The sequence below is a fragment of the Sphingobium psychrophilum genome, from assembly GCF_012927105.1.
Lineage (GTDB): Bacteria > Pseudomonadota > Alphaproteobacteria > Sphingomonadales > Sphingomonadaceae > Sphingobium > Sphingobium psychrophilum.
Map to the genome: position 1 here is coordinate 1 of NZ_JABBFV010000021.1, position 56163 is coordinate 56163.

A 56163-nucleotide genomic window follows, 5' to 3' on the forward strand; every position below is an offset into this window, starting at 1 on the left:
AGCCGCGTCACCACGTCGATGGCGCCGGTCTGGCGATCGACGCGGATCACATAGGGTTCCACCGATCGCAGCGGTGCCGTAACGTGCCATGCCAACATGGAGAGGCCGAAGATGACCCCGCCAGCGCCCACCATATAAGCAATGCGCTTTTGCTTGTTCGCCTCGCGAACGCGATCAAAATCCCAATCCTTCGCATCCGCGAAATACTGGTCCAGATCGCTCTTTTTCTTGACGCCCAGGGCCATTGTCAGCAGCTCCTATATGCGAGTTGAGGGGTTGCCGGCGCTTGCATCATGGAGAGCGGTTGGCCCGGCGCGGGCTGGTCAGGTGCGGGCGGTGGCGCGGGCACCACTGCGCCGTCAGGGCCATCGGCTTTCCCAGCATCGCCCTCTTTGGGGAACACCATCACATCGCCTTGAGGCGCTGTGCTGACCACCGGGGCGGAGAGGACCGATCCATAGGGATTTGCGGGGCGCGCGTCCGACCGACTGCACGTTGAAGGGGGATTGCGACTCTCCGAAGTCGTCGCACAGGCCACAACACCGCAGCTTGCGACCCCGACACAGAGAATCCTTCCCCAGCGGCGCGCAACCAGCGCACCGTGATTATTCAACCACATTGCCATTACTCCTACCTGTTGCCGGGGCGGGACGATGCACCGGGCATCGAAGTGCGACCCGAAGATGCTTGAGCCTGTTGAACGAATGCGGCCCGGTTGGCGGTCTGCCTGTTGAGCGACCAGCGGGCCGTGTTGCCGACCGCGTTCGCTGCGCCCTTCGGCGCGCGAAGGGTCGAGTTCATGATTTTGCGTTGGAGCATTGACGGGTAGATCGCGGACAGGAAGCCCGCGCCAGATGATCCGCCGCCGCCCGCAAATGAACCGATCGACTGCGCCTGCATGATGATGAAGCCGCCGACCAATACCGCGACAAGTTGCAGCATCATCGCCGCCAGCGCCGTCCACGTATCGCCACCAGCGCCAGCACCGACAGAACCGGGGATCGCGTTCACCAGCGCCACCACGAAAAGCAGCGCGATCGAGACTGCCGCCGTTTGAATGGCGTAGTTCAGCACCGCACCGAGCCAGCTAAAGAACAGGCCCGAGGATGACGGGAAAATCAGAGCGCCGACAAAGATCGGCATCGTGGCGATCGTCACGAACAGGCCGAACTTTATGAACAGGACGATTGTCATGGCTATAGCCGCGATGATGTAGGCCATCACCATAATGAGAATGACCATCAAGCCGGTCGCAAGGTTCGGGATCGTGTACGGGAAGAATGTGCTTGGCTCGATCCAAGGCTCCATCTGGTTATGGATCGAAAGCGCAGGCTCGACGGCGTTTTTAACGAACGCATCGAACGTCGCATTGAGCGCACCACCGCCCAATGCGTTCGCGAGCTGGTCCGGAGCTTGTTGGGCTGCTGCTGCAATTTGCGGCGCGATCGTGGACGTCGCCGCCAAGATCACGAGGTAGCATTTGAGCCAGGTCCCGAGATAATTGCCGAATGGCTCATTGGACACCCCGCGCATGACGGCGAAGCCGACGATCACCAGATTGATTGCCATAGCGGTTTGCAGTGGCGCCGACACCAACCCCATCACGGCAGCGTACTTGCCGGAAAGAGTGCCGGTAATCTGGCCTTCAAGCATGTTATAGATCGCGTCGAGCATGACCTATTTCCCGTTCCAGGTCGGCCAGATCGAACCATTCTTGAGGTTCTTTTCCGTCCGCGCGCGCTCACGCTTGAATTGCTCTTCGGCATTGCGCTTGATGGCTACAGCGGCGTTCCCGCAGTTTACTCCCGCGTCACCATTGCTTTGGCAACGCGCGGTCTTTTCCCGCGCCTCGTCCAGATGCTTCAAATAGTAATCGACGGACTTTTCCGCCTCACCGCAGGCGGCCAGCGGAAGCGCCGCAGCCGCAAGTATTGCAAAGCACTTCCGCATGGCCCGATCCTCCATTTTACTTAGTTGCCGTTCCAAGTCGGCCACAGCGCGCCGCTGTCGATGTTTTCCTGCGTCTTGCGCTGTTGATTAGCGAAGTCCGCAGAGGACTTCACCGCCAGCGCACCGCGCGCAGCCTGTTCCGCCGCTTGCATCTGCAAGAGCCGGTTATTGATAGCCGCGTTTTCGATGTTCGCTCGCGCTGCAATGTCCTGAGATTGACGCGCCGTTGTTGCGGACGCGAGGCCGGTGCTCAGCTCCTTAAGGCCGTCACCGCTCGCCGTGGTGGCTTCCAGCATATATTCGCCATAGGCTTGATCGCGCGCCCCTCGCGTGGCTGCGCCGTTCAAGATGCCCTCGGCATCGCCAAAGTCGCCACTCAGTCCGGAAAGCGAAAAATCGCTGGTGTCCATGATCCCCTTGGCGCGGTTGCCGAGCGCGCCCAGGTCAGCCAGATCGCCGGAAATCAGATTGATTGAATCCTGCATTCCGTCCGGCAAGGCCGTCTGCAAAATCTCCGCTTTAAGCGATTGAGCGACATTCGAGATTTGCGAAAGGCTGTTCATCGTGTTGTAGAGTTTCTTTGCCTCTTCCAACTGATTGAGCGTGTTTTTGGCCGTTTGCAGGGCTTGCGCGATCGACTTAACATCAACGACCGCCAATTGGGCATGGGCCGATCCGGACATGCCGCCGAGCGACAAAGCCAGTGCTGCGAAGGTGAGAATTTTCTTCATATCAGGCACTCCATTCCTTCTTGCCAACTGAACGCCAGCGGCGCTTGAACTCGGGCAACCAAACATCGGGATTATCCCCGAACTCGGCCCGCAGCTCGTCAAGCAACTGGACCGTTCCTTGGCGGCCCGAGAGCACCGCCAATTCGTCAGCCATGCCGTTGAGGTCCAATTCGACCACAACGGAATCATGACCCTGTTTGATGAGGAAGCGCCGACTTTCCGGCGATAGATCGACCTTGATAAGCCGGAACTCGGCTTCGGTCAGATTGAGGCCGTCGATGTAGTCGCGGGCCTGTGCATTCGGGTTCGGCAGAAGGATTTTCGTCGGGCATTGCTCGATGATGGTTTCGGCAATGTCCGAGCGCAGAGCGTCAGCCGGTGACTGCGTTCCGAACATCATCATGGCGTTGCGCTTACGATAGGTTTTCAGACCATCACGCGCGAAATGCCGAAATGCTGGATCGCCCAAGGCTTTCCAGAATTCGTCAATGTCGATGATGACCGGGTTCCCGTCCACGATGTCATCAAGCCTGTGGAACAGGTAGCTCATGAGCGGCGGACGGATCGCGTTGTTTTCGAGAAAGTCCGTCATGTCGAAGCCCATAAGGCGGGCATCGAGCCGCAACGTGTCCTCGTCATTATCGAAAACCCAGCCAAATTCGCCAGATTTGGTCCACCGCTCCAAACGTGCGCCAATGCCTTCCACGCTGGTTTGGTCGAGCTGCGACCGTATCGCCGCGAGGGACCGAAGTTCTTGCGGCAGTCGGGCCACGGCATCCAGCGCCTGATTGATCTGGTAAAGCTCCGGGGGCGTCAGTTCGCCATTGTCAGGGGTGACGAGCTGACGCAGCCACGATGCAAGGAACTCACGGTTGCGGGGGCTGTGATCCAGCGCCTTGAGCGGCGCGAAGCCCGATGGCTGGCCGTTCTTGAGAGCAAGGTAGGTGCCGCCCGAAGCGCGGACGAAAATCTCCGCGCCGCGATCCTTGTCGATGAAGGCCATGCGCGCGCCGGTTTTTTCAGCCTGCGACAGAAAGAAATTCTGGATGACGGTTTTACCGCCGCCAGATGGTCCGAGAATGAGGGTGTGACCTACATCGCCAAAATGGAAGTTGAAGAAATAGGGCGAATTGGCCGTTGTCTTGAGCAGGGCAATTGCATTGCCCCAATGGTTTCCTGTCGGCTGACCGAGCGGATAGGTATGGATCGGCGCCAGTGCCCCAAAGTTGCGCGATGTGAGGGCCGCAGGCCGCGTCCTCCATGCGAAGTTGCCCGGCAGCATCGACCAGTAGGCCGCTTCCAGAGCCAAATCCTCGCGCGCCGCGACAATGCCGCTTTCGGAGAGCGCCGCACGGGCAACGCTCATGTTTTCCGCGAGCTTTTTCGGCGTCTCGCCAAAGACCGACAGTGCCAGATGATGCTCGCCAAGGACGAAGCGATTGGACTGCAAATCGTCCATCGCTTCATCCAGTTGGGATTGCTGGCTGAACGCTACGTCATCGGTGGCACTCAGTTGCGCGCGCTTCCGCCGCGCCGTCTCCATACCCATTTGCTTGCCGAGGAAGGCGAAGCCCTGGCCCAGCACAAACTCAAATTTCGATTCCAACAGCGCGTTGAGCTGGCCGGGGAACGTGCGTGCAGCATGTTCGCGCACCGCCAAAATGCCGCCGTACCGCGAACCTCCCGGCTCCCGAACCTCGAACAGTTCCTGTCCGAAGATGACCCGATCCGAGTAGACAGCACGGCCCAAATGGCCGCGCACCAACGGCACCCGCCGCTTGTCGGCGGTCATAATCCGCTGCATCAATTCCATAGGCTCGCTGAATTGCAGGCCATTGAACTCGTACACGCCCAAGATGCGCGGATTGACGCGACCGAGCAGCTTATCCACGTCACGCAGAATGTCGGTGAACGTCTCGATAATATCCTCTTCGGCTTCCGCAGCGCTGGCCTTGGAGAACATCGAGAATACCGATGACGCGGCCTTGTCGGCTGCGCCCACCGCTGGCCGGTAGAGGACGGTCAGATAATGCTCGTTGACGAACATACGCTTGGCGAGGACGCGATTGCGATAAGCGGCGTCGAGATCGCGCGCGAAGGCAGACCGGAACTCCCCTTCGGGATAGCCGCTGTCGATACGCCGGATCGTGTTGACCATGACCGCGACCCGTTCGTGCGCGATAGTGCGCCAAGCGGTATTCAGCTTCTCGTGCCAATCGTTGATGGTGGACACATCAGCCGTCTCGAACGCGATCCCGTCGAGCGCGAAAACGGCCATATATTCGCCGTTGTCCAGCGCGACGATGTTGTCATTCACATGGCGCGCGTAGGGCAGATACAGCGACGGGTCGCGCTCCAGCTTGATAGGGGGCTTGCGCTTAAACACGATCAAATCCTTTCCGCTTCACGCCCTTGACCGGCAGCGGCGAATAGCTGGACCCGCCCCAAACCGACTTGTTCGGCGCGGGCGCTTTCGTGCGGCCGAAAAGGAAGATGATCTTGAACATATTGTAGTCGGCACGGACGATGAGCCGGGCTGCGCCCAGGAGCGCGCCACCAATTGCCAGCGCCCAAATCGGGTTGCCCACGACCATGAGCGTGAACACCGATGCCATTCCGATCGCCAGCGTTGCCTCAACAGGGACGCCGAACCACAGCGTCGGACGTGTCAGGGCCAGGAACAGCGGATCTTCGGTTAGATATTCTGGCTCAGACACCCGGAACCTCTCTTTTGCCGCCGTGCGGCTTCATGTCAGCAAAGCAACGATGGCCGGGGCACACAGCAGCACGATCAGGCCAGCAGCCCACAACGCGAGCGACTGGCGATCACCGTGACCGGCCATGAAGAAATACCCGGCGATGACGAGCGCGAGCGTCCCGATGGCAGCGCCAGCGGCCATCATCTTGGTTGCCATGGAAGAGGCTTGGGCGGAGGCGGAGGCGACTTGCGCCGCCCCCGGAACCGACCAAGCCACCCCAGCAAGGGTCGCCGCAGAGAGACGAACCCTGCGCATCACGTTCCCGAAATGGTATCGACGAGCCAACCGGCGCCGAAAACGATGAAGCAGCCGACGATGATCGAGCCGAGCAGCCCCTTATTGCCAGCGCCGAAGAAGAACATGATGCCGGCGATGACCAGCGCGATTGCGGCCAGACCCTTTGCGATAGGCCCGGTCAGCAAATTGAGGATGGAGTCGACCATGGACGCCACCTCTGTCTGGTTTGCGGCCTGCGCCCATGCGGGAACAGGCAGCATCGAGAGGACGGCACCGGCGAGCGCATAGTTGGTCGACCACCGCCCCTTGATGTTGGAAACGAGCTTTTTCATCAGAAGAAACCTCCACTTGCTACCATTGCGATGCCCACGCAGAAAGTAATAAACACGATAAGTGTCCCTCTTCCTGTCATGATGAGAATGCCCAGCCAAATTACGCCAAGCATTATTGCCGGTCCTACGAGAGCTTTTAATTCGTTGAGGACCGTTGTTGCTATCCCGTTCACATCAGCATGAGCGGGAGTTGCAACGAGGCCGAGCACAAGCACGACCGACAATCTCTTGATGATCTTCTGCAAGATGCTCACAGGCCCCCCTCCACCGAACCGGAGGACTGGCGTTGCCGCCAACTGGCCTGTGCGAAAACGTCCCACGCCGGGGGCGGGCTTGCGCCCTCCGCACCGTCCCGCGTCTCGGAGTTGAGTGAAGCGGACACCTGATAAGCGCCTGCCACCGCCTGTTGCGGCTGATATGTCGCCACTGCCCAAGGCGCTTGAGCATCGCTAGGTCGTTCGAGGGGAGAGCCTGTGTACGTCCCCCAAGCGACGTGCCAATGATCCGAATGCTTCGGATCACCTGGCCCAAGCAATTCTACGATCCGAACACCATTGGCCGCCATCACGGCGCGAATTTGATCGCGGGTAATCGCGCCAACGCCGCCACGCGGAACGAAATCGACCGCACGACCGACCTTGTGATAGCTATGGACGACTCCATAGGTCGCGTTGATCGGGCGCAGCGTATCGGTGATTCTGCCGCCGAACGCCGAAAGCAACAGGTTCCCAACCGTGTCCGGCAACACCGAGCCATAGGAGAGCTGCACCACCGCAGGCCGCAGCGCAGACGTGCGACCAGTCGCCGCCGCATAGACCTTCCGGACATATCCGTTGAATAAGCCCTTGGCCCGCGAGCCGGTATTATACTCGCTCAGCGCCGCGCGGAGGGGGTCAGCGTGCCCCGCCACACGAGCGCGGCTGTAATTGCCAGCAAGAAGCGCCGCGCCTGCCCGCAGGTTTGTGCAGGGGTCGAAAACCGTCTCGGCTGTCACACCGAGGCGCGCAAAATTCGCGCTGTTGATTTGCATGAGGCCAGCGTCAAAGTTGGCCCCTTTGCGAAGTAGGCCCCGCGCTGTGGCGCTTGCATCGGCTCCGTTGGCCGGTTGGCGTTGGAGCGAACCGCCCGAATTGACGCCGATCCGATAGGGATCGCCCTCAGATTCCACCTGTATGATTGCCGTCATCGTTGCAGGCGCGACATTCGCCGCGCATGATTGCAGTAACGCCGCCAAAACCGTTGCATCTAAAGGCATTCAGCGCACCTTTTCGGAGAGTCCGGTTTCTCTGGTACACATATCCGACATTACCGACAACACGCTTTCGGCTTGTGGGATTCCGCGATGCGATGAACGGTTGATCGTCTTTTTGGCCGGAGCTGAACCCGAACGCGCTTGATGGAGACGGCACCTATGGCTTAGCTCTTGCCCCATATTTCGGCTGAATGCTGTTCAGCTTCACCTACGAGCCAAAGCGGAACCGCATTGCCAAAGACGATCCTATTTCTGTCGGAAACGGCTCATTCTCTATCCATTTCGGAGCAGAAGGCTCTCTGCATGGAGGACAGTGATCTAGTCGCGAACGAAGCGCGGATGGATCTCAATGATTTGCCTAACAAGCTCGCGCAGGGCGGTATGCCGCTGGAAAGCGGCGACAGGATCAAAATCTACGATTTCACCTGTCTGCCCATGCACCCGCAGAACCTTCTTCGTTTCATGCGGCAAATGCTGAAAAAGGGGGTCAGCATCCAGTTCGCCGCCCCTGGGATCGTTATCAAGCCCGAGGAAGGCAACGACCTATTCAAGCTGGTCACAGGTCTCGACAACCATTGGCGCCTAACCCACGGCGTCAGAACGCGCCCGACCGATTCAAAGCCAGGACGCAAGCCCAAGCTGACCGAAGATCAGCTTCCTGCCATAAGGCGCATGCTTGACGATAGCGGCGCAACGGTGAGCAGCGTTGCGAAGGATTTAGGCGTCGGCCGCACCACATTATTTGATTTTTTGCAGCGGCATCGGGATTCCGAGGCAGTGCCTTCATGAATCTCCGAGCAATACAGATGGCGAAATTCCGAGGCCGAGGGCTAATCCTGCGATTTCACGGAGCGTAATCTCCTTCGCCTTGCCATCCATTATGGAATGAAGCCGCTCAACTTCAATTGCACTGGCTAGTGCGAGTTGGGTGACTGACATCCCCATTTTCTTGCATTGGCTTGCAGTTTGATTGGCGAGGGTCTGGTTGAGACTTGAACCCTCGCCCCTTTCGTTAAGCATGGTCATTGTCTCTGCTGCCGTTGAGAGGCCTATCACCCTAACCCTGCCTCTCCCGCCATGTCCAGCTAACAATAATCATTAGCAGGATTACTTCTTCTTTATCGGATCGCTCAGAAGCTCAATCACGCTGCACTCCAACCCCTTTGCCAGATGTTCGATGACCTCCAGCGTGGGATTCGCCTTGCCGTGCTCGATATACGATAAATGGGATGCGGCGATGCCGCTTCGTTCAGACAATTCGGCCTGCGAAATCTTGAGTTTCGCTCGGCGCGAGCGGCAGTTTTCCCCTAGCCGTGTGGCTAGTTCAGACGCCGCTTGGTCTAGTTTTAGGTATTGCGGCATTGCGACCCCGTTATCCTTTGCTGGTAGTTAATCATCCGTTTTGGACACATATAACGCCGAGACGGGGAACGATACACTATCTCTGATTAACTACCCGAGGGGCGGTCAAATTTGACAACCGCCCGCATTCGCAATAGCCATGCACCATGGGCCAACCCGCCGCACAGAATCGCGTCTTAACACCCGCCGCTTGTATGAGACGCAAGCGGCAGGCGCTCTATGATGCTGACTTTGTTCAGTGCAAGTTGCAAATCCCAAATAGCTTTGCCGAGCACTTAAAGGGGCTGAAAGCCCGCCATAAGATGCGCGGCTTGGACCATGTGGTTTCTGCGATGATTAGAAAAGCTATTATTGCTTACTCTGCGGCTGAGCTGGTTCCACCACCGCCGCCAGAGGATCACATGAACATGAAGCAGATCGCCGTGCATATTCCGCGCGAGCATCATGCCTTTCTTGAAGCCATCGCACATCGAAATCGTGGCATCCCGCTTGGAGCCGCGCTTGAAACTGTTGGTGCCTACGTCAAGGATTTGACGCCGGCACCCGTGCAATTGCCACTGATTGAATAAGGGTATGCGGTTAGCGGATAAACCAAGTCCGGCACGAGGCCCGGCATTGAGGTGGCAATCAGGTGTATGGGGCGAAGCGAATGAGTTTATCCGCGAAAGCACGAATCCACGCTCATCGGACGGCCCTAACGATGGCCCCTCCACTAGTTCGCCATGAATCCTCGTGCTTTCCCGGATCAATCCGCGACGCTGGATTCGTGCTTTTGCGGATCAATGCAAGGTGGGCAATGATGGAAATGCGTCATGGGCGCCATGATGGGGACAAGGCCGATGCCACAAAACCAAGCTGACCTTTTCTCGCTCGATAGCCCTCTCATGAGTGAGGTGCGTGGCGAGCGATCCTTGATGGCGTTCCCGTTCTTCGCGCTCAGCAAAGGCAAGTGGACAAAAACGCTCTCCTACAAAACCGATACAGTCTCCATCGAGATCGTGCCGACTGCAAAGGGCGTTGCAACGATCTATGACAAGGAGATCGTACTTTATATCGCAAGTCTCATGGTCGCAAAGCTTGAGTCTGGAGAAGAAGTCTCTCAAGACTTCTATTTCACGGCCCATGATTTGTTTTGTGTCACAGGCAATAATCCATCAGCGCGGTCCTATACTCGCCTCTCACAGGCGCTGGAACGGCTACAGGGTACGCAGATAAAGACCGACATCGAAGCTGGCGGCGAAGGCGAAGAGGGCTATTTCTCGTGGTTGTCCGAGGCAAAGCTTTATTACACCAAGAATGGCGAACGCCCTGGGGTAAAGCGGCTCAAGGCGGTCAGGGTCCGGTTATGCGATTGGCTCTTCCGAGCTATTCTGCGCGATAGGCAGGTGCTGGACTATGCGCCCGCTTATTTCAGGCTTGGGCCAGTCGAGCGCCGTCTATATGAAATAGCTCGATCTGCATGCGTCGATGGACCATATGAATTGAGCTTGGACGATTTGCGTCTCCAACTTGGCTATCAAAACTCCCTTGCCCATTTTCGCCATGCTTTGAAGGCGATATTGGAAGCCGATGCTATTCCAGACTACCGGGTAATACTGTTTGATGCTCCGCCTAGCGGCGCAAAATTACCGCCTCGACCCGGCAGAAAGACCGGATACTGTCAGGTCTTGATCGAACCGAAAGTAATGAAGCTCGTCGGCTCATCTGCGCTTGCTTGATTCGGTTAGGGCGTGGGGTAATGGAGCCATTGATCCGCGAAAGCACGAAGCCGATCCGCCCATTGATCCGCGAAAGCACGAATCCTGAGGCATTTAATCCGGGATAGCACGAACGAATTTTGGCTTTGATCCGAGATAGCACGAACCGCTAGCGCTTCCGCCACGGACTTAAATTCTGCAAATTCGCATGGTCGGCAATTCGCCGATGATGACCGAGCAGGAAGCCGCTGTGACCACATAAACGAATGCCCGGCACGAAGGCCGGGCACCCTGGAACATTATGAGCGATGCTTGGCGGCATCGACCGGGTCCATACATACCCTTCTTATACCTGTTCCTGAGCTTCGGTTCAAGGGAGCGCGCTTCGCGCCACGCTCTAGTTTTGCCTGCGAACGGTCTTCCACCTGGGAGGACGAATGATGTTTCTTGCCTTGGAAACAAGCCTTGCTGACGTGCCGACAGGCGCAGTCGCGGAGCTGCGCGCTTTCGGCATTGTTGAAGCGGACATTGCCGCAGCGTTCGAGCTTCAACAGAAGCAACGATCATGCGGCGTGCCCGTTCTACCCCTGGCCGTCATCTGCGGCGTGCGTCCGCTCGAACGCGGCACAAAGACAGGGCTTAGTCACACCGCCTCGCGCCTCATCGGCACAAAACCCCGCGTCCGTATAAGTCGAGGCGGTACACACGTCACAGGGCGGCCCGTATGGGCAAACAGCGTCAGGACCGGGGATGCGGCCGAGGCCGAATTTGTCCGGCCCGTCTCATTCGATCAACTCAAAGAGCTTCGCCGCGCCATCCATCTGATGTTCGAGCGCGCGCGAGATCTAGCCGCCGAGGCAAGGCAGGGCGGCGCGCTGACGCCCGAGCAGCATAAGCTGACACTCTTCACCCGGTCTTGCCGAGATATGCTCCTCAAGATCGTGGACGAGCTGCGCTATCGTAAAGGCTGGTGCGTGCCCTCTTATGAGACGCTCATGCGCTGGACGCGGCTTGGCCGACGCACCGTGAAATACTCGCTCGACCGGCTGCGCGAGTTGGGCTTACTCGAATGGATCAGACGGTACGACTACACCCGCGACAGCCAGCACGGGGCGCGATCCGAACAGACCTCCAATCTCTACCGCTGCCATGTCCCTCAGTGGATCGGTAAGATGATCGGGCTTTTCTCCCCCGTCCCCGAGGATGAGACGCAGCGCCGGGCTGACAGCTTGGAGCAACACGCGGACATGCTCGCATCGGTCGGAGCGATCGAGCGCCGCCGCCTTATGCCCGACGACCCAGCCCAGCGGGCGGCACTGATCCTGGCCGCCGAACGCTCCGCTGCCCGGCAAGCCTCAGATGCGTATCCCCGTGGGTGCAATAACGGCACTGCTCCTCATACAGTTTTATATTCTATCTCTACGGAGAAGCGGAGTTGCCCTAGTCGGGCAACGATTCAGCCCTGACGGGCATCGAGGCGGCACGGTAACGACTTCGATTTCACCCTCAACGCCAAATCAAAGGGCAGGACCGTCGGCTACGCCGCCGGAATGCTCCCCAGGTGGAGCAAGCGGCTATGACAGCTTCATATTACTCCCCGTCGCGTTTGCTGCCCGCTTTGAACGGCCTCAGCGTCAATATACGGCTCGGTTTGCAGGGAATGCGATCCGACTTTTCAAAGTCTAAAGCGATAAGTCGGCGGGTTAGCGATTGTCCGCTTTTGTTCAATACGCTATTGCCGGACTATGAAACTGACGCCGACCGCCGCTGCTAAAGAAGCTGTGAAACGCCTCAACGGAACGTGGCACGGGTCTTACGGCAAGGCGCGTTGCCCGGCCCATGAGGATCGCAGCCCGTCGCTTTCCGTCACACCTGGGAAAGACGTGGTGTTGTTCCACTGTTTCGCCGGTTGCAACCAGGCCGAGATAATGGCTGCGCTATCCCGGCATGGCGGATATGTCCGCCCTACAGAACGCGACACTACGCCGCCTGTTGCCCGCGACCTCGCACCGTTGGCGCGCGAGTTATGGAGCAAGGCGTTGCCGATCGCCGGCACCCCTGCCCAACTCTATCTTGAAATGCGCAAAATCGGCCATTCGACAATTGGCCGATATGACCCTGCATCGCTTGTCTACGAAGAAGGCAAAAAGCTGCGCCTGCCGGCGCTGCTCTTGCCAATCACGGAGCGCCGCCAAGTCATCGCTCTCAAGCGCATCTTCGTGGACCGGGAAGGGAATAAGAACGGCAGTTTGGTCGAACCCAAACGCACCCTCGCTCTACCGCGCGGCGGCTCAATTCAGATCGGCCGCATCGAGGCCGACCATCTGAATCTGGCCGAGGGCTTTGAAGATGCCGAGTCCGTCATACGCATGTTCGGTTTGACGGGATGCTGGTCTGCGAACGGCATCGAGCAATATGCCCACCTCGTAATCCCCGATCATGTCCGCACGATCACAGTCTATTCCCAGCACGGATCAGCCGCGACCCGTGGCCTCGCCAAAGGCGAGGCAAACCTGACCGCAAACGGGCGCCGTCTATCCGTCGAATTGCCGCCTATCGGCGGCGATTGGAATGACGCATGGCGAGCCGCCGCGTGAAAACTCAGATAGGTATTTTGCTCGCAGGAGCCGTCATTCTTGGCGCGGTTTTCGTGCAATCTCACCCTGATTTTGTCGCGCATCCTCCCCGTAGCTCGCGCGAGGCCTGCGGCCAGTTCTTCGATCCGGCGAATTGTCAGGCAGCGGCGACCTTCGCCGCAATCAATGCAAAACAGCCGATCCGCCAGATCGTCTTGCCCTCGATCCCCGACCCAGCTCGCACACCTGGCGCGATCAATCCCGCGATCACCCAAGACAATATCGCCGCTACCATCTGCAAAGGCGAGTACCAGGCCGAAAAGTCGCTGCCGCCTTCGTGGAAGGCCGCGGTGACCCGCCGCCTTGTTGAAAGTCTCTATCCCGGCGAAAATCCCGACGATTTTTCACTCGACTATCTGGTGCCAATCTCTCTCGGCGGGGCGGTGGCCGATCCGCGAAATCTATGGTTGCAGACGTGGACCGGGCCTGACCGCGAGCTGAAAGACCATCTCGAAATGCTTCTGACGAAGATGGTCTGCAACCGCCAGATTGCGCTTTCGGTCGCGCAGCAGCGGATCGCTAGCGATTGGCGCGACACGTATCAGCGCGCGATGACGCCGAAAAATCTCGCTCAGTATCAAATGCCTTTGAAATGGGCCGTGTCGCCCGAGCAGTTTCCCCCGTTCACGTCCCCTAATATCGGCCAGATCGAGGGGCAACGTGCCCAGGTCGAAGGGGAACCGCTGATCTTGTAAGCCGAGCTGGTTGACCCGGAGCCATACGAGGTGCCGGCGATCTCGACCGAGCCACTTTACCCGCAACAGTAGGAGTGCTGGAAATGCCAAGGAATATCGCTGAATTTCGTATTATTGGACAGGTTGGCGGCGTTGATGAGAAGGAAAAGGTCACGTTCGTCAATGTTGCATCGAATTATAATCGGCAGGTTGACGGTGAATGGCAGGAAGAGGTTCATTGGAACCGGGTGACTTGCTTTGGAAAGTGCGCTGAATATGCCCACAACTCCGCAAAGGGTGACATGGTTCATGTAACGGGACGGGTAAAGCAGACCTCATATGATCGTGATGGACAGACAATTTATAACACTGATCTAATTGCTGATTCATATTCCGTTCTTGTTCGGAAAGATGCCGGGTGACATGGAGCTGGGGGCGGCCTTCGGCACGGCTCTATCTCCGCTCCGCTCCGACCGAACCCGCAAGCGGTTTCGTCCCATTCGGGTGACGATCCTCGCCTTGAAATCGCCGCAGGATCTCAAACGAGATTCTTGCGGTGTTTTTGTATCTGGCACGCCGGAACACCGGCGCGATCGAACAGGAGGCGGCAATGCCGCCGCGTCACTGATCCAGCTCCGGGGCCTGTTCCGGCCCCCTGGCGCAAGGGCTAGACCGTCTCGGCCGCTGCGCGACCTCCCTTGGCGATCAGGGCGGTATCCCCATCCTTCGTTCGCTGCGCTCTGTGCAGGACGGGCGATCCCCCTCCTCCCTGATCGGCCCTCACTGCGCCATTCCCCGACCCACTTCGCCAGCGGGCAGAAGTCGATGGACGCCATCGCCTTCGGCTCCATTTTAGGAAGGGAACAGCACATGCCACGGAACACCAGCAAGACCCGCAAGACCACCGCTGCGCGCGTCGACGTTTACGAGGAAGTCACCAACCAGATTGTTGCGCTGCTAGAGGCAGGCACCCGCCCATGGTCCCCACGCTGGGCATCGGGCGCGGCATCGCTTCCGCTTCGCCATGAGGGCACCGCCTATCGCGGCATCAATATCCTGCTGTTGTGGTCCGCCGCCATGGCGCACGGCTACACCAACCCGCATTGGATGACCTACCGGCAGGCGCACGAACTGGGCGGACAGGTCCGCAAAGGCGAGAAGGGCAATCTTGTCGTTCATGCTGGCACTTTCACCCCCAAGGATGGCGTGACAGGCGAGCCAATCACCAACAGCGAGGGCGAGGAAACGAGCCGCGCCTATCTAAAAAAGTATGTCGTGTTCAACGTCGAGCAGATCGAGGGCTTGGACATGAGCAGGTTCCCCGCGCCTCAGATCGAGGTGAAGAACCGCGACCAGCGCGACAGCGAGCTTGATGCAGCGTTTAGCCGCTATCCCGTGCCCTATAGCGAGGGAGGCAGCAGCGCCCACTACAACCCCGGCGCCGACCGTATCCAGATGCCTGCCTTTGCCGACTTTGTGACCGGCAACGCTTTCTATGCCACGCTTGCCCATGAGGCGATTCACAGCACCGGCCATGCTTCACGGCTCGCCCGCGAAACCCTGCGCGATTATGGCAAGGCCAAGGAAATCAGGGCCGCAGAGGAATTGATTGCGGAGATTGGTGCAGCGATGCTTTGCGCACAACTTGGCATGGAGCCGACCGAGCGCGAGGACCATGCGGCCTATGTTGCGTCCTGGCTCACCGCGCTTCGCAACGACAAGCGCGCGATCTTCCGCGCCGCCACCGCAGCACAGGCGGGAAGCGAACTGATCCTGTCCCACATGGGGTCGGTACATAGAACGGACCCAGATATACGCTAAGCGCCGACAGGTCTGCTTGGGTGTCCGAAATCACCTGTTTTCTGCCAGCTCATAGCCGAAATTGCAGAATAGCTCCCCTATCCGTCAGCTTGTCCGTTCAAGCGTTTCAACGATGTGCTGCGCCAGCATATGTCCCGTCTCGGAGATTGCTGAACCTTCGATCAATGCGATCTCCGTGTCCGGCAACACCGGCAACCCTGCTTCGCCCGTCACAGTTGCGAGAGGCTCCGGAACCATTTCGCGCGGCAGCACTGTAATCCCAAGCCCTGCGCGGACCGCTGCCTGGCTCCCCGCCAGGCTGGTTGACGTGTAGGCTATGCGCCAAGGGCGTCCGATGGCGTCAAGGGCATCGGTCGCGCGCTTGCGATAGACACAAGGTGCCGGCGACATAACGAGCGGTACAGTATCGACACTGTCGGCTGCGCTTTGATCTCTGGCTACCCAGACCAGAGGCTCACGCCACACGCGCATGCCCTCCAGCGCAGCTGCCGGTTCCCGTTTCACCAAAACAAGATCGAAGGCCCCGGTATGGAACCGCTCAAGGAGGTTGAGCGTCAAATCGCATGTCACCTCCAATTCTACCAGCGGGTGGGCCTCGGTAAAAAGAGCGAGTATTTCGGGCAGATGAACCGTGGCAAAATCCTCGGGCACGCCAAGGCGTACCACGCCTCGAATATCGGGCTCCAGCAACTCAGCAACGGCCTTGTCATTAAGGTGGACGAGTTTGCGCGCGGTCCCCATTAGCTTGTGTCCGTCAGGTGTGAGGCGGACGCCGCGCGCATTTCGTTCCAAAAGGACGCGATTGAGGTGGTCTTCGAGTCGCTTCAATTGAAGACTGATCGTCGATTGGGTGCGCCCAAGCCGATCACCCGCACGCGTGAAACTGCCCGTTTCTGCGATCGTCAGAAATGCTCGCAGCAGATCAATGTCGAGATTTCGCAACGTCATAGCCCAATCCACCTCACGACCATTCGATTTCTCAATTCATGAGATTTCACAAACTCATTTCATAAATGCAGGCTGGTTTGTCAACGCGGTTCCAAAGGAGATCGCAATGGGAACTATGCTATCAAAACCGCGTGAGGAATTTGCCGTGCCCCTAATGGGGTGGGCATTTATCTGCCTTTTGGTGCTGGCCATTGAGCTGAGGTTCGAACCGATGGCTTTGCACTGGGACATATTGTCAGTCGCCATGTCAGGCCTGACCTTCTTTGTGGCAGCTTGCGTGTTTGGGTTTGCGCGGCGACACATGCGTCTCCACAAGCGGCGAACACGTTTCTTTGCGAGCATGGTGACGACGTTCACTGCGGCGATCATCTTTCTGCTGACAGATAATATCTTTGTCCTAGCGTCCACTTGGGTAGCCAGCGGCTTGATGCTTGCAGGCATGATCGGCCATGTAGATACATGGCCCGAAGCCCAGCAAGTGGCTCGTAAGGCCCGTAAAACCTTCCTCGCGACCGATTGGCTTTTTGTATGCGGCCTGACGATGGCCGCACTGCGCCTGAAAACATTGGCCATCTCCGAGATTGTCGCACGGGCTGGTGAACTCCCCACGCCGATGTTGGCTGGCTTGGTGGCCACTGTAGTAATTGCGGCGCTCGCACGTTGCGCGGTGCCCCCCTTTTCGGGATGGCTGCTTGCGTCTGTTACCGCCCCCACGCCCGTCTCTGCCATGATGCACGCGGGCCTGGTCAACGCTGGCGGTTTCCTGCTCATCCGCATGGCTCCGGTGATCGAACTGCTACCGGCAGCGCGACTTGCGATGGTTCTGCTGGGCCTTTTTGGCGCAATCGCAGGCGCGGCTATCATGATCGTTCGGCCCGACGTAAAGCGGGGGCTGGCAGCTTCCACAGTGTCGCAAATGGGTTTTATGGTCATGACCTGTGGCCTGGGCGCCTATGCCGCAGCGCTATGGCATATCCTTGCCCATGGCTTGTTCAAGGCTTGGCTATTCCTGGGCGCGGGCCAGGTCGTTCGTCGCCAGCCCCTGAAGGCCGCCGAAGGGCTGGGCTTTAAGACGGCGTTCGCGATCGGGGCAACCACCATTGGCCTTACCTTGGTCGATATTGTATCGCCGCTCGACAAGACGAGCCTGATTTCAACCGCGCTGACGCTCATTGCCGCAATGATCGCGATGTTGTCCGCCATCGGCGACAACTCTGGCCGTCAGCGCTGGGTCATGGCGGCCTTGATATCGGTTCTTGTGGTCATTCACTCAACCGGTCTTGGCTTTGTGAGCCGCCTGCTCCCGTCAGCCCAATCGCCACTGCCGATGACCCTGCAAATGTTTGTCGCGGCAATTTTCTTAGGGAGCCTGGTCGTCCAGAACCGACTTTTCGCCCGCCGGTGGCAAATGCCTCGCTGGATCTATGTCCGGCTGCTGAGTGCCGGAGCTATGACCCGCTGACACCTGAAAATCGCTGACTTTCCCTCTACCAGAAGGAATAGAACCATGACGCTCGAATTTGCCCATCCCTCATGTGCTCTGGCTCCAGATTATGCGGAAACCGCAAAGCTGGTCGGTCTGGCGTCCAAGGCCGTCGCTCCCCTCTGGCCGCTGGAAAGCCCGATTGCGGTCAACCCGTTGTCCGGCTTTGAGGACTTGCCCTTCTTCGACGCGGTTGAAGCGGCCTCCGACATCTTCAAGGCGCGCAGTTGCTTGCCCGTTTCGCTGTGGCGTCGGCTCACCGATAATGGCAAAGTCGATCGCGCAATATTGGCTGAGGTCGCAGTCGAACGCCTCGGGGGTCTGAATCTGGCCTTCGAAGCAGTGCTCCCAAACATCAACGCGCATGATATCCTCATGGCCCGTCTGTTGCACCTACCTTCGGACGACACGGAACCCAAGCCACTGGCTTCCCCGAGCCGGGCTGAATTGTTCGTTGCGAAATGGTGCGCGGCCTTTCTGGATCAGGGGCTATCCGCCCTGGAGATGCCGGGAAGAGAAAAAGGCCTGTATAGGGCGACTCTCGACCTGGTTGTCCATGATCCGGAATTCATCGCGCTGACCGGGAAACGGGCAATGGAAGTCCATCGCAAGGCACCTATGGACCCTGTCACGGCCATTGCCCAACGGCTCGCGTCCTTTGGTGACAATCCACTGGCGAAATTGGCGCTTTTGCGAGAGTTGATGGGCAGACTGCCAGGATGGGCAGGCCATATTCGCTGGCGCAGCGAATATGCAGATCGGGCCTATAGTGTCGGGGCACCGGCGACCATCACGGACTATCTTGCCCTGTGGATGTTGGTGCTCGATTTCGACACCGCTATGCCCGTCGCCGATAGTCTGCCCATACAAGAGTATGAAGGGCTCGCATCCCATTTCGCCATACCGGTTAGGGCGTTCCTCTCTTTGAACGGCGCTGCGAAAACACGGTTGGATTATATTCTCAGCATCAACGGTCACCAACTGTCGATGATGTTTATGGAAACTGCGGAGCGTGGATTTCAGGCGAAAATCGTACAGGATTTGCGCAATGCGGAGCGTGGGCCAAAGGTGACGCCTACGCGGCACGATGCGCAGTTCATTTTCTGCATCGACGTGCGTTCCGAACCACTGCGCCGCGCGATTGAGCAGCAAGGCAGTTACGACACCTATGGCTATGCTGGCTTTTTCGGCCTGCCGATCGCGATGCGTGCGCCGACCGACCGTATAGCGCGCAGGCAACTGCCTGTGCTGCTGGAGCCGCAGCATGAAGTTGCCCAGGTCGTTGATCCAAATGGCCTTAACAGTGACAGCTCTCTACTGGCAAGTCACGCTAGGCAGTCATCTGCGTCGAGGCTCCTCAATGCTGCCAAGCGGACCATGGCAACCAGCTTTGCTGCGGCCGAAGGCACCGGTCCCATTGCTGGAGCGATGATGCTGTTACGCAACCTTGCCCCTGGGATCGCCCGACAACTCACCGGTCCGGATGATGCCGGTCTGTCAGCGCAGCTGAGCCCATGCCTTTCAGATTCTCATGCCCATGGTCTGGGTCTGGAGGAAAAGGCGAGTTATGCCACAGGCCTCTTCAAGTTGACGGGCCTTTTGCCGGAAAACCTGGCCCCGCTTGTCCTGCTGGTCGGCCATGGTGCGACCTCAACCAATAATCCCTTCGGCGGTGCGCTCGAATGCGGGGCATGTGGCGGTAGGGCCGGTGGTCCCAATGCACGGGTCATGGCCACAATCCTGAACGATCCCGATGTGCGTGCGCGTCTGGCAGAGCAGAATATGACCATTCCTTGCGACACGCGGTTCGTAGCGGGCCAGCACGACACCACCACTGATAATGTCATGTTGTTCGATTGCGAGCAGATTCCCGAAAGCCATCGCGACGCTTTGGGGAAAATTGCCTGGGATTTGTCTTATGCGAGCGCAATAGCGCGCGAAGAACGTGGCCGGAAGCTCAACCGCTCCGCCGCTGACCTAGTGGTGGGCGCATTGCACTGGGGAGAAGTTCGGCCCGAATGGGGGCTTTCTGGCAATGCGGCCTTTATCGCGGGACCGCGGAGCCTGACACAGGAGATCGACCTCGATGGCCGAGTTTTTCTTCATAGCTATGACTGGCGCACCGACAGCGATGGCGGTGCTTTGAAGACAATATTGACCGCTCCGATGGTTGTCGCGCAATGGATTAACTGCCAATATCTATTCTCGACGATCGACAACAATGTCTACGGCGCGGGGGATAAAACAGTGCATAATGTGCTCGGCGGCTTTGGAGTCGTGCGAGGCAATGGCGGCGACCTGTGCGTCGGCCTGCCCCGTCAGTCATTATTTTGTGACGATGGTACGCCTCACCATGTCCCTCAGCGCCTCCTCACCATTGTACAGGCCCCACTTGACCGGGTGGATGCCATAATATTGGAGGACCCATTGCTCGGTCGTCTGTTCGGGAATGGTTGGGTCAAGCTGGTCGTGATCGACCCTACTAATGGCCGCGTGTCGCGCTGGACTGCAGGCGATGAACTAATCAGATTTTCGGACGCGCCTGGTGGTTGGGCAGAGCCCCGAACCATAGTTTGAAAAACTACCTTGAAAAATTCTGTTTGATATGAGGAGTTACTGAATGGCCGCCCATCCCCATGGACGGATTGATTGGCGCGCATTCATGGGATGGGCGCGCGCCACCCTGGCACCCGACCGTGCCTTCATGACCCTGGTATTGATCTACGGCGCAGCCATAGGCCTACTTTCGCTGGCGACGCCCATTTCTGTGCAAATGTTAATCAATTCGGTTGCGAACACGGCCCTTCCGGCCCCACTTTTCACGCTCGCTGCCGTCCTGCTGTGCCTGTTGCTGCTATGGGCTTTGCTGGGTGCATTACGTACCTATGTGATGGAGATTTTCCGTCGCCGCTTCTTTGCCCGGCTTGTCGCGGAGATCACCCTGCAGGCCGTTCACGCTCAAGATCCATTCTTTCAGGACGACCGCCGCGGCGACCTGTTCAATCGCTTTTTCGAGGTGATGAATATCCAGAAGGCCATCCCGTCGTTGTTGGTCGGGGGGTTCTCAATCTTCTTCCAGGCAGCGGTCGGATTTATCGTTACATCCTTTTACCATCCGATTTTTCTGGGCTTCAACCTGCTCTTCATTGCCTGCGTCTGGCTGATCTGGAAAGGCTGGGCCGGCAAAGCCATGGAAACGGCAGTGGCGCTCAGCCATCGCAAATACGAGGCGGCCCACTGGCTGGAAAGTGTCGGTGCTTCTAACGGATTCTACAAATCCAGTCGGCATCTCGACTATGCCATGGATGTCTCTGAACAGCGAACTGCTGCATATGTCAGTGCCCATCAAAAGCATTTTCGCGCGACTTTCCCTCAAAGCGTGGCATTACTACTGCTCTATGCTGTCGCCAGCGCCGCCTTGCTCGCGCTGGGTGGTTGGCTGGTCATTCAAGGCCAGTTGTCCATCGGTCAACTTGTCGCGGCTGAGTTGATTCTTTCAAGCATATTCTATGGAGCAGCACAGCTAGGTCCATATCTCGATGGATTCTATGACCTTGTGGCAGCGGTCGAGGAACTTGCGTTGTTCGGGACCATCAATCAGGAAGACGCACCATTGGCTGGCGGCGCTGGCGTGAGGCCGCGCGATGGCGCGCTTGCGTTACGATCTGTGCGACTGGAAGTTGGCGGCGAACGTGGCAATTTCAATCTGACGATCCCGGCAGGGCTCCATATCGTGGCAGACTGCGACACGGGTGCCGACAGGCTGTTCAGCCGACTTCTCAAACGTCACTACCGCCCCGCCGAAGGATTGATTACTTTGGGCGGCGCAGACATTGGTGCGCTGGATATCTTCCAGTTGCGCAGTGACGTCATCGTGCTTGACCGACCCAGTATTGTGGAAAGCTCGATCCGTGACTATCTGCGTCTGGCTGCGCCACAGGCAACGTCAGAGCGCACTCTCGACGTGTTGGATGCCGTTGGCCTTGGCAGTCGCATAAGCACTTTACCCGGTGGAATGGACTGCGTGCTGTCTTCGACTGGCTGGCCGTTGACGCTTGCGGACACGATGCGTCTCAAGCTGGTCGGTGCAATTCTGGCAGAGCCTCGTATCCTCGTTCTGTCGGGCCTTTTCGATATGCTGCCAGCACATGAGTTGCGACCAGCGCTACGAATGCTCGATGATTTCGCTACGACAATCATATGCTTCACTAGCAGGTCCGAAAATCTCGCCTTCGATCACTGGCTCTGGTTGGGCCACGACAAACAACTGCTGACGCGCGATGCCTTGGAATTTCAGGCCGTCCGCACTGCTGCGCGAGGACGCTGACATGCCATTCCGCACCGACCATATTTCGCATTTCAAAACTCTTGCCAGCATAGCGGTTCCACGGCCCGCGCGCGCACTGGCATGGATATTGCTGTTGGGCATGGCAGGGTCCATAGCGTTCCTGTTGCTCGTTCCGTGGGTGCAAACATCGACCGGCACTGGGACAGTCATCGCGCTCGATCCGCGCGATCGGGTTCAAAATGTGACCGCCCTGGTGCCTGGCCGCGTCGAACAATGGTTCGTCACGGACGGATCGCGCGTCAGAAAGGGTGACCCGATAGCCCGCATTTCCGATAATGATCCAGGTTTGATTTCACGTCTGCGCGCCGAACGCGCCCAAGCCGACGCAGAGATTGCAGCGACACGGCGAGCCATGGGTGTTGCTCAGCGTGATGTCGGCCGCATGGGGCAGCTTTATAGCGAAGGCCTGTCGCCACGCCGCGACCTGGAACTCGCCCAGATCAAGGTTGAAGATTATGGCGCGAAAGTTGCTAAGGGTCTCGCTGATCGCAACCGGCTCGACATCGATATCAGTCGGCAATCCGTGCAAATCGTGCGCGCTCCGCGTAATGGCCGCATATTGCGTATCCTCGGCGGCGACACGGCTACGATGGTGAAGGAGGGGGAAATCCTCGCGACCTTCGCACCGGAGGAGGCTGTTCGGGTTGTCGAACTCTATGTCGATGGGCGCGATGTTCCGCTCATCTATCCCGGACGCCCCGTCAGACTGGAATTTGAAGGATGGCCCGCCATCCAGTTCAGTGGATGGCCTTCTGTGGCAATGGGCATGTTCGACGGGCAGGTCCGCGCGATCGACGTGTCGGCATCGAGTAACGGCCTGTTCCGCATATTGGTCGAACAACGGCGCGGCGGACGGCCGTGGCCCAAGGAACCGTTCGTGCGCCTTGGTGCAAAGGTTCGTGGCTGGGTGATGATGGATACCGTGACATCGGGCTATGAACTCTGGCGACTGCTCAACGACTTTCCGCTGCAATATCCCGCAGGTGCTATCGACGGAACTCTCGGCAAGGCCGCAACGGGGGATGGCAATGCCAAATAGGCTCCATCTCCCCGTCCTGTCCGCTGTGCTGTTCGCAATTACCGCCATGATTTCACCAGGGAAGGCCCAGGATGTTGCGGCGCTACCCACACTCGCGCCCACCGACGCCGGAGTACTGTCTTTGGACGATGTGTTGGCCACTTCGGCCAAACAATCGCCCCAGATTCTGGAAGCATTGGCTCGTGCACGTTCAGCCGATGGCAGACGTTTGAGCGCGGAGGGCGCGTTCGACACGTTATTTTCGGCCGAGGGTGGGTCGCGCGTCTTGGGCTATTATAACGGCACTTATGCCGACGCCAAAGTCGCGCGCCCTATCGAGAATTGGGGCGGCCAGATATATGGCGGATACCGCGTGTCGAGCGGAAGCTTCCCCATCTATGAGGACAAAAACTACACTAACCAGTTGGGCGAAATCAGGGCTGGCGCGGTTTTCTCGCTTTTGCGGGACCGGATGATCGATGAACGGCGCTTTGGCCGTGTTTCCGCCGACGCCGATCGGGCCGTTGCCGACGCAGAACGGCAGATGGTCGCGATCGGCGTGCAACGCAGGGCATTCGACGCCTATCTAAATTGGGTTGCCGCCGGACAGCGCCTTGGAATTTATCGCCATCTTCTCGATCTGGCGCAGGAGCGGCAGCGAGGCTTGCAGCGATCGTTCGAAGCTGGACTGCGCCCACGCATCATTCTGGTTGAGAACGACCAAACGCTGCTGCGAAGGCAAGCCATGGTCGTCCAGTCAGAGCAGGCGGTCGCCAATGCCGCCAACACTCTATCGCTCTATTGGCGCGATGCTGATGGCAGGCCGCTTATCCCCCGCAAGGAACAAATGCCGGTCAGCTTGCCCGCCCTACCTATGGCCAATGTTCCGCAGGTGGTGACGCGGCCAGACCTCATTGTCGCACAGTTGCGAGAACGACTGGTGCGTGACCGTCTGTCCTTGGACCGGAACGCCTTGCTGCCCCGTCTCGAACTCCAGATGGAAGTGGCGCGGGATATTGGCGATGTTGGCTTGGGCGGAGTGTCACGAAGTGGCAATGACGTTCGTTTTGGACTGCGCTTTTCGGTACCACTGGAACAACGGGCCGCGCGTGGCAAGCTGATGCAGACCCAGGCTGAACTCGACGCAAACCGCCGTCGGACGCAGTGGCTGGACGAACAGATCAGGGCGGAGATAGACGGTATCGGCATCACCCTCAGCGCGGCAGATCGATTGATCGCCTTGTCTGAGGGTGAAAAGCAGCGGGCAGAGGAGATGGCTGCCGCAGAACGGCGGCGTTTTACCATGGGGGCTAGCGACCTGTTCCTCGTGAACTCGCGCGAAGAGGCAGCAGCCAGCGTCTCTCTCACCCTTCTTGATCAGCGATTGCGGCGGATTGCAGCCAATGCTGATCTTGCGGCCTCGTCCGGCAATGCAGCGGCTCTTGGCCTGTGACGTGTCAATGGTCGCTTAGAATGCGTTTTGCTTCCGCTTGAACGCGCGCCGCGATCAAGCGGAAATCGGCGCTATTTGCTGCATTTTGGCGCCATGCAGCCGCGATGGAGCGGGTCACCTGCCAATCGACGGGCGTGACACGACGTATCAACGCCTCGCCCCCGACATCGGACCGCAGATAGAGTTCAGGCAGGACTGCTATGCCAATCCCGGAACCTACCATTTGTTGAATGCTGTCTAGGCTTGTGCCTTCGTAATCTCGTAAAATGACCGCACGAAGGTCGTCACAAATCCCTTCCACCATCCGGTGATAATGGTGCCGAGGATCGAGCGACAGAAATGCTTCACCAGCCAGGTCATGGCGCGTCACGTTCGATTTTTCGGCAAGTGGATGATGGGGTGGGACGACGATATGCATCGGCTCGCGAAACAACGGTTCGATTTCCAGCCCTTCGCCGATCAGAGGCAATGGCCCGATCATCATATCGAGGTTACCCCTCGCAAGCTCGAGGGCTTGCTCCGTCGGAAGCCCTTCACGAATATAGAGTTTGATGTCGGGCTGTTCGGCATGGAGTGAAGCGATCAGCGACGGCATCAGGTAGGGGCCAAGGGTAGGTGTAACTCCGAATCGAATGACGCCGACCATCTTCTCGCGGGATCTTCGAGCAACTGACCGAATTTCCTGAATTTCCACAAGAACCCGTCGCGCCCGTTCCACCACCAATCGACCTAGCGGTGTCATTTGCACCGCCCAGCCTTTTCGTTCGATCAGCGCGGCACCAAGCCGCTTTTCCAGCGCCGAGATCTGTTGGCTCAGCGTCGGTTGAGATACGCCACATTCATCTGCCGCCTTACCAAAGTGCAGCAGGTCGGCGACCGCGACGAGATATTCCAGTTGGCGAACGGATGGCATAGGCAAACGATAGATAACTTCTATCGTTTAATCTATAAAATTTCGATTGGCTCGAAAACTTATGATGAGCCATAAGGGCGTCAACAGCCCAAAGGGCAAGCAAACTGTAGAGACATCGGCAAGATCGTTTCTTCCTCCTCTACAGGTTGCCAACCCCAGCCAGCTACCGCCGCCGCGGCTCCCAACCGGCCTTTATCGCTGGCGGCGGACACTGGCGACGCACGTCGATACCCCCCTCTTCGTGCGTCGCCAGACTATTTCCTCTCCCTGAAAGGGTTACACCATGTCCCTGACTGCTATGTTGTCGGCATTCCTGGTAATCTCGGCGATAACGCCGCAGCAGGCAGATACGGCTTTCGCCGCTTCAAATTTTCATATGTTCGACCTGAAGCATCTCGAAGGTTCGCAAACCGCCCCTTCAACACCGCAAACCGCTGAGATCATAGTGGAGAGCCGGGCGTCCTATAAGCCTGTCCCCTTAGCTACCAGAGACCATGAAACCCTGGCCTATATCGCCCGAGGATCGGCGTCGTCCTGCACCGTGCTCCTCAATATCGCATCCCGCTGCGTTCGCCCCACCCAACTCGTCAGCATCACGGCAGTTGACGGAATTTCTTGGGACGTTCCATGAGCAAGCCGATAGTCACCCGGCGGACCCTGTCCATGTCAACGCGCAATGGCGGCGCGAACGAGGATGCTCCAAATCCGGTATCGGTCAATCCGCCTCCGATGAAGGAACCGGCAATCCGCACTCGCGCGATGCCCAAAGATACCAACTCGGCAGGCGACATTTGGGGCGGATGGCTGCTGGCCCAAATGGACCTGGCGGGCGAGGCGGCCGCCAGAGAAAGGACTAGATGCCGCGTAGTCACCGTCGCCGTCGACGCGATGGAGTTTCTGCGTCCGGTCAAGGTCGGCGACGTCGTGAGCTTCTACGCCGATGTTGTCGAAGAGGGGCGGACCTCCCTGATCGTTGAGGTCCGCGCCATCGCCAACAGCGAGGACAGCGGGATCAAGCATCGGGTAACCGAGGGCCGCTTCACATTTGTGGCTATCGGGCCGGATGGAAGCCCTCAAAAAGTCGATCCGGGCCAACGAAGGTGATGGACGAAAATCACACCGATATTCATCCAATCCAGAAAGCAATATCATGTCGTTCATCGTAACCGGGACCGACACCGACGTCGGCAAAACCGTGGTCGCCGCCGGTTTGGTAGCATCGCTCAGAATGCGATACTGGAAACCTGTACAGTCCGGTCTCGATCCCGATGGCGATGCCGAACGCGTGATGGAATTGGCTGGGATCGACCGATCAAGAATAGTCCCGGAAGTCTATAAATTTCCAGTCCCGGCGTCACCGCATCTGTCAGCCCGTCTTGCGGGTGAAATGATCGATCCAAGCCGCCTCTGCCTCACCCCTGACAAAGCAAAGGGAGTGGTAATCGAAGGGGCGGGCGGGGTCATGGTGCCTCTAAATGAACAGCTTCTATTCATCGACATATTCAAAGACTGGAAATTGCCAGCAATTCTGTGTGCGAGAAATTCCGTAGGAACAATCAACCATACATTGCTGACAATTGATAAGTTGAAGCGATATAATATACCACTGATTGGTGTAATTTATTCAGGATCGCCAGAACATACAGAAAATCAGAGGATAATAGGGCATTATTCCGGAATACCAAATCTAGGAATTTTGCCAATATTAAGTACACTTAATACTGAAAGCCTAATTCAGGCTATGAATGATTATATTGATATTTCACTTATAAATTGTAAAAACTAATAAACATAGATGATATTGTTCGAAAAATTGAAATCGTATTCTATTACGAAAAAATATGATAATTACGATGATAAATACGAGGCAAAAATGTGCCGATATTTAATAAGATTAACAGTTAGAAAGTTATACATAAATATATTTCAATTCAAGATTTATGTGGAACGATTTACGGACTCTAATTTACTAATATCAATCGTTTTTATAGGGATTCCATTCCTTATATACTGCATCGTTACATCATAACAGGCAGCTTATCGATCGAAAGTCTCCTTGCCGGAAAACACATGGATCGTCCCGCCCGATCACGACTTTGCGCTCCCGATCTGGCTGCACGAAAAACCCTGTCGGAATGGTGAGCTACAGACAACCGGCCTAGTGGGGTTTTCCGCTACCCTAAATTAACACCCGCTCCACCTCGTCCAGCGTCACATCATCGTCATCATCGGGCCGCCGATCGTAGAGCTGGGTGGTGCGGATCGAACTGTGGTTCGCCATCGTCGCGGCCGTTTCCAACGTGCCGCCATTTTTCATATAGGCGGTGATCCCGGTCGCGCGGAAACTGTGGTTGCTAATCGCCGTCCCGATCTCGGCGGCCGCCGCGCGCCGGCGCACCATCGCGAAGGCATTGGCCTGGGGCAGGGGGGTGCCGCGCCTTGCTCGTCATAGCTCCACCTTCTCAGGAGTTGGAGCCTCAGACAAACCCGGCGCGGTTCAGGTGGGACACGATCGCGAGCTCAGTTAAAACCTAATGAATACGTTGGTTGCTAAAATGTGATTCACCCGGTCCGGGCCAATCCGAAACACCGTCTGGTTGAGGTAGCCTGGTTCGATCGTGATTCCCTCCGCTACTTGTAGCGGCTCGCAATGATGATCGCCCGGAACTGCAATATAGGGCGGTTTTCGGCTCGCATTGCGTGAGACGGATCGATGCGGGGAACGCACGCTCCGTGAGACAGAAACCACATTCGGTGCGACCGACGCGCAATGCTGATCCGTTGGCTTACGGACGGCAAAAAGCGGTGGTTAGCGCCCGGGCAGCTTTCCGAGCCGGCATGGTCGAATACCGCCGCCCTCCGAGGGTCATAACCGTTCGGTTCTGACACTTGAAACAGCAGCTGCCCTAGCGCGGACTGAGCTATGAAGCACCAGGTCCAAACCGGTTCAGAGGCACCTTGAGAAACGCCGTCCCACACTTGTCCGCATCCGGCAGCCGGCCGCCACGTATGTTCACCTGAAGCGCGGCGAGCATCAGGTCGGGTAGTGGGAGCGATGCGTCGCGTTTCTCGCGGGTCGCGACGAACTCGGCTTCGTCGATGCCATCGTGAACATGGATGTTGTCGCGACGCTGATCGGCGACGGTCGAGCGACCAAGTACGTCCCTGCCATCCTTGCCATAGTCATGCCCAACATAGGTTGCGGTTTCGGGTGGCAGATCGAGGATGGCGCGGATCGAGCACCACAGCGAATGAGCATCACCACCCGGGAAGTCCGCTCGGCTTGTGCCACTATCGGGAACCATCAGCGTATCGTGAACGAACGCGGCGTCACCGACGACATAAGTGATCGAGGCAAGCGTATGGCCCGGCGACAGCATGACATGAGCATCGAGCGTGCCGATCCGGAAACGCTCGCCATCCGCAAACAACCGGTCCCACTGGCTGCCGTCGACGGCGAGATCGGGCAGGCAGTAGATGTCCCGCCACAGCTTTTGCACTTCCACGACCTTGTTGCCGATCGCGGTTTTGCCACTGGTCTTGCCGGCGAGGTACGGAACGGCCGAAAAATGATCGGCGTGTGGGTGGGTGTCGAGCACCCATTCGACGGTCAGCCCCTTCTCGCGCACATAGTCGAGGATAAGATCGGCGTTGCGGGTCGCGGTCGCGCCAGCGCGCGGGTCAAAATCCAGGACTGGATCGATGATCGCGGCCGTCTTCGTAGTGTCGTCGACGACAACATATTGGAAGCTACCAGTGCGTTCGTCATGGAGCGACGCAACGGTCATACCATCGTGCTTATACTCAATCATGTTTTCATCCTTTCGCTCTGTTAGCTTTCTGCCCGCGCCCGCGCGAACAACCGCTCGAAATCACCCGGATCGATCGCGCCCATCACCAGCATGCGTCCGGCAAGAAAGCCCGGGGTGCCGGCCAAGCCGATCGAATAGGCCTCTTGGCCGTTCGCACGCAGGCGCGCCGCGACAGCCTGTGCATGCGAAGCAAGCCACGTCGTTGCGCTCAGCCAGTCACCGCCAGCGCCGATTACGACGTCCCGCAGCATGTCGTCGTCAATCGTACGGTTGTCGGCCATCAGCTGGCGATGGACGACCGGGTAGATGCCCTGTTCGGCACAGCTGAGCGCAACGCTCGCGGCACGTTCAGACGGTGGACCGAAGATCGGCCAATCCTTGTAGATGACCCTAACTTTGCCATCGCGTCGCACGGCCTCTTCCAACGCGGGGAAGGCGTGACGGCAGGCCGGGCAACGATAATCGGTGAAGACGGCAAGCCGCAGCGTCGCATCGGCAGGACCGTGTTCAGGCGAACTGCCGCCTGCCAGGATCAGGTCGGCGGTTGGACCAACGTCACGCCCAATCGGGGCGGTGCGTCGCAGTACCTGTCCGACCGCCCAGCCCCCCACGACTACAGCGCCGAGCCCGACTGCCTGCCTCCGATTGAGTGGCCCCGGCACGCTCAACGCCCTGCGGGCTTGCTGCGCGCCGTTGCGACGAGGCGGCGCAGTGTTGGTAGATCGACCGCGCCGGCCACGACCTGCGAGCCGACGATCAGCGCCGGGGTCCCGTTAAATCCGATCGCCTCGGCAATGCCATTGGTGCGCGTCAGCAGCGCATCGATCTCCGCGCCACGCGTCTTCAGGTCACGTTGCAGACGCGGCCAATCCACCTTGGCTTTCACAGCAGCTGCCCTGATAGCGGCGCTGTCGAGCCGCGCCGGTGAGGCAAGCAGCGCTCCATGGAAGGCGGCATGCCTGCCTTGCCACTGGCTCGCGACGGCCGCCCGGGACGCCTCGCGGGAGGCGGGTCCGAATATCGGCCAATCCCGATACACGATCCGCACCTTCGGGTCGGAGCGAAGCAGCGCGTTCAGCACCGGCTCCATGCGACGGCAATAGGGGCAGTTGTAGTCGAAGAACTCGACAACGGTGACGTCATAGGCTGTGCCGGCCCGCTTGGGGGCTACGGGATCGTCGATGACTGCCTTGCGCGACAAATCAGGCTGCTGCTGCCCGACCGCAGGTGTCATCGGCACGGCAAAAGCAAGCGCGGCTAGAATGCCGGGAAAGAGAAGGTTGCGGCGGTTCATCGATGTTTCCTTGCCTTATCAATTCCATCGGCGAGCGCGGCGCGCGACAACTCTCCGAGCTGGAGCTGCACGATCGTGCCATCCGCGGCGACGAAGGCGGTTGCGGGATAGCCGGCGACCTCGAAGGCTCGGGAAAGCCTACGGTCGGGATCAAGCGCGACGTTGCCAGCACCGATGCCTTCGCGGGTAAGGAACCGGGTAACGGTCGCCGGCGCCTCACCCTGATCGGCGAGCAGAATCGGCACCTCTCCACGGCGCGACGCAGCAGCATCGAGCATTGGCAGCTCGCGCCGGCATGGGCCGCACCATGTCGCCCACAGATTGACCACGAAGGGACGACCCCGGAATCGATCAAGCGGGAGCGGAGCGCCGGATGGCGTCGTTAAGGCGAGATGATAGGGAAAGGGGCCGTAGGTCACGGGCGGGATCAGCGCCTGAAGCGTGAACCAGAGGCCGCCAGCTACGGCAAGCGCTGCCCAGCCTATCGCCAGAGCGCGCGTTCGGCCGAGCCGGAACGCCAGCGTTACCGCAGCGCCGGCGAGGCCGGCGACGGCCGAGAAGCCTCCCTGCCATATAGCTAGGATGGAGAGTGGAGCATCGGCGTAGCTCGCCCAATGCGTCGCGACATAGCCGATCCGGGCCGTCACCAGCCCGACGACAATAGCACTGGTCGCGACCATCGACACTCGCGGGAAGCGGAACCGTCCCGCCAGCGCCGTCAAACCGAGGAACACGGCGACGCACAGAACCGCCAATCCGCGATCGACCGCCATCATCAGCGGCCCGATGGCAATTGCGCTGCCCATCACAGAAACGCGCCTGCGCTCTTCCAGAGCATATAGGCTGCGACCACGAAGATCAGCGTTGCGAAGACCGTGGTGAGTGTACTGCCCGTGCCCAGACGCTTAGCGATCCGCGTGCCGATCAACCCGCCGATAACCCCACCGCCGATGAAGGCGAAGGCGAGCGGCCAATCCACAAGCCCGGAGAACGCGTAGTTGGCAGCGGTCGTCAGCCCGAACGCGGTGACGGCGATCAGCGACGTGCCGACGGCGTTGAGGATCGGCATGCCCGTCGATCCGATCAGTCCGGGAACGATCAGGAAGCCACCACCGATGCCGAAGAAGCCCGAAAACAGTCCGGTGCCGAGGCCATAACCCAGCACCTTGGGCGCCTTCTCCCGGTTGCATTCTGCACCGGGATTACCAACGTCACCCCGCCCGCGCAGCATTACAACGCCGACGACGATCATGACGAGCGCGAACAGAAAGAGGAGCTTGCCGCCATCGACGGCCTTGCCCGCGGTGGATCCGAGCAGCGCACCGATGACGCCGGCAGTCGCATACATGCCGCCGCACCGCCATTTGACGGTATGTGCCTTGGCATGACCGATCAGACCGGTCGCGGCATTGGCCGCCACGGCAAACGCGCTCGTACCGATGGCGAGGTGCGCGTCGGGAACGCGCACCAGATACACCATGAGCGGCACGGCGAGGATCGAGCCACCGCCACCAACGAGCCCGAGGGTGAAACCGACCAGGCTGCCGGACAAGGCGCCAAGCAGATACTGGATTGGTTCGAGGATCATGCCGCCTTGCCGATCTCGTGTGGAGCGGCCATCCACTCGCGGCCTTTCAGCATGCCCTGCCAGTAGATCGGGGGCAGCATGCGCTCCTTCAGGAACCAGGCGGCGCGCGTCGGACGCGTTCCGTCCAGCAGCCAGGATGGGAAGCTGGGCAGCAGCTTTCCGCCATAGCCGAACTCGGCGAGGACGATCTTACCGCGTTCGACCGTGAGCGGGCATGAGCCGTAACCATTATAGTCGGCAACGGGGGGTCTGCCGTCGAGCGCGGCCAGCGCGTTGACCGCGACCACGGGCGCCTGGACGCGAGCAGCAGCGGCGGTCTTGGCATTGCTGGTGCCAGCGGCATCGCCAAGGCCAAAGATGTTTTCAAATCGCTTGTGCCGCAGCGTAGTCTCGTCGACCTCGACGAAGCCGCTCGCAGCCGCGAGCGGGCTATTGGCAACGACGGCATGCGACACTTGGGGCGGAACGACGTGGAGCATGTCAAACGGGCGTTCGATCCGCTCGGAGACGCCGTCCTGCTTGCGCTCGAACGTGGCGACACGACGATCGGCGTCGACTGCGACCAGGTTGGACTCAAGCCTGAGATCGATGCCGTACTTCTCGACATATTCCATCAGCGCCGGGACGTAGGTCGGGACCCCGAACAGGGCTGCGCCGGCATTATGGAACTCGACGTCGATAGCCGGGAGAACGCCGCTATCGCGCCAGATGTCGCAGGAGAGATACATTGCTTTCTGCGGTGCGCCGGCGCACTTGATCGGCATGGGTGGCTGCGAGAACAGCGCCCGCCCCTGCCGCAATTCCTTGACGAGCTGGTAGGTGTAGGGTGCCAGATCGTAGCGATAGTTGGAGGTGACGCCGTTGCGGCCGAGAGCCTCAGGCAGCCCTTCGATCTTCTCCCACGCCAGGCGCAGCCCGGGCGCGACGACCAGAACGCGATAGGTCAATGTGTCACCGTATTCGAGCTCGACCGTGTTACGGTCGGGGTCGATGGCAACGGCGGGCAACCGTACCCACTTAACGCCCTTTGGCATTATGTCGGATTCGGCCTTGCGCGTCTGTTCGGGAGTGAAGACGCCGGCCCCCACCATCGTCCAGCCGGGCTGGTAATAATGGTCGGTCGCCGGATCGACGACCGCGATCGTCACTTTGGCGTTGCGCTTCAGAATGCTGGAAGCGGTCGCGATGCCGGCGGCACCGCCCCCGATGATGACGATGTCGTAGGTCATTGATCAGCCCTTTCGGAACGGCGCTTCAGCGCAGGCGTGAGATCGGCAAGGTCGTACCCGGCTGCCTTTGCTTGGTCGACGATCGTCGCCGGGTCGGCGCGATCGGCCTCGGCCAACGCCCACAAGGTCGCCGCGCGCGTCCCGCTACGGCAGAAGCCGAGCGTCGGCTGTGGCAGCGTGGCTAGCGCCTCCTTCATGCGATCCGCATCGGCGTCAGTCGCCTTGCCCGGTACGATAGGGACATGGGCAAACGCGAGACCGTGGTCGCCTGCCATTCGGGCCATTTCTTCCGCGCTTGGCTGGCCCGCCTCCTCGCCGTCCGGGCGGCTTGAGATGATCGAGCGATATCCTGCCTTCGCGGCAGCGGCGAGGTCGTCTTGCGTCAGCTGGGGGGCGGCAGAGAAGGACGAGGTGATCTGCTTGAAAGCCATGTGATGTCTCCTGTCTGATCAGGCCGAACGGCGGGAAGTGAATGCAAAGCGGTGGACGGCAACGCCGAGGGCCATTGCAGCGATGAAGACCAGTGCCGGCAGAGGCTGGATCGCCAGTGCGGCAATGGCGGGACCTGGGCACAATCCGACGATGCCCCAGCCTATGCCGAACAAGGCCGCACCGCCGATGAGGCGCCGGTCGATCGGCGAGGTGGCGGGCGTGTGGAATTGTTCGGCCGCGATCGGGGTCGAGCGACGCCGCACGACGAACCAGGCTATCGCCATCGGCAGGATCGCGCCTGCCATGACGAACGCCAAGGTCGGGTCCCACGCGCCGGTGACATCGAGGAACGCGCGCACCCGCGCCGGATCGATCATTCCGGAGATGGCAAGGCCGGCGCCGAACAGCGTCCCGCTAGCGAGTGAAATGAGGTTCTGGCGCATCACAGTATCACCCCGGACAGACGCATGATCGTGACCGTGACGACGCCGGTCGCCATGAACGTGACGGTCGCGGCGATGGACCGGGGCGACAGGCGGGACAGGCCGCATACGCCGTGACCACTGGTGCACCCGGACCCAAGCCGCGTTCCGATACCGACGACTAGACCGGCGACGGCGATCAGCGAAAGCGATGCCGGAAAGCTGGCTTTCACGCCCAAACTGGCCGCAGCAATACCCGCGCCCAAGGGCAGACCCGCGGTAAAGAGCAGCGCGAGGGCCCATGGTGGGCCTCCAGCGGAAAGACCAAAAACCCTCGCGAACATGCCACTGACTCCGGCGATGCGGCCGTTGCCGAGCAGCATGATCGCCGCGGCGACACCGATCATCAGCCCGCCGATGAAGCCTTCGAGCGGCATGGCATGGGGAAAGCCTGGCATCACAGCGCATCCAGCGGAATTTTGAGGTAGCGGGTGCCGTTGGCTTCCGGCTCCGGCAGATGACCACCGCGCATGTTCACCTGGATCGAGGGCAGGATGAGCTTCGGCATCGACAAGGTGGCGTCGCGACTGGTCCGCATCGCGACGAAGTCGTCTTCGCTGACCCCTTCGTGGACATGGACGTTGCCGACACGCTGCGCGCCTACAGTCGTTTCCCAGACATATTCGTCGCGGCCCACCGCCTTGTAGTCGTGGCAGAGGAACAGGCGCGTCTCGTCCGGCAGCTGCATGAGCCGGCGGATCGAGCGGAATAGCTGGCGTGCGTCGCCACCAGGGAAGTCTGCCCGCGCGGTGCCGTAATCGGGCATGAAGAGCGTATCGCCGGTGAAGACCGCGTCACCGATGGCATAGGCCATGTCCGCCGGCGTATGGCCGGGCACGTGCAGCGCAATGGCGTCGATGTTGCCGATGGCAAAGCGGTCGCCGTCCTCAAACAGCCGGTCGAACTCCGAGCCATCGCGCTCGAAGTCGGTGCCAGCGTTGAAGATTTTGCCAAATACGTTCTGGACCCGGATGATCTCACGACCGATCGCGAGCTGCCCGCCAAGCGCCTGCTGAAGATAAGGTGCCGCAGACAGGTGATCGGCATGAGCATGGGTTTCCAGCAGCCAATCGACCGTCAGTCCCTGATCCCGCACGTAAGCGATCACTGCGTCCGCCGACGCGGTTTTGGTCCGGCCAGCCGCGGCGTCAAAATCGAGGACGCTGTCGACGATCGCAGCCTTTTTCGTCGCCACGTCCCAAACGACGTAGGTCGCTGTGTTGGTAGGCTCATCAAAGAAGGACTGAACGACCGGCGCTCCGGCCGCTTTTGCGCGTCTGATCTGGGCATTGGCTTCGCTCAAAACCGGGTCCATGACCATCTCCATTTAGACAACCTCACGGTTTATGTAGTTGTGTAAACGTATTGCGTCAACGGGGTGTTCGTGCCATTTGGGAGGAATGGAAATGATGGATGCGAACATGCCGCGCTCGCTGCGCATCGGGGATGCAGCCCCGAACTTCACCGCCCGCACCACTCAGGGCGAGATTGCGCTCGATCAGTATCGTGGGCGCTGGATTGTGTTTTTCTCGCACCCTGCCGACTTCACGCCGGTTTGCACGAGCGAGTTTGTGGCCTTGGCTAAAGCGGCTCCTCAATTCGAGGAGCTGGATTGCGTATTGTTGGGGCTGTCGGTCGACAGCCTCTACTCTCATGTCGCCTGGCTTCGCGCGATCCACGACGTTTTTGATGTCGAGGTGCCGTTTCCGGTGATCGAGGATCCGTCGATGGCGGTTGGGTATGCCTACGGCATGCTCGACGAGCAGGCTGGCGATGCCTCAACGGTACGTGCAACCTACTTCATTGATCCCGGAGGCATTATCCGCGCACTCAGCTGGTATCCGATGAATGTCGGGCGCTCGGTCGACGAGATGCTTCGCACGGTCAGGGCGTTGCAGCGTTCGGCCGATGGCGAGGCCTATACGCCCGCTGACTGGCAGCCGGGCGACGACGTGCTCCTGCCTCCCGCTTTGCCGGGGAACGCAGGCGCCGACTGGTTTCACCAGACGAAGGCTGACCGGTGATGGCGATCTACCAGTCCCGCGCGCTTGCCGACGTTGCAGTCGAGAAGCTGCGCGTGTTCGCGCAGCCGCAGCGCCTTATGATCCTGTCCTATCTGCTGGGTGGCGAACGGCAGGTGGCGGACATCGAGGCGGCCACGGGCGTGACCCAACCAGCGCTCAGTCAGCAGCTTGCCGAGCTGCGGCGCGCCGATCTGGTGAAGACCAGGCGTGAGGCGAAGCAGGTTCACTACCGTCTTGCCGACGATGCAGCCGCACTGTGTGTGCGAACCCTGGAGGCGATGTTCGGAGCCGACGATCTGTCGGCTCCCCAAACGGCCCCGGCCCCCCGCCCAGTGCGACCGCGCGAGACGCCGTCCGTGGTTCGACCGCAAAACATCGGTGCGGCCGTTTTTGCGAGAGTTGGCTGATCATTTCGGCTGAAGAAGGAAAAAGCGGATGCGTATGCCAATCATTGCTCTTGCAGGATGCTTGTCACTCATGAGCAGCGTCAGTGCTTCAGCCGGCGTGCCTAGGCAGGCGGTGATACCGGGATATGGCGCGATCACACCCGTCGAAGGTGCTGCGGAACGGCCCGATCGCAAGTTGCGCTATCGCGTGCTGTTCAATGTGACCAAGGCCGCGGCAACGCCGGATAAAATCAATCCATCGCTGGAGAAGGTCGCCCGCTTTTTGAACCTGCTGGGCAACGATGGCGTTCGTCCAGAACAAGGCGATGTCGTCGTGATCGTCCACGGTCCGGCGACGCCCATCGTTACCGAAGATCGCGCCTATGCGACAAAGACGGGAGTAGCTGCGAACCCCAACCTTGCCTTAATTGAGGCGTTGAAAAAGGCGGGTGTATCCGTTCGGGTATGCAGCCAGGCTCTTATTGGAAACGGGATTGACCCCGCTACGGTAGGGAAAAGTGTCGAAACCGACGTGTCTGCGCTGACAACAATGGCGACGTTGCAGCTGCGTGGTTGGGTGCTGATCCCAGACTGATCGCCGACACCTTTCCTGTTTCATCATTCCAGTCCGTAACGCTGCTGGTGTCATAACCGGTCGGTTGTGACACCAGCAGACTACCATAGCTTTCGGCAAGTTTACGGTGCCACAATCCCGCATCAGAAAGCGTCCGCTTCCAGAAGCTCTGAATGCATCGGCTAAGCCGATAGTTGGCGAATTCTGCCGACCGTGCCGACGTTGGCTCCGCAAGGAAAACGAGCGGTTTTCTCGCGGTCTGACAATGCCGGTCCCGGCAATCCGAAAAGAGCAAGAAAACCCGTTGTGAAAACCAGCGCCATCTTGCACCATGCCGGTAGTCTTTTCTGGCGGGGTACGCATTGCTCATTGGCTATATCCGAGTGTCCAAGTCGGACGGCACGCAAACGCTGGAGCCGCAGCGCGACGCGCTGTTCGCGGCCGGCATTGATCCGTCGCGCATCTATGAGGATATGGCATCGGGTCGCCACGATGCGCGGCCTGGCCTGACCGCCTGCCTGAAGGCGCTTCAGCCGGGCAACACGCTCGTCATCTGGAAGCTGGACCGCCTCGGCCGCGATCTGCGCCATCTGGTGACGACGGCGGAGGATCTCCGGTCGCGCGGGATCGGGTTGAAGGTGCTGGCAGGTGCCGGCGCGCAGATCGACACGACGTCTGCCAATGGCCGTCTCGCTTTCGGCATCTTCGCGGCGTTCGCCGAGTTCGAGCGCGAGTTGATCGCCGAGCGTACCCATGCCGGCCTTGCTGCGGCGCGCGCGCGCGGTCGCATGGGCGGTCGGCCGCGCAAGATGAACCGGGCGACGCTGACGATGGCGATGGCGGCGATGTCCGATCGAGGTGTCGTCGCGGCTGATGTCGCTAAGCGGCTCGGGATCACGACCACGACCCTGTATGTCTATGTCAACGGCGACGGCACCCCCAAGGCGCCGGGGCAGGCGTTGCTCGATGCGGGTCCCACTCGGCAACCGCAAAGCCAGGCTGCATAATGAGCGCGGGCGTCACGGTCCCCATCGAGGCGATCGTGACGCTCCGACGTCGTTTGGCGGCATTGCCAGCAAGGCATCCCGAGCGGCAGCCGCTGATGACATCGACCGCCGAACTCTACGACATCAGCCGCGCTACGCTCTACCGGCTGTTGCGCGGCGAGCGAAGGCCGAAGGACGCACACCGTGCCGATCGTGGCCTGTCGCGCACCATGCCTGCCGGCGAGATCGAATGGTGGTGTGAGGTCGTTGCGGCGATGAAGAGCCGCACGACCAACCGTCAAGGCCGTCGTCTCTCGACGAAGCGTATCCTCGAAATCGTCACCGAACACGGTGTCGAGACCCCCGATCGCGGTCTGGTGAAGCTGCCGGCAGGTCGGTTGGCTGCCTCGACACTCAACCGGCACATGCGGCAACGGGGATACGACACCGAGCGGATGACGCGCGAGCCGGCTGCGGTGCGCTATCAGGCCGAACGCGCCAACATGCTCTGGCATTTCGACATGAGCCCGTCGGATCTCAAGCAGTTGAAGGCCCCGACCTGGATCGATCCCGATCGTAATGGCGCGCCTACGTTGATGCTGTTCTCGGTGGTCGATGACCGGTCGGGCGTCGTCTACCAGGAATATGCGCTCGTCTATGGGGAGGATGCCGAGGCGGCGCTGCGCTTCCTGTTCCGTGCGATGGCACCAAAGGAGGACAATCCGTTTGGAGGTATTCCGGAGAACATCCAGCTCGATGGCGGCCCGGTCGGCAAATCGAGCGTGTTCAAGCGGGTCATGGAATGTCTCGGGATTACCGTCACTCCGCACATGCCAGCAGGGTCGGACGGACGCCGCACGACCGCGCGCGCCAAGGGGAAAGTCGAGCGCCCGTTCCGCACTGTCAAGGAAGCGCACGAGACGCTGTACCACTTTCACGAACCCGCCAGCGAGGAGGAGGCCAATCGCTGGCTGGCGCGCTACATCGCCACCTACAACAGCGGCGACCATCGTCGCGAGCCGCATTCTCGGATCGACGACTGGCTCGGCCACCTGCCCGATGGCGGCATTTGCGCCATGTGCAGTTGGGAGCGCTATTGCGCATTCGCGCGCGAGCCAGAGCGCCGCAAGGTCGGCCTCGACTGCCGGCTGACCGTCGCCGGCGTTACCTATGAGGTCACGTCCGAAGTGGCCGGCGAAACGGTTGTCGTCTGGTGGGGGCTGTTCGACCAGGAGCTATGGGTCGAGCATGGCGATGACCGATACGGCCCGTTCGATCCGGTCGGAGGGCCGGTGCCGCTGCATCGCTATCGCAAGCACCGCAAGAGCCGGCGCGAGGTCCGCGCGGATCGCGTCGATGCGCTGGCGACGAAGATCGGAATCCCTCGCTCGGTCTTGACGGGCGAGGACGACATCGTGGTGATCGGTCGCAAGCCCACCGATGGGATCGCACCTGTGCCGGCCCGGCCATTCGCCGATCCAGATCCGTTCGCCGAACTCACCTTCGCCACGCCGCTCAAGGCACGCTTCGCCATATCCGAGGAACTGCGCCTGCCGCTTGGCGGCCTTTGCGAAGAGGACCGCGCCTTCATCGACGCGTTGCTCGCGCGCACGCTGTCCCGGCCCGAAGTGATGGATGAAATCCGCAGGCGATTCCCGCCCGGCCACAGACGGAGCGGCTGATGCAGACCGAGGTGATGCGCTATTACGGGCTGGCCCGGCCCCCGGTCGATCTCGGCTTCTTCGAGACCGAGCATCATGCCCAGCTTACCCATGATCTGAAGACCGCGATCACAGGTGGTCGCCTGATCGCGCTTACGGCCACCATCGGCTCGGGCAAGACCGTGCTGACGCGGCGACTGCGCGAAGAACTAGAGCGCGAGGGCCGTGTGATCGTCTCGCGCGCGCTCAGCCTGGAAAAGGCCAAGATATCGGTGCCGCTGCTGGTTGCAGCGCTGTTCTATGATCTTTCGTCTGAGAAGACCGTCTCGATCCCAAGCCAATCGGAACGGCGCGAACGCGATTTGCAGGAGCTGTTTCGCAAGGCCAAGCGACCGGTCGCGCTGTTCGTCGACGATGCCCACGACCTCCACCCAAAGACGCTGACCGCGCTCAAGCGCCTCGTTGAGCTTGTCACCGAGGGCGGCGGTCAACTGGCCGTGATCCTCGTCGGCCATCCGAAGCTGCGCAACGACCTGAAACGCCCGCTGATGGAGGAAATCGGCGACCGGACGACCGTGTTCGAGTTTGGCGGCCTGCGCGATCGGCAGCGCGACTATATCGACTGGGCGCTGCGCACCGCACTGTCGCCGGGGATAGAACCCGATGCCGTGCTGACCGAAGACGCCGCGATCCTGCTCGCCGCCAAGCTTAAGACACCGCTCCAGATCGGCCGCCATCTCGTGCGCGCGTTCGAAGCCGGGTTCGAGGCCAGCGTGAAACCGATCGATGCCGCTACCGTAGAGGGTGTGCTGTCACGCCAGATTGACGACCTCGAACCCCAGCTTACCCGCCACGGCTACGATACGAAGAGCCTGGCGGACCAGTTCGACGCCAAGCCGGCGGAGATACGGCAACTGCTCCGGGGCGGGCTTGATCCGGCTCGTGCGCGCGAGCTGACCGACGATATGCGCGCGGCAGGATTACCGCTTTGACCGCCGTGTCCGCGATCCCGCGCCGCTCGGTGAACATCTCGCGTCCGTCGCATCGAATGTGATTTGCGTCTCACCGAACGTGCGCCGGCTGATCGCCAGCGTCTCACATAATTCAAGCGCGAAAGCCCCCTCTATTGCAGTTCCGGGCGATCATCATTGCGAGCCGCTACAGCTACTGGCAAGCTCGCACCTATAAAGGTTCGGACCTGATCGATGCCCTTGTGCCGGTCCCATCGGGTTGTGTTCAAACCAACGAACGTTTCGTTCCACACGACTACACGTAAGGGCCCCCGCGGTAACGGCAACTGTGCCCGAAGCTGTTGACGAAGGCGCCAACCAACTCCCTCCGAATCCGACCGAAAACGCTGTTCGACCCGCGTACGGCCGCTGATCGACAACCCAGTCGCCCTGTCTTGTTTGAAGATGTAGGCGACCTGCTCCCATGCCCGATGCTCCTCATTGGCGACGGTGCGAGCGAACCGGGTGTGGACGTAAACATAGCCCGCCGTCGCGGACCACCCGCGCGGCAGCCTTAAGGTCAGGCTCGGTCGGATCAGTACCTGGCCTAGTCTAGATACTTCGTCCGTATAGCGACCGTGGAGTTCGAGCGTTGCATCCACGTTGTCGAACAGGGTGGTCGTTCCAGTCATCGAAGTCCAGATTTGCTCGTCATGTTCGGATGCGTGGGCAGGAATCGTGCCCACGACAATGGCGAGCGGTGCGGCGATGTATCGGAAAAGGGGCATGGGGTGCGTGCTCATGAGCGATCGAAGAAATCAACGCGGCCAGTGCCGAGCTCGTAGTAAGCCCCGACAATCATGAGCTTGCCCTCTACAAGTGGCTTCATCAATAGTGGATCGCTAGCTTCGCGCAGGTTACGCACCGTGCGTCGGACGTTCTGGCGTATCGCGGCCTCGGTGGCGTCGCCAGCAATGCCCCGCGCTTCAAGCACGGCGGGGATTATCGGCTCGACCATGGTGCCGATCGCACCAGGGAAACGCGCGTTCTTACTGACCACGTCCATCGCGGCCTTGACCGCACCACACGCTTCGTGCCCCATGACCACGATCAAGGGCACACCTAGAACTGCTACCGCGAACTCAATCGAACCCTTGGCGACTGTGTCGACGGTATTGCCAGCGTTGCGGACGATGAACAGTTCGCCCAAGCCGCGTCCAAACAACAACTCCGGCGGCACTCGGCTGTCCGAGCAGGAAACATAGGCAACGAACGGCGCCTGATAACGAGCGAGTTCCAGGCGGCGCTGCGGCGAGATGTCGGGATTGAGGATTTCACTGCGCAGAAACGCGGCGTTGCCGTCCTCGAGGAGCCGCAGCGCCCCATCAGGGTCGAGTGTTGTCTTGCCGTCCTTGGTCGGTGCGGGTGGGACAACGCGCGACTGGTGTCTCGATGCGACTTGCGCGCTCGCAGGTGCGACGGCGATCGTCGCTGTGGTCATCGCGCCGGTCACAAGAGTGCGGCGCGACAAATTAATGTCGAACATGGGTATCCTCTCCTTCTATTTAAAAGATTGCAGGTGAAATGGGATATTTAACCATTCAACAGAAGACCAAGACAGCCGCAATATCAAGTTATATCCTCTTCTTTAAAGCCACAGCCGGGCGCGGTCATCGGAAGCGGCGGCCAAATCGGCGGCAGCCAGTGCTGCGCACGCTTGAGCGTCCAGCAACCGCACGCGGGCGTCAGTCGCCGCTTCTTCATCTGAAGAACTTGGGTAACAAGACGCAACGTCAGATGTATACCGCCTATATTGCCGGCTTGATTGGCTCTAGCGATCACAAGAGCATTTAGCGCATGGCGGCCCGCACAGACGCGCATAGAGGCTGCGTCAGAACGCTGGCGTAACGGTGCACGATCGAAGTCCGATATGATCCCGAGGGATTGCGAGACCAACCTTGGAAGCCATCATGTGGAACCCGACCGCCCGCGCGCATCATATACGATCCGACAACGTCCTGGATGGGGAAGCAATGGCGAGATCTTCTACAGCCTGACCGAGGCGAAAGTGTTGATCGAAACGTGGCGGCGACATCAACGCCCGCTACGGCGTTGACCATGTATTCAGATTCTACACCCATAATTCCGATCAGCGCGCACCCTACCATGTCAATGTGATCTCGGCCGCGACACATGAGGCATCTTATATGCTTGATGGCCTGACCAGACATGGCACCGATCTCGTGATCTCCGAGCATTATACCGACACCGGCGGAACGACCGATCATGTCTTCGCTCTGTGCGCCATGCTGGGATTTCGTTTCTGCCCGCGTCTGAGGGGGTTCCCCGACAGACACCTCGCGCCGATTGCCCTGGCCACAGCCTATCCACTCCTTGGCCCGCTGTTGGGCAAACGCATCCGGACCGATATTATCCGTGAGCAATGGGGGGACGTGCTGCGGCTTGTCGGTTCGGTCAAGACCGGCCATGTCGCGCCTTCGGTCATGTTGCGAAAGCTCGCCGCCTATGAGCGGCAGAACCAACTCGAAGTGGCGCTACAAGAAATCGGCAAGATTGAGCGGCCCCTGTTCTTGCTGGACTGGCTTGAAATCCCGACCTGCGCCGGCGGTGCCACGCCGGTCTTGTAAATCGGCGAGCACGAGTTGCCGACACCCGCTTGAACCTATTATCGTTCTCCAAACGAGTTTGCTTCAGATGGCCGAAAATCAGGCTGTAGATTTCCGCTGAGAAGTGACCCGGTATTTCCATCGAGAATTGACCCGGGTGATGGTATGTCCCGCAGAGCGGGTTTTGGGTCAAGCTGGTGATTTTTCCTTTCGTGGTTTTGGTGATGCAGAGCTTGCCCTGAACCGGAAGCTGTCATTGCCAGTTTCGATGATGTGGCAATGATGGGTTAGTCGATCCAGCAGGGCGGTGGTCATTTTGGCATCGCTGAATACCTCGGCCCATTCGCTGAAGCTGAGGTTGGTGGTGATCACGACGCTGGTGCGTTCGTACAATTTGCTGAGCAGGTGGAACAGCAAAGCTCCGCCTGATGGGCTGAACGGCAGATAGCCCAATTCGTCGAGAATGATGAGATCGAGTTTGAGCAGACGTTCGGCAATCTGCCCCGCCTTGTTGGCTGCTTTTTCCTGTTCGAGCGCGTTGACCAGATCGACCGTGGCAAAGAAGCGCACTTTTCTGCGGTGAGGGTAGCGGGCGGGATCGAGCATTGTTCTTCAGCGCAATATGAGGCGGCATTGCCGCCGCGCTGTTTGCAGGACCGGGGCCTGTTCCTGCCCCCTGGCGCAAGGGCCTGGCCGTCTACGCCGCTGCGCGGCTCCGCTTGGTGATCGCGGGGGTTTCCCCGCCCTTCCTTCGCTGCGCTCTGTGCAGGCCGGGTGATCCCCCTCCCCCGCGATCAGCCCATATTTGCGCCATTCCCCGACCCAGTTCGCCACTTGGCAGAAGTCGATGGGGCCATCGCCTTCGGCTCCATTTTAAGAAGGGAAACAGCACAATGGCTAAGACTTCAAAGCCCACGATCCTGCACCTGTCAGTCGATCAACTTCACCGCAGCGAACAGAATGTTCGCAAGAAACCGGCCAGCGCCGCGAGCGATGCCGAAATCTCCGCTTCCTTGCTGTCGGTTGGTCTTATTCAACCCATGGTCGTGATCCCGCGCGAGGCCGGGGGATATGAGGTAATCGCCGGGGATCGCCGTCGCCGCCTTCTCACGGCATTGGCCGAGGCGGACCCGAACCGGAAGGCACTCACTTTCCCGTGTATGAAGGTCGATGACTTGAGCAAGGTCACGGAAATCAGCATGGCCGAGAACCGCGCGCGCGAAGCGATGGCCCTGCCCGATGTGTATATGGGTTTCGCCGCCATTCGGGCCGAGCGCCCCGAGGCCACCCTAGAAGAGTTGGGCGCGATGTTCGGCTACGATGTGGCCCGCACCGCGCGCATCATGCGGATTGCGAACCTTCACCCCGAGATCATGGACCTCTACAGCGCGGGCGAGATCGATGACGCCCAGGCACAGGCATACGCGGCGACGGAGGATCGTTCGCTACAGATCGCGGTTTATCGCCAGTTGGAAAAGGAGGCGACCCGCCCGCACGAGAAGAATGCGAGTGCCATCCGCAAGGCAATGAACTCCGGCAATCACGAACTGACCAAGCTAATGTGCTATGTCGGCGTCGAGGCTTACCGCGCAGCAGGGGGCGAATTTGAGGCCGATTTGTTCGCGCAGGATGGCGCTGGCATCGTCCAAAGCCCCGATGTGTTGCACCAGCTAGTCGAGCAGCGCATGACCGAGGATAAGGATCGGTTCGAGCATAATATCTCCCGCAATGGCCGTGTGCTTGGCGAGAAGTGGGGGCTTGCCGACCTACAGTTTTCGTGGGCGGCGACACCTCCGCAGATCAAGCAATACGGCTATCTTTCGACCGACCATGAGCTTCGCATTCGCAATCCGAAGCGGGGCGACCTCCCCAAAGACCTCGCGAAAATCTATGCGTCGATGGAAACGCGCCTCGCTGCAATGATCGGGGAGGATGACGAGCCGCTGGCCGATCAGGAAGACGCCTACGAGAAGCTGGCGAGCGAAATTGCCGAGCTGGACGCGCAGCGCACTATCATCCTGCCCAAGAAGGGCGCGGTCATTGCCGTCGCGTCCATCGAGAACGATGGCAGTTTTGACGTAGAGCTGTGGTTTGCAGATCGCGCGGCGAAGGGTGCGGAACTGCCCAAGGGCGCGACCGAGCAGCGCGAAGCCAAGCCAGCGCCGACACCGGAAGAGGCCGAGCGCGCGCGTTTCGGGCTATCGAAGGACAACATGCAGGTCATGATGTTGATCCGCCGCGATATGATCCGGGCCGAGCTAATGCAGTCCGCTTCCGCCGGTTCGTCGCTCGCGCTCGACTTCATGCTGTTTACGCAGGCCCGCACGATCCTGACCGCGACGCACGACGAGGACGGCACCACCAAGATTCACGATCTAGTCGGGAGCCGCCCCGAGCGCGCCGCGTGGCGCACCACTAAGGAGGGCTTGGCGTCGGGCGAATGGATGACGGCCCGCGATCCGATTGAGGGTTTTGCGCTGTTTCGCAATCTGCCCGCTACGGACAAGAACAAGGTGGCGGCAATGATCGCCGGTCATATGCTCATGGCGACCACTTCGGTTTATTCCGATGGTCGCACCCCGCGCATGGTCCGTGAGCTTGCCAACTGCATCGAGGCCGAGGCCGGTTTCGGACGCTGGCGCGATACCGTCGAGTTGGACGAGGCGTTTTTCAACACCTTCTCCAACAAGGCCCGGCTTGCTCTTCTCGAAACGTGGGGTCTGGCAGATCGCGCCAAGGGCATGAAGGGCAACGAAACCGCCGCCTTCTGTGCCCGCATCGCGAATTGCGACGAAGAGGACGCCAAGTTGCTTGGCCTTCATCCCGACTATGTTGCCGAGGCGGTGAACTGGCTTCCCGACTTCATGGAGAGCGCCACCGTTGAACCTCTCCCCGCCAAGGTGGAACCGGAGGCCGATGAAGCCGACGAGCTGGGGGACGAGGATCAGGACGACGATCACGACCAGATCGACGAGGCCGCTTGATCCAGAGTGGGGGGCTTCGGTCCCCCGCCCATTCCTACGCAGAAAGAGGGACCACCATGGCCCGCCATTGCATCCGTGAACCCCGTTATATCCCGCCTGTCCACGTCATTGGCGAACAGCCTGACTTGTTCGGAGGCCCTACGATCAGCCACGCGACCGAGCGGAAACCCGTAGGGGCGAAGGCGCTTCGCGCTATCACGAAATGGGCCATCACCCCTTGGCTTGGCGACGTGGGCCGTAAAACCGTTCTCGATCAAGCACCGGCCCCCCTCCCCGTCTATCTCGTCGCTTGCGTTGCCGCAAAGCTGGATCACGCCGCCGAGGCGCGCGAGCTTTATATCTCCCCGTGGTTTCGCAAGGCCCGCGCCTATGCCGAGCACACCGGATCGCCCTGGCTGATCCTTTCGGCAAAGCATGGTCTGATCGACCCCGGCACGGTTATCGAACCCTATGACGCGACCCTTGGGGCGATGGACGCTCCCGCTCGCTGCCTTTGGGGCGCTCGCGTGCTGGACGAGCTGGCCCGGGTTGTGGACGTGGTCGCCCCCCTGATCGTTCTTGCTGGCCGTAGCTATCGCGATCCGTTGTGGCCGAGCATCGCAGCGCGCGCGACTGCGCCGATGGAAGGCTTGGGGATAGGTCAGCAGTTGGCTTGGTTATCGCGCGCCACCGCAAATATATGAGTTTCCGAGCAACCGAGGACGAAGGCGAAATCTCCAAGGTTGTTCGTCGTGCTGGCCGGTGGAGCATCCCGCTCCACCGGCCCCCTTCGCTGGATCGACGCCGTTCTTTATTCGTTCAAGACTTGATGATATAGGAAAGGCATGACGATGAGCGGCGGAACTGGTCCCCTGTGGACCCAAGATCAGGCGATTGCCTACGAGGCCGCGCTTGAGGCCATCAATGACGTGATCGCCGGGTACAGCGAGCAGATCGCGCTTGAGCAGGAGCGGCCTGCACCCAACACGGCGCGCATCGAATGGCTTGAAATGCGGACGGATCAGGCGACCGCAATCATGCACTCGCTCAACGTGACCGACACTGAAAATGTCCGGCAAGTTCTTTCTGAATATAGCGCCATCGTTCGCGCGCGTGACGCCGCCGAGGCCGTCCCCATCGCTGCCTAAGAAGTAGCATGGACCGCGACCCCGAACGACATAGCCTGTCATCCGACGCCCTACAAAAAATCTATGAAACCCGCGTATCTCCCCGCCTTTTTAGGGGCGCGGAGAGCGTCGAGCAGCCGACCGCGATTGTTCTAGGCGGGCAACCCGGCTCTGGCAAAACTCCCATGCAGAACCATGCTACCCGCGAGTTTGCGGGCAGCGGCGGAATGGTGAAGATCATCGGTGACGATCTTCGCGCTTTTTTGCCTCACTATAAGAGCTTGCAGCGCGCCGACGACAAAACTGCGGCCTTCTATACCGACCGCGATTCTGGTCGATTGGTCGAGAAGGCCATTACCGAGGCCGCACAGCGGCGCGTTAATGTTCTGGTGGAAGGCACGATGCGCACCCCCGAAACGGTAGCGGCAACCTTGCAGCAATTCAGGGATGCCGGGTTTCGTACCGATGCGCGCGCCCTTGCCGTCAGCCCTGAAATGTCGAGCCTTGGCGTGTTGCAGCGGTATGCGGCGCAGAAGGAGAGCCGGGGTATTGGGCGGATGACCACGACGGAGGCCCACCAGAACGCATTGAGCGGGATGCTCGCCACGCTGGACCGGATTCAAGACGGACGGCTTGCCGACATGCTCACGATCTACAGGCGCGGCGGTGAAGTAATTCATAGCTTCGACCTGACCGGCCCGGCGCGCGTAGGCGAGCCTCGCGCCCGCGAATTGGTGGAGCGTGAGCGCAGCCGGCCCCTGTCGCCACAAGAGGCCCAGTATAAGCAGCGTGAGATTGAGAGGCTGACCCCGATCCTGCAAAAGCATGGCGTCATCCCTGCCCGAGATCCGCAGCGCAATGCCGACCTGGTGCAGAGTACAGACAAGCTACCTTCCCCACTCCGTCGCGACGATGATCGCGAACGGTAGAGTTTGCGAACCTCCAAATGGGGCAGGCGTTGGTTTGTAAAGTCCTTGGACGGAGCGGGCTTTGACCCTACCTATAAGTCAACGCCAGATAGATGCCTTAATTTATGGCGCTCTGCGGTAAGCCAAATGAAATTATCTTATGTGCCTCAACAGGCCCTTCAATATTTGCGTAGTGGAACTCCTTAACGAGTCCTCTCGATTCCGCTATCAGACGCTTTTTCTCTTCATCAAATGGGATTGTGAGAAGGGCGTCTTGTTCGATGCACTCTTTGGAATTGTACCGCCACAGGCTTGCGATAGCGACCACCACGGCCCGTTCTTCAATATTGTCCAAAATATATTTGGAACTTTTACTGTTTGATTCCTCATAATCAAGAACGGCCAATGTGTAGGTGCAAAGCATCGACAAATAGGGACGAATTACCTCCATATAGTTTTCGTCGCCTGCCAAGCCCTCGTCAGCATCGGCGTAGAGGCCGTCGCTGATAGATAATTGCACTAGGTTATCCGCAACCGATAGATATACCGACTTCATTGTATGGTCCTTTTGCCACGCCTTATTTGTGGCAGATTACGCAACCTGCGTCCGCTTCATCCACACCATAAACATCGTCTATCGTGTCGTCCGTCGCGCCTGCTAACGGATTTCGAGGACGCCGCTTTCGCAAGCGTTCGAGGCGCTTTTCGTAGTCCTTTTCTATCGCATCGACCCTCTTGGGTTCGATTAGCTCTGTGAGGCTTTCGCCTTGGCTCCAGGTGAATGGAGATCCGCCCTCAAGCGCTGTCTTTTCATAAGCCACAGCTTTTTGAAACTCGCCAGGATGGTGTTTTGCGAGCCTTACCCATTCGATCTTTTGCTGGAAGAAGCAAAAAGTGCATCCTGATCGAGACCGCCAGCTATAATATTCCGGTTCCCCTACGTCAGCATTCTCTAACAGCTCGATCACGCCGGCACGGTCGATTCCGGCATCGCGAAGTGGCAGATGCACAAGCATGTTCTCATGTGTTGACTGGTAGCCTTCTCGGGAAGGTTCGTCGGCGCGGATCGCTACATAGGAATGGATCGTCGTCCCGGCTTCTAGGGCCGGCCTAATCCATTGCTCCAATGGGCGCAGCTTTAGTTGCCGTGTGCACCACCTTGTACGCGGCGAAGGCAGAAAATTTCCATACTCATCAAGCCAGAAATCAAAGTCACGGTCCGGGTTGAGTCGCTTGATCGGTTTGCCCAAAAAGCCTTCGAGCCGATCAAGGAAGGAATATACCTCGGGTAGTTCCTTCCCGGTGTCCGTGAAAAAATACTCGATGGGCAAATCAGGCCGGTGCTGACGCATGTAGACCGCTAAGGCGGCGCTATCTCGCCCGCCAGAAATGCCCAAGATATGGCGTTCTTGCGTCATGCTGCCTCCATATCCTGATCGGCTGCCAAAGTGGCGACGGCCCGCGCCAGCGCGGCCATTCGAACCCTATCAAGGCCATCTTTTTTGCGCAGCGCCTTCAGAACAACCTCTGCTAGGAGCGCGGCATCCGCCTTCTCCGCTTCCGTCAGAACGAAAGATTGTAGCAGGGGCGGTATGCGAGGATCTACCCCTACAACCAAAGCGAGCGCTTCGGTGTTTGAACGCCGATCCCGAACTACGGCGAGGGCTTCCAACTCACGGAACTGACGCCCAAAGCGTGCCATTTGCAGCAACGCCTGCTCTCGATCGCGGTCAGACCACCCATGGGCAGGCTTGTGGACGAGCACGCTTGCCACCCCTTCAACGTCGCCCTCCCCGCGTTCAAACGCTGCTGCCCGCATGGCAAACCCTTCAAATGCGTAGTCATTTGTGAGATCTTTGATCGACCCGGCTCGTTCTTGCGCTCCGAGAAAGGTGATAGGATCGACAGCGAGAGCTTTTGCTAAGGTGGTCCGTAGATGTGCCAGTAGCGTTGGATAGGCCTGAGCCGCCTCTTCCAGCGCATCGATCACCAGTTGAGACGTGAGGCGCTCTCCTAGAGCTTGGGGCAGAGCTTCAAACAACAGTGCTTCCGGATCACGGGCTTTCAGCACCACGCTACGGACCTTTTTCGCGTCAGCAGATAACGTATCAGTGCGCTGAGCGTAAACGGTCAAGCCCTTGAACTTCTGAAAGAGTGCCTGTGCCACCGGGAGGGACGAGCTACCCCCTTCAAGGCCGAAGTGACGAGCAAGATCACTCAGGAAAGCCGCCTCTTTCGTGGACCGATCGACCCGCTTGATGCGGATATCAGCAGGCTTTTGAAGCAGCTTGTCTACGAAAACGTCATCGAATTCGGTCTGAAATACGCCATCCAGATAAACGGCGAGGTGATCTCGATTAGCCAGCAAAATTGCTAAAGCCAGAACGGGCATGATCCCAGCTTTCATTCCGAAAGGTGGGCGCGCCCACACCGCATAGGCTTCAGCCAGAGAAGTTTCCGAAGCATCTGCTAGGATGGACCATGCCGCCTTGAGCGTCGGTCCGTCCCCATCTGCCTGCGGCTCACGGAAGCCGAAGTGCCCCTTCGTGTCAGCGCCATGGATGCCGAAGGGCTTCAGCACAGTCAGGTACAAGCCCATCTCTGCTGGGAAGCCCTCAAAGCCAAGGTTTGGCTCATGAGCGTTCCGAACCATTGCATAACCGAGTTCTCGCAACGCCGCCATCGCACTGGAGGACGGGCGGTCGCGTTGAAGAAGCTCACTTTGGAGCACGGGAGCTTGGGAGTATGCCGTATCGGCCAGAGCGGTAGCGACGATGGAAACTGGTTCGCGCAGCGATTTTGGGGTAGCGGAAGCAAGCCACCACCGAGCCCGGTTTAATGCCGCTTCCAACTCGCGATGCAGAACATCAACGCTGCCCGCCCGTCGAGCCGCGATTTCACGCCGTGCAATCCTGTCCCCTTCGAGCTGTGGATGGTCCCTGAACACCCGCTCAACAGCGAACAGATCCGATGCGCTTGATCGAAGTGTGTGGCTGTTTGCTGCCCCGGCGATTGCCGCGACAACACCAGCTTTGTGAAGCTGCTTCGCGATCGTTTTACAGCGACTGTCAACATCGGAAGCTTCGAGAGAACCGTCATTGAGGGCAAGAACGAGTATTCCGCTCCCTCTGCTCCGTCGAGCTGCCAAACGTGCCGCCAGATCGGCAGCCGCATGTTCGCGGCCGATAAGATAGACGACGACCTCAAATGTCCTTAGGGCACCAGTTTTGAAGTAGTGCCGCTTTGCCGTTGCGAAGCCTAGGCCGACCCGCTCAGGGATCAATGCAAGCTCCTCTGAATCAAGTGGGGCAGTTGTGCGAGCGATAGCATCTTCAAGGTCGAAGTCGCTGCCCGCAAACAGGGCATAGCCACCAAGCCTGGGTTGCCTAATCAGGACGGCCCATTCAACCAGGTCGCTTATTGCCTTTGCGCGTTCAGAGGCACTTATATTTGGCACGGCCGCTGAAAAAACATCGTCAGCAAGAGCGAGTCCCGATCCGTTGCGGAAAAACTCAATAACTGCTGCCGCTTTTGTGAGACGAACGTGAAGATAACTTCCTTTCGCTGCAGCGCGTTCTATTGCTTCAAACGCTAGGCTAAAGCGGTTGCCGTCACTTCCATTCGATAGAGCCATCCCGAAATTAGACGCCAAATAGTCCCATAGGCTATCCGGGTCATAGGTTTCATTGAGGCCGCTCGTCGTTTCTAGAAAGTTTTGAAATCCGTGAGGCTCAGCGGAGCTAAGAAAACCAAAGACGCTTCGCTCATTCTGCGCGAAGCGTTGTCGAGAAACCGGCCCGAGAAGCAGCGATGTCACTGGATTTAGAGGCCAGGTCGCTGCAAGAGCAGCCGACAATATCGCGACGTCAGTAGGCTTTCGGTGCGCGATCGCCGTTGCCACGAGAATTGCCTGCTCATCAGCAGATTCCGGCCGATGGGCGCTGGTGATCGCATTGCCCAGAAGAGTGACAGTTTCATCAGCGCCGGCCAGAAAGGGAATATCTTGGTATCTGCCTTGCACCTTCGCCCATTCTTGGCGGGCGTCCCGGCTTGCGCGCGCGACATATTGGTCAAAGGCTTGGTGCAGAATTCCAATGACGACGAGCCTGCCTTGAGAACGCGCACTCTGCTCAGCCAGGTCTTGCAGAAGGTGAATGTCTCCACCGGCAGACGCCTCATGTTCGAGCAGCTTTCCGAGCTCGTCGAGGATTATGAAAATGCCGCTACGCTTAGCGCTTGCAGTCGCCATTAGGGTTTCAATCAAAGCGGCATCGCTCGATACAGCCCGGCTATAGACAGCTTTGCTCCACCGAAGCGCAGATGAAGCCGCATCCGCGATGGTCTGCCGCAAGCCCATGCGGCTGCCGGTAACTGCGACGATAGCCCAAGGCCCATTGGCTTCGGGGAATGCCTTGGCAAATTCTGCAGTTAGATCAGGGCCAGCGATGTCCCTAGCGATCGCCCTATTTTCGGGATGCCCTGCAACAAGATTGGCGACAAGCAGCGCCGCGCTCGATTTCCCCCCGCCATAAGGCCCGGTCCATGTGAAAGCCCCCTGATGACTATCAATCTGGCTTGCCGTCAGAGTTTCGAGGGCCTTTGTGACACTGGCCTGCATGACATAGCCCACCAGCGGCGGCGTGCCCTGCAAGTCTGCATCTAGGCGCGCTGATCTGGCGAACCTGCGATTGATTTCTACCGTTTGGGAAAGGAGCTTCATGCGGCAATCCGCTCATAAGACATGTACCCATAGGCACGGGCGATAAGGTTCATAGGTTCGACATCATCAATCCGCTGGACTTGGCGAAGGCCGGCGGTGTCCGTCCAACGCCACGCGCCTCCCGTCACTTCATCGATCCCCATAAGCCGCGTGATGACACTATCTTCGTCGAGTTTGAAAACGCGGCCTGGTGATCCTGGCGCATAGCACACCTGCTCAACGGTGATCGCCGTTGAGCCGCCTCTTGCTTCCCAGAAATGTGCTAGCGCATAAGCAAATATGCCATCGGGTAGCGTCGGCTTCGGGCCACGCACGAACTCGTGCCAGCCTCCAACCCGAGCCTCGCGGATAAGACCCAACTCAGCCAGTAGCGGTTCAGCCGCATCATCTCCAGCGACGCCACCGCGGCGCACATAACTGCGCAGGAAAACCTCAACGTCCCGCTTGAGCGTGTTGGCGGTAGCCCTCCAGCCTCTGGCTTTAACAAGGGTCAGCAGCTCATCGATCAGATTGCCGGTATCAAATTCGATTGCAGACAGGACATTGAATGCAAAATAGGCGGTAGTGGTCCATTCTGGATTACTCGCCACGCTCCAATGAGCAAGCCAGACCGTGGCGGGCCTTTCAAGGTAAGGGTCAAACCCATCATCGGCCAAGATGGCGTCGCCAAGCTTTGTGGGACGGATAATGCGCTCTTCTTCTTCTAAGAATGCAGTGGCCAGCCCCCAATAGCGCATGGACACGGCCATGTTGCGGCCAACGCCAAAGCGTGCAATAGCTGATTGTTCCTGGAATGTTCCAGACGGTGCCCCTTGTCGCACGGCGTCATAGGCCTTCTTAAGCCACAGAAGGCGAAGGGGAAATGTCTCGTGGCCGGCGAATTGGCCACGGACGTCTGAATCGGACAGCGCATGCTTCATCACATCGGACTACAGCCTACTGGCGAGTTCGTCCAGTGGGATGGGCTAATGAGCTAAGGCGTTAATGAAATGGGGAACGGACTTAGTTATTTCACCCATATTATTATATCGTCCGAAAAATAGCCTTATAACTGAATCCGCATCGTGGGGCGTATTACCCATGGCTAGCAAGACATGAGAGGGCATAATCTGCCCAGACGTGCATGCGGAACCTGTTGACACGCTTGCGTATGGTGCGAGTCTAGAAACTATTTCATCTGCCGATCGGTCAGATATGAAAATACTTATCGATCCGGGTAGGGTTTTTGCATGACCGGTACTTAGACGAAAATCAATTCCTTGGGAGGCAAGTTCCGATTTGAATGCGATGGCCATTGCGTGGCCGTGCGCCATATCATCCTCAAGGCGCTGCGCAGCCAACGTGGCGGCTGCGCCAAAGCCCGCGATTAGGTATACTGGTTCGGTGCCTGGCCGCATCGCTCGCTCCTGGCCGCCGCCGAATAGGACGGGGCTTGGCTTTGGTGCGCCATTCGCAACGTAGAGTGCCCCTACCCCCATCGGACCGTACATCTTATGCGACGATAATGACATGTAATCGATGTCGAGCGCTTCGACGTCTACTGGAATCTTTCCAACCGCCTGAGCGGCATCGCAATGGACCAAGGCACCCTTCAGCTTGGCCATCGCAGCAATTCGCGCCACAGGTTGAACCGCGCCTGTTTCATTATTCGCCAGCATTACCGAGACTAGTAGGGTATCAGCATCAATCGCCCTTTCGGCGGCGTCAAGGTCGATAACCCCTTCGGTTGTGACCGGCGCACGCACGACGTCGAAGCCTAGGTTGCCTAAGCTATCGGCCGCCTCCAGCACCGCCTTATGCTCGATTGAGGACACGACGATTTTGCGGCGCGGATTGCCAGTTTGCAGCGCCCATAGGGCTACCCCTCGAATGGCAAGGTTGTCAGATTCCGTCGCGCCTGAGGTGAAAACAAGTTCACGCGCATTTGCCCCGATCAGGGATGCCACGTCCTCCCTTGCCTTCTCAAGAGTTGCGCTGGCTCTAGCGCCAGATAGATGCGGTGAACCGGCGTTACCAGGGCGCGAAGAGGCAAGCACCATCGCGTCTCTTGCCTCCGGGGCGAGAGGGGTCGTTGCGAAACCGTCAAAATAGGCCGGCTCGTCCATTTCCTACCCTACTCGCCCTCGTCCGGTTCAAAATCAGCTCCTTCGGGAGCCTCCCAAGTTTCGCTTTCATCTTCGACCACGGGGGCTTCAGCGGCATCTTCCACCACAGGTGCCTCTTCCAGTGCGCGTTTGCTAGGAACGTCGGCAGCCAACCATCCCACGTTGCGAAGGAACTTCTTGAACGCCTCATAGGCAGCATTCGTGATTTCAGTGCGATCAGATGATGTCAGGTTCTCTTCGCGCTTAAGATTGCGCGTCAAGAAGTCCTTCTGGTATTCTTGTTCAAGCGACGCAAAGATTTGACGTCGGCCCTTTTCACGCTCGGTGGTCAGCGAGCTTTCAAGATCAGTTCCTGCTGCACGCCAAATTTCGAGAATGAGATACTTATATTTTGGCCATTGTGCGGGCTGCATTTCGCCACGGTAGACGACACGGCGGAATGTTGAATTGGAAGGCGTGATCTTCCATTCACGGATTTCCCCTTCCAGTGTGTCTTGGAACACTTCGACTAGGCGCTTGAACTCGCGCGAGCTACTAGGAGAGAAAAACCCGTTGATGTCTGTAATAAACCCGTCGAACGCGGTTTGCGTATCTAAGCCATCGAGGCTCTGCTTCGATCGCTCCAGATTGGCGCGTTCAAGTTCGTTGAAGAATCCAGCTATCATCGCCGTCTGAAAAGCG

60 protein-coding genes and 3 pseudogenes (1 of these 63 only partly in view) are annotated in these 56163 nt (G+C 59.2%); 29 read left to right on the forward strand and 34 right to left on the reverse strand.

Annotation, left to right across the window (positions count from 1 at the left end):
• From HHL08_RS20320 to HHL08_RS20365, 10 genes are all read right to left on the reverse strand, one after another.
• The coding region (locus tag HHL08_RS20320; RefSeq protein WP_268932741.1) for a VirB8/TrbF family protein at nt 1-245 on the reverse strand (245 nt) is incomplete at its 3' end.
• Nucleotides 246-630: 385 nt separating this feature from the next.
• Nucleotides 631-1674, reverse strand: coding sequence for a type IV secretion system protein (locus HHL08_RS20325; protein ID WP_066609294.1), 1044 nt, complete (start codon nt 1672-1674; stop codon nt 631-633).
• A gap of 3 nt (nt 1675-1677) precedes the next feature.
• On the reverse strand, nt 1678-1965 hold the full coding sequence (locus tag HHL08_RS20330; RefSeq protein ID WP_169574836.1) for an EexN family lipoprotein: 288 nt from the start codon (nt 1963-1965) through the stop codon (nt 1678-1680).
• Between the two features lie 5 nt (nt 1966-1970).
• Nucleotides 1971-2681 (reverse strand): type IV secretion system protein, encoded by a 711-nt coding sequence (locus tag HHL08_RS20335; RefSeq protein WP_169574837.1) that lies wholly within the window; start codon nt 2679-2681, stop codon nt 1971-1973.
• A 1-nt stretch (nt 2682) separates the two neighbouring features.
• Nucleotides 2683-5067: a VirB4 family type IV secretion/conjugal transfer ATPase gene (locus HHL08_RS20340; protein WP_328804708.1), complete on the reverse strand. Its 2385-nt coding sequence runs from the start codon at nt 5065-5067 to the stop codon at nt 2683-2685.
• Entirely contained in the window at nt 5060-5398 is a 339-nt protein-coding gene (locus tag HHL08_RS20345) for a type IV secretion system protein VirB3 (RefSeq protein ID WP_066609298.1), read from the reverse strand. The genes HHL08_RS20340 and HHL08_RS20345 overlap by 8 nt, the downstream gene beginning before the upstream one ends.
• Nucleotides 5399-5428: 30 nt before the next feature.
• Entirely contained in the window at nt 5429-5596 is a 168-nt protein-coding gene (locus HHL08_RS20350; protein WP_169574839.1) for a hypothetical protein, read from the reverse strand.
• A gap of 98 nt (nt 5597-5694) precedes the next feature.
• A complete protein-coding gene (locus HHL08_RS20355) occupies nt 5695-6009 on the reverse strand; it encodes a TrbC/VirB2 family protein (protein WP_066609300.1) in 315 nt (104 codons plus the stop codon).
• Entirely contained in the window at nt 6009-6263 is a 255-nt protein-coding gene (locus HHL08_RS20360; RefSeq protein ID WP_169574840.1) for a TrbC/VirB2 family protein, read from the reverse strand. Before HHL08_RS20360 ends, HHL08_RS20355 begins: the two co-directional genes overlap by 1 nt.
• Complete coding sequence (locus tag HHL08_RS20365) at nt 6260-7264, reverse strand: lytic transglycosylase domain-containing protein (protein WP_328804709.1); 1005 nt, start codon at nt 7262-7264, stop codon at nt 6260-6262. The genes HHL08_RS20360 and HHL08_RS20365 overlap by 4 nt, the downstream gene beginning before the upstream one ends.
• Between HHL08_RS20365 and HHL08_RS20370 the strand changes: the two genes are divergently transcribed.
• Nucleotides 7182-7406, forward strand: a complete 225-nt coding sequence (locus tag HHL08_RS20370) for a hypothetical protein (RefSeq protein ID WP_169574835.1) — start codon at nt 7182-7184, stop codon at nt 7404-7406. The genes HHL08_RS20365 and HHL08_RS20370 overlap by 83 nt on opposite strands.
• Nucleotides 7407-7564: 158 nt before the next feature.
• A complete protein-coding gene (locus HHL08_RS20375) occupies nt 7565-8050 on the forward strand; it encodes a helix-turn-helix domain-containing protein (protein WP_169574842.1) in 486 nt (161 codons plus the stop codon).
• Here the strand turns inward: HHL08_RS20375 and HHL08_RS20380 are convergent.
• Nucleotides 8045-8287 (reverse strand): helix-turn-helix domain-containing protein, encoded by a 243-nt coding sequence (locus HHL08_RS20380; protein WP_169574843.1) that lies wholly within the window; start codon nt 8285-8287, stop codon nt 8045-8047. The genes HHL08_RS20375 and HHL08_RS20380 overlap by 6 nt on opposite strands.
• 81 nt (nt 8288-8368) lie before the next feature.
• Entirely contained in the window at nt 8369-8623 is a 255-nt protein-coding gene (locus HHL08_RS20385; RefSeq protein ID WP_169574844.1) for a helix-turn-helix domain-containing protein, read from the reverse strand.
• A gap of 146 nt (nt 8624-8769) precedes the next feature.
• Between HHL08_RS20385 and HHL08_RS20390 the strand changes: the two genes are divergently transcribed.
• From HHL08_RS20390 to HHL08_RS20420, 7 genes are all read left to right on the forward strand, one after another.
• The gene (locus tag HHL08_RS20390) at nt 8770-9192 is read left to right on the forward strand and encodes a hypothetical protein (protein ID WP_169574845.1); all 423 of its coding nucleotides are present in this window, start codon (nt 8770-8772) and stop codon (nt 9190-9192) included.
• A 243-nt stretch (nt 9193-9435) separates the two neighbouring features.
• The gene (locus HHL08_RS20395; protein ID WP_169574846.1) at nt 9436-10341 is read left to right on the forward strand and encodes a replication initiator protein A; all 906 of its coding nucleotides are present in this window, start codon (nt 9436-9438) and stop codon (nt 10339-10341) included.
• A 416-nt stretch (nt 10342-10757) separates the two neighbouring features.
• A complete protein-coding gene (locus HHL08_RS20400) occupies nt 10758-11786 on the forward strand; it encodes a helix-turn-helix domain-containing protein (protein ID WP_206378008.1) in 1029 nt (342 codons plus the stop codon).
• A gap of 462 nt (nt 11787-12248) precedes the next feature.
• Nucleotides 12249-12917 carry a DUF7146 domain-containing protein gene (locus tag HHL08_RS20405; RefSeq protein WP_456242933.1) on the forward strand — a complete coding sequence of 223 codons (669 nt, stop codon included), beginning with the start codon at nt 12249-12251 and terminating at the stop codon, nt 12915-12917.
• Nucleotides 12899-13651, forward strand: coding sequence for a hypothetical protein (locus HHL08_RS20410; RefSeq protein WP_169574848.1), 753 nt, complete (start codon nt 12899-12901; stop codon nt 13649-13651). Before HHL08_RS20405 ends, HHL08_RS20410 begins: the two co-directional genes overlap by 19 nt.
• An 83-nt stretch (nt 13652-13734) precedes the next feature.
• Complete coding sequence (locus HHL08_RS20415; RefSeq protein WP_169574849.1) at nt 13735-14052, forward strand: single-stranded DNA-binding protein; 318 nt, start codon at nt 13735-13737, stop codon at nt 14050-14052.
• Nucleotides 14009-15451 carry an ArdC family protein gene (locus HHL08_RS20420; protein WP_235955194.1) on the forward strand — a complete coding sequence of 481 codons (1443 nt, stop codon included), beginning with the start codon at nt 14009-14011 and terminating at the stop codon, nt 15449-15451. The genes HHL08_RS20415 and HHL08_RS20420 overlap by 44 nt, the downstream gene beginning before the upstream one ends.
• An 84-nt stretch (nt 15452-15535) precedes the next feature.
• On the opposite strand, the gene HHL08_RS20425 is transcribed toward HHL08_RS20420, so the two are convergent.
• The gene (locus HHL08_RS20425) at nt 15536-16399 is read right to left on the reverse strand and encodes a LysR substrate-binding domain-containing protein (protein ID WP_169574850.1); all 864 of its coding nucleotides are present in this window, start codon (nt 16397-16399) and stop codon (nt 15536-15538) included.
• Here HHL08_RS20425 and HHL08_RS20430 point away from each other — a divergent pair.
• From HHL08_RS20430 to HHL08_RS20450, 5 genes are all read left to right on the forward strand, one after another.
• On the forward strand, nt 16377-17861 hold the full coding sequence (locus HHL08_RS20430; RefSeq protein ID WP_169574851.1) for a proton-conducting transporter transmembrane domain-containing protein: 1485 nt from the start codon (nt 16377-16379) through the stop codon (nt 17859-17861). The genes HHL08_RS20425 and HHL08_RS20430 overlap by 23 nt on opposite strands.
• A 45-nt stretch (nt 17862-17906) precedes the next feature.
• Nucleotides 17907-20459, forward strand: coding sequence for a DUF2309 domain-containing protein (locus tag HHL08_RS20435; RefSeq protein ID WP_169574852.1), 2553 nt, complete (start codon nt 17907-17909; stop codon nt 20457-20459).
• A 43-nt stretch (nt 20460-20502) separates the two neighbouring features.
• Nucleotides 20503-22209 carry an ABC transporter transmembrane domain-containing protein gene (locus HHL08_RS20440; protein ID WP_169574853.1) on the forward strand — a complete coding sequence of 569 codons (1707 nt, stop codon included), beginning with the start codon at nt 20503-20505 and terminating at the stop codon, nt 22207-22209.
• A 100-nt stretch (nt 22210-22309) separates the two neighbouring features.
• Complete coding sequence (locus HHL08_RS20445) at nt 22310-23269, forward strand: efflux RND transporter periplasmic adaptor subunit (protein WP_328804710.1); 960 nt, start codon at nt 22310-22312, stop codon at nt 23267-23269.
• Between the two features lie 25 nt (nt 23270-23294).
• Nucleotides 23295-24701: a TolC family protein gene (locus tag HHL08_RS20450; protein WP_328804711.1), complete on the forward strand. Its 1407-nt coding sequence runs from the start codon at nt 23295-23297 to the stop codon at nt 24699-24701.
• A 4-nt stretch (nt 24702-24705) separates the two neighbouring features.
• Here the strand turns inward: HHL08_RS20450 and HHL08_RS20455 are convergent, their stop codons facing one another.
• On the reverse strand, nt 24706-25614 hold the full coding sequence (locus HHL08_RS20455; RefSeq protein ID WP_119749386.1) for a hydrogen peroxide-inducible genes activator: 909 nt from the start codon (nt 25612-25614) through the stop codon (nt 24706-24708).
• A 283-nt stretch (nt 25615-25897) separates the two neighbouring features.
• Here HHL08_RS20455 and HHL08_RS20460 point away from each other — a divergent pair, with 283 nt between their 5' ends.
• The 3 genes from HHL08_RS20460 to bioD are packed head-to-tail and all read left to right on the forward strand — an operon-like array spanning nt 25898 to nt 27400.
• A complete protein-coding gene (locus tag HHL08_RS20460; protein ID WP_119749384.1) occupies nt 25898-26245 on the forward strand; it encodes a hypothetical protein in 348 nt (115 codons plus the stop codon).
• A gap of 32 nt (nt 26246-26277) precedes the next feature.
• Complete coding sequence (locus tag HHL08_RS20465) at nt 26278-26718, forward strand: acyl-CoA thioesterase (RefSeq protein WP_206378009.1); 441 nt, start codon at nt 26278-26280, stop codon at nt 26716-26718.
• Nucleotides 26678-27400 carry a dethiobiotin synthase gene (gene bioD / locus HHL08_RS20470; protein WP_328804712.1) on the forward strand — a complete coding sequence of 241 codons (723 nt, stop codon included), beginning with the start codon at nt 26678-26680 and terminating at the stop codon, nt 27398-27400. The genes HHL08_RS20465 and bioD overlap by 41 nt, the downstream gene beginning before the upstream one ends.
• Nucleotides 27401-27793: 393 nt before the next feature.
• Here bioD and HHL08_RS20475 read toward each other — a convergent pair.
• The 11 genes and pseudogenes from HHL08_RS20475 to HHL08_RS20525 all read right to left on the reverse strand — a co-directional run.
• Nucleotides 27794-28045 (reverse strand): annotated as a pseudogene (locus HHL08_RS20475) (tyrosine-type recombinase/integrase); the annotation flags it as partial.
• Between the two features lie 490 nt (nt 28046-28535).
• The gene (locus tag HHL08_RS20480; protein WP_048939560.1) at nt 28536-29426 is read right to left on the reverse strand and encodes an MBL fold metallo-hydrolase; all 891 of its coding nucleotides are present in this window, start codon (nt 29424-29426) and stop codon (nt 28536-28538) included.
• Between the two features lie 20 nt (nt 29427-29446).
• Nucleotides 29447-30037, reverse strand: coding sequence for a DsbA family protein (locus tag HHL08_RS20485; RefSeq protein WP_234415796.1), 591 nt, complete (start codon nt 30035-30037; stop codon nt 29447-29449).
• 53 nt (nt 30038-30090) lie between these two features.
• Nucleotides 30091-30720: a DsbA family protein gene (locus tag HHL08_RS20490; protein WP_048939562.1), complete on the reverse strand. Its 630-nt coding sequence runs from the start codon at nt 30718-30720 to the stop codon at nt 30091-30093.
• Complete coding sequence (locus tag HHL08_RS20495) at nt 30717-31496, reverse strand: TlpA disulfide reductase family protein (RefSeq protein ID WP_235955195.1); 780 nt, start codon at nt 31494-31496, stop codon at nt 30717-30719. Before HHL08_RS20495 ends, HHL08_RS20490 begins: the two co-directional genes overlap by 4 nt.
• A gap of 29 nt (nt 31497-31525) precedes the next feature.
• Complete coding sequence (locus tag HHL08_RS20500; protein WP_206378010.1) at nt 31526-32308, reverse strand: sulfite exporter TauE/SafE family protein; 783 nt, start codon at nt 32306-32308, stop codon at nt 31526-31528.
• The gene (locus HHL08_RS20505; protein ID WP_070156781.1) at nt 32305-33537 is read right to left on the reverse strand and encodes an NAD(P)/FAD-dependent oxidoreductase; all 1233 of its coding nucleotides are present in this window, start codon (nt 33535-33537) and stop codon (nt 32305-32307) included. The genes HHL08_RS20500 and HHL08_RS20505 overlap by 4 nt, the downstream gene beginning before the upstream one ends.
• Nucleotides 33534-33968, reverse strand: a complete 435-nt coding sequence (locus tag HHL08_RS20510; protein WP_046406874.1) for a TIGR01244 family sulfur transferase — start codon at nt 33966-33968, stop codon at nt 33534-33536. Before HHL08_RS20510 ends, HHL08_RS20505 begins: the two co-directional genes overlap by 4 nt.
• 18 nt (nt 33969-33986) lie before the next feature.
• On the reverse strand, nt 33987-34412 hold the full coding sequence (locus tag HHL08_RS20515) for a DUF6691 family protein (protein ID WP_008830449.1): 426 nt from the start codon (nt 34410-34412) through the stop codon (nt 33987-33989).
• Nucleotides 34412-34849, reverse strand: coding sequence for a YeeE/YedE family protein (locus tag HHL08_RS20520; RefSeq protein WP_199909733.1), 438 nt, complete (start codon nt 34847-34849; stop codon nt 34412-34414). The genes HHL08_RS20515 and HHL08_RS20520 overlap by 1 nt, the downstream gene beginning before the upstream one ends.
• Complete coding sequence (locus HHL08_RS20525) at nt 34849-35766, reverse strand: MBL fold metallo-hydrolase (RefSeq protein WP_169574854.1); 918 nt, start codon at nt 35764-35766, stop codon at nt 34849-34851. Before HHL08_RS20525 ends, HHL08_RS20520 begins: the two co-directional genes overlap by 1 nt.
• A gap of 85 nt (nt 35767-35851) precedes the next feature.
• On the opposite strand from HHL08_RS20525, the gene HHL08_RS20530 reads away from it, so the two are divergent.
• From HHL08_RS20530 to HHL08_RS20555, 6 genes are all read left to right on the forward strand, one after another.
• The gene (locus HHL08_RS20530) at nt 35852-36475 is read left to right on the forward strand and encodes a peroxiredoxin (protein WP_048939566.1); all 624 of its coding nucleotides are present in this window, start codon (nt 35852-35854) and stop codon (nt 36473-36475) included.
• Nucleotides 36475-36882 carry an ArsR/SmtB family transcription factor gene (locus HHL08_RS20535; protein ID WP_008830445.1) on the forward strand — a complete coding sequence of 136 codons (408 nt, stop codon included), beginning with the start codon at nt 36475-36477 and terminating at the stop codon, nt 36880-36882. Before HHL08_RS20530 ends, HHL08_RS20535 begins: the two co-directional genes overlap by 1 nt.
• A gap of 70 nt (nt 36883-36952) precedes the next feature.
• The gene (locus HHL08_RS20540; RefSeq protein ID WP_048939567.1) at nt 36953-37456 is read left to right on the forward strand and encodes a DsrE family protein; all 504 of its coding nucleotides are present in this window, start codon (nt 36953-36955) and stop codon (nt 37454-37456) included.
• Between the two features lie 341 nt (nt 37457-37797).
• Nucleotides 37798-38442, forward strand: coding sequence for a recombinase family protein (locus HHL08_RS20545; RefSeq protein WP_037519505.1), 645 nt, complete (start codon nt 37798-37800; stop codon nt 38440-38442).
• The gene (locus HHL08_RS20550; RefSeq protein WP_048939568.1) at nt 38442-40103 is read left to right on the forward strand and encodes an integrase; all 1662 of its coding nucleotides are present in this window, start codon (nt 38442-38444) and stop codon (nt 40101-40103) included. The genes HHL08_RS20545 and HHL08_RS20550 overlap by 1 nt, the downstream gene beginning before the upstream one ends.
• Nucleotides 40103-41074 (forward strand): ExeA family protein, encoded by a 972-nt coding sequence (locus tag HHL08_RS20555; RefSeq protein WP_008830441.1) that lies wholly within the window; start codon nt 40103-40105, stop codon nt 41072-41074. Before HHL08_RS20550 ends, HHL08_RS20555 begins: the two co-directional genes overlap by 1 nt.
• 131 nt (nt 41075-41205) lie before the next feature.
• On the opposite strand, the gene HHL08_RS20560 is transcribed toward HHL08_RS20555, so the two are convergent.
• Nucleotides 41206-41835, reverse strand: coding sequence for a DUF2490 domain-containing protein (locus HHL08_RS20560; protein WP_169574855.1), 630 nt, complete (start codon nt 41833-41835; stop codon nt 41206-41208).
• Nucleotides 41832-42578, reverse strand: coding sequence for a carbonic anhydrase (locus tag HHL08_RS20565; RefSeq protein ID WP_119749380.1), 747 nt, complete (start codon nt 42576-42578; stop codon nt 41832-41834). Before HHL08_RS20565 ends, HHL08_RS20560 begins: the two co-directional genes overlap by 4 nt.
• A gap of 38 nt (nt 42579-42616) precedes the next feature.
• Here HHL08_RS20565 and HHL08_RS20570 point away from each other — a divergent pair, with 38 nt between their 5' ends.
• Together HHL08_RS20570 and HHL08_RS20575 are read left to right on the forward strand one after the other, a co-directional pair.
• Nucleotides 42617-42886, forward strand: a complete 270-nt coding sequence (locus HHL08_RS20570; RefSeq protein ID WP_119749378.1) for a hypothetical protein — start codon at nt 42617-42619, stop codon at nt 42884-42886.
• A gap of 224 nt (nt 42887-43110) precedes the next feature.
• Nucleotides 43111-43676 (forward strand): annotated as a pseudogene (locus HHL08_RS20575) (Tn3 family transposase); the annotation flags it as partial.
• Between the two features lie 172 nt (nt 43677-43848).
• Here the strand turns inward: HHL08_RS20575 and HHL08_RS20580 are convergent.
• Nucleotides 43849-44241: pseudogene (locus HHL08_RS20580) on the reverse strand (ATP-binding protein); the annotation flags it as partial.
• A 311-nt stretch (nt 44242-44552) separates the two neighbouring features.
• Here HHL08_RS20580 and HHL08_RS20585 point away from each other — a divergent pair.
• From HHL08_RS20585 to HHL08_RS20600, 4 genes are all read left to right on the forward strand, one after another.
• Nucleotides 44553-46643, forward strand: coding sequence for a ParB/RepB/Spo0J family partition protein (locus HHL08_RS20585; RefSeq protein ID WP_169574856.1), 2091 nt, complete (start codon nt 44553-44555; stop codon nt 46641-46643).
• 56 nt (nt 46644-46699) lie between these two features.
• Nucleotides 46700-47326, forward strand: coding sequence for a DUF6884 domain-containing protein (locus tag HHL08_RS20590; RefSeq protein ID WP_206378012.1), 627 nt, complete (start codon nt 46700-46702; stop codon nt 47324-47326).
• A gap of 147 nt (nt 47327-47473) precedes the next feature.
• On the forward strand, nt 47474-47770 hold the full coding sequence (locus HHL08_RS20595) for a hypothetical protein (RefSeq protein ID WP_206378017.1): 297 nt from the start codon (nt 47474-47476) through the stop codon (nt 47768-47770).
• Between the two features lie 8 nt (nt 47771-47778).
• The gene (locus tag HHL08_RS20600; protein ID WP_169574857.1) at nt 47779-48678 is read left to right on the forward strand and encodes a zeta toxin family protein; all 900 of its coding nucleotides are present in this window, start codon (nt 47779-47781) and stop codon (nt 48676-48678) included.
• Nucleotides 48679-48775: 97 nt separating this feature from the next.
• Here the strand turns inward: HHL08_RS20600 and HHL08_RS20605 are convergent, their stop codons facing one another.
• The 6 genes in view from HHL08_RS20605 to HHL08_RS20630 are tightly spaced (at most 45 nt apart) and all read right to left on the reverse strand, a layout consistent with a single transcriptional unit that may run on beyond the window.
• Complete coding sequence (locus tag HHL08_RS20605; protein ID WP_169574858.1) at nt 48776-49213, reverse strand: hypothetical protein; 438 nt, start codon at nt 49211-49213, stop codon at nt 48776-48778.
• A 22-nt stretch (nt 49214-49235) separates the two neighbouring features.
• Nucleotides 49236-50075 (reverse strand): phosphoadenosine phosphosulfate reductase family protein, encoded by an 840-nt coding sequence (locus HHL08_RS20610; RefSeq protein ID WP_169574859.1) that lies wholly within the window; start codon nt 50073-50075, stop codon nt 49236-49238.
• Nucleotides 50072-53377, reverse strand: coding sequence for an ATP-binding protein (locus HHL08_RS20615; protein ID WP_169574860.1), 3306 nt, complete (start codon nt 53375-53377; stop codon nt 50072-50074). Before HHL08_RS20615 ends, HHL08_RS20610 begins: the two co-directional genes overlap by 4 nt.
• A complete protein-coding gene (locus HHL08_RS20620; RefSeq protein ID WP_169574861.1) occupies nt 53374-54297 on the reverse strand; it encodes a DUF4007 family protein in 924 nt (307 codons plus the stop codon). The genes HHL08_RS20615 and HHL08_RS20620 overlap by 4 nt, the downstream gene beginning before the upstream one ends.
• A 45-nt stretch (nt 54298-54342) precedes the next feature.
• Nucleotides 54343-55482, reverse strand: a complete 1140-nt coding sequence (locus HHL08_RS20625; protein WP_206378013.1) for a cysteine desulfurase family protein — start codon at nt 55480-55482, stop codon at nt 54343-54345.
• Between the two features lie 8 nt (nt 55483-55490).
• Nucleotides 55491-56163, reverse strand: partial view of a ParB N-terminal domain-containing protein gene (locus HHL08_RS20630; RefSeq protein WP_169574862.1) — the final stretch only. It continues 1652 nt past the right edge of the window; only the last 673 of its 2325 coding nucleotides appear in the window; the start codon falls outside the window, past its right edge; its stop codon occupies nt 55491-55493.

Bases quoted from the DNA above. Each gene is read 5' to 3' on its own strand.
- HHL08_RS20325 (WP_066609294.1), bottom strand. From the start codon at position 1,674: ATGCTCGACGCGATCTATAACATGCTTGAAGGCCAGATTACCGGCACT.
- HHL08_RS20330 (WP_169574836.1), bottom strand. From the start codon at position 1,965: ATGGAGGATCGGGCCATGCGGAAGTGCTTTGCAATACTTGCGGCTGCG.
- HHL08_RS20335 (WP_169574837.1), bottom strand. From the start codon at position 2,681: ATGAAGAAAATTCTCACCTTCGCAGCACTGGCTTTGTCGCTCGGCGGC.
- HHL08_RS20350 (WP_169574839.1), bottom strand. From the start codon at position 5,596: ATGGCAACCAAGATGATGGCCGCTGGCGCTGCCATCGGGACGCTCGCG.
- HHL08_RS20355 (WP_066609300.1), bottom strand. From the start codon at position 6,009: ATGAAAAAGCTCGTTTCCAACATCAAGGGGCGGTGGTCGACCAACTAT.
- HHL08_RS20370 (WP_169574835.1), top strand. From the start codon at position 7,182: ATGATTGCCGTCATCGTTGCAGGCGCGACATTCGCCGCGCATGATTGC.
- HHL08_RS20365 (WP_328804709.1), bottom strand. From the start codon at position 7,264: ATGCCTTTAGATGCAACGGTTTTGGCGGCGTTACTGCAATCATGCGCG.
- HHL08_RS20375 (WP_169574842.1), top strand. From the start codon at position 7,565: ATGGAGGACAGTGATCTAGTCGCGAACGAAGCGCGGATGGATCTCAAT.
- HHL08_RS20380 (WP_169574843.1), bottom strand. From the start codon at position 8,287: ATGACCATGCTTAACGAAAGGGGCGAGGGTTCAAGTCTCAACCAGACC.
- HHL08_RS20385 (WP_169574844.1), bottom strand. From the start codon at position 8,623: ATGCCGCAATACCTAAAACTAGACCAAGCGGCGTCTGAACTAGCCACA.
- HHL08_RS20390 (WP_169574845.1), top strand. From the start codon at position 8,770: ATGGGCCAACCCGCCGCACAGAATCGCGTCTTAACACCCGCCGCTTGT.
- HHL08_RS20395 (WP_169574846.1), top strand. From the start codon at position 9,436: ATGGGCGCCATGATGGGGACAAGGCCGATGCCACAAAACCAAGCTGAC.
- HHL08_RS20400 (WP_206378008.1), top strand. From the start codon at position 10,758: ATGATGTTTCTTGCCTTGGAAACAAGCCTTGCTGACGTGCCGACAGGC.
- HHL08_RS20405 (WP_456242933.1), top strand. From the start codon at position 12,249: ATGGCTGCGCTATCCCGGCATGGCGGATATGTCCGCCCTACAGAACGC.
- HHL08_RS20410 (WP_169574848.1), top strand. From the start codon at position 12,899: ATGGCGAGCCGCCGCGTGAAAACTCAGATAGGTATTTTGCTCGCAGGA.
- HHL08_RS20415 (WP_169574849.1), top strand. From the start codon at position 13,735: ATGCCAAGGAATATCGCTGAATTTCGTATTATTGGACAGGTTGGCGGC.
- HHL08_RS20430 (WP_169574851.1), top strand. From the start codon at position 16,377: ATGTCGAGATTTCGCAACGTCATAGCCCAATCCACCTCACGACCATTC.
- HHL08_RS20425 (WP_169574850.1), bottom strand. From the start codon at position 16,399: ATGACGTTGCGAAATCTCGACATTGATCTGCTGCGAGCATTTCTGACG.
- HHL08_RS20435 (WP_169574852.1), top strand. From the start codon at position 17,907: ATGACGCTCGAATTTGCCCATCCCTCATGTGCTCTGGCTCCAGATTAT.
- HHL08_RS20440 (WP_169574853.1), top strand. From the start codon at position 20,503: ATGGCCGCCCATCCCCATGGACGGATTGATTGGCGCGCATTCATGGGA.
- HHL08_RS20445 (WP_328804710.1), top strand. From the start codon at position 22,310: ATGGCAGGGTCCATAGCGTTCCTGTTGCTCGTTCCGTGGGTGCAAACA.
- HHL08_RS20455 (WP_119749386.1), bottom strand. From the start codon at position 25,614: ATGCCATCCGTTCGCCAACTGGAATATCTCGTCGCGGTCGCCGACCTG.
- HHL08_RS20460 (WP_119749384.1), top strand. From the start codon at position 25,898: ATGTCCCTGACTGCTATGTTGTCGGCATTCCTGGTAATCTCGGCGATA.
- HHL08_RS20465 (WP_206378009.1), top strand. From the start codon at position 26,278: ATGTCAACGCGCAATGGCGGCGCGAACGAGGATGCTCCAAATCCGGTA.
- bioD (WP_328804712.1), top strand. From the start codon at position 26,678: ATGGAAGCCCTCAAAAAGTCGATCCGGGCCAACGAAGGTGATGGACGA.
- HHL08_RS20480 (WP_048939560.1), bottom strand. From the start codon at position 29,426: ATGATTGAGTATAAGCACGATGGTATGACCGTTGCGTCGCTCCATGAC.
- HHL08_RS20490 (WP_048939562.1), bottom strand. From the start codon at position 30,720: ATGAACCGCCGCAACCTTCTCTTTCCCGGCATTCTAGCCGCGCTTGCT.
- HHL08_RS20495 (WP_235955195.1), bottom strand. From the start codon at position 31,496: ATGATGGCGGTCGATCGCGGATTGGCGGTTCTGTGCGTCGCCGTGTTC.
- HHL08_RS20500 (WP_206378010.1), bottom strand. From the start codon at position 32,308: ATGATCCTCGAACCAATCCAGTATCTGCTTGGCGCCTTGTCCGGCAGC.
- HHL08_RS20505 (WP_070156781.1), bottom strand. From the start codon at position 33,537: ATGACCTACGACATCGTCATCATCGGGGGCGGTGCCGCCGGCATCGCG.
- HHL08_RS20510 (WP_046406874.1), bottom strand. From the start codon at position 33,968: ATGGCTTTCAAGCAGATCACCTCGTCCTTCTCTGCCGCCCCCCAGCTG.
- HHL08_RS20515 (WP_008830449.1), bottom strand. From the start codon at position 34,412: ATGCGCCAGAACCTCATTTCACTCGCTAGCGGGACGCTGTTCGGCGCC.
- HHL08_RS20520 (WP_199909733.1), bottom strand. From the start codon at position 34,849: ATGCCAGGCTTTCCCCATGCCATGCCGCTCGAAGGCTTCATCGGCGGG.
- HHL08_RS20525 (WP_169574854.1), bottom strand. From the start codon at position 35,766: ATGGACCCGGTTTTGAGCGAAGCCAATGCCCAGATCAGACGCGCAAAA.
- HHL08_RS20530 (WP_048939566.1), top strand. From the start codon at position 35,852: ATGGAAATGATGGATGCGAACATGCCGCGCTCGCTGCGCATCGGGGAT.
- HHL08_RS20535 (WP_008830445.1), top strand. From the start codon at position 36,475: ATGGCGATCTACCAGTCCCGCGCGCTTGCCGACGTTGCAGTCGAGAAG.
- HHL08_RS20540 (WP_048939567.1), top strand. From the start codon at position 36,953: ATGAGCAGCGTCAGTGCTTCAGCCGGCGTGCCTAGGCAGGCGGTGATA.
- HHL08_RS20550 (WP_048939568.1), top strand. From the start codon at position 38,442: ATGAGCGCGGGCGTCACGGTCCCCATCGAGGCGATCGTGACGCTCCGA.
- HHL08_RS20555 (WP_008830441.1), top strand. From the start codon at position 40,103: ATGCAGACCGAGGTGATGCGCTATTACGGGCTGGCCCGGCCCCCGGTC.
- HHL08_RS20560 (WP_169574855.1), bottom strand. From the start codon at position 41,835: ATGAGCACGCACCCCATGCCCCTTTTCCGATACATCGCCGCACCGCTC.
- HHL08_RS20565 (WP_119749380.1), bottom strand. From the start codon at position 42,578: ATGTTCGACATTAATTTGTCGCGCCGCACTCTTGTGACCGGCGCGATG.
- HHL08_RS20570 (WP_119749378.1), top strand. From the start codon at position 42,617: ATGGGATATTTAACCATTCAACAGAAGACCAAGACAGCCGCAATATCA.
- HHL08_RS20585 (WP_169574856.1), top strand. From the start codon at position 44,553: ATGGCTAAGACTTCAAAGCCCACGATCCTGCACCTGTCAGTCGATCAA.
- HHL08_RS20590 (WP_206378012.1), top strand. From the start codon at position 46,700: ATGGCCCGCCATTGCATCCGTGAACCCCGTTATATCCCGCCTGTCCAC.
- HHL08_RS20595 (WP_206378017.1), top strand. From the start codon at position 47,474: ATGAGCGGCGGAACTGGTCCCCTGTGGACCCAAGATCAGGCGATTGCC.
- HHL08_RS20600 (WP_169574857.1), top strand. From the start codon at position 47,779: ATGGACCGCGACCCCGAACGACATAGCCTGTCATCCGACGCCCTACAA.
- HHL08_RS20605 (WP_169574858.1), bottom strand. From the start codon at position 49,213: ATGAAGTCGGTATATCTATCGGTTGCGGATAACCTAGTGCAATTATCT.
- HHL08_RS20610 (WP_169574859.1), bottom strand. From the start codon at position 50,075: ATGACGCAAGAACGCCATATCTTGGGCATTTCTGGCGGGCGAGATAGC.
- HHL08_RS20615 (WP_169574860.1), bottom strand. From the start codon at position 53,377: ATGAAGCTCCTTTCCCAAACGGTAGAAATCAATCGCAGGTTCGCCAGA.
- HHL08_RS20620 (WP_169574861.1), bottom strand. From the start codon at position 54,297: ATGAAGCATGCGCTGTCCGATTCAGACGTCCGTGGCCAATTCGCCGGC.
- HHL08_RS20625 (WP_206378013.1), bottom strand. From the start codon at position 55,482: ATGGACGAGCCGGCCTATTTTGACGGTTTCGCAACGACCCCTCTCGCC.